Genomic DNA, 56346 nt, shown 5'->3' with positions numbered 1-56346 from the left:
GACATCCTTACCGAGGGACGGGCGCTCCGTTCCCGGATCGGGGCGTCGGGTCAATACGCAGCGGTCGACGAATATCTCACGGGGTTCGAGAACCTCGAGATGGTCGGCCGCCTGTACCACCTCGGCACCAAACGAAGCCGGGTCCGGGCCCGGGAACTGCTCGAGCAGTTCGATCTCGACGAAGCGGGCGATCGCCCGGTCAAAGGCTATTCCGGTGGTATGCGCCGGCGTCTCGACCTCGCGGGCGCGCTCGTGGCCGATCCTCCCGTGCTCTTCCTCGACGAGCCCACCACCGGCCTCGATCCGCGTGCCCGGCTCGGCTTGTGGGATGTCATCGACACGCTGGTGCAACGCGGCACGACACTGCTGCTGACGACCCAGTACATGGACGAAGCCGAACGTCTCGCCGACGACATCGCGGTAATCGATCGTGGCACGGTCATCGCCCGCGGCACCGCCGACGAACTCAAGAGCCGCGTCGGTGGCGAACGCATCGAACTCGCCGTGGCCGCGGCCGACCAGCGCGACCGAGCGCTCCGTGAACTCGAAGCGGTCGCGTCCGGGGAGATCAGGGTGGAACGCAGTACCGGCCGTTTCACCGTGCCGGTCAAGGCGGATTCCAACGGGGGAACCGACAGTCTCGTAACCACTTTGGGCAAGTTGTCGGCCGCGGGTATCCGGGTCTCCGACGTGGCCCTGAGGAAACCGACGCTCGACGACGTGTTCCTTACTCTGACCGGTCACGGGACGGACGAGAAGATCGAGGAGGCAGTGTCGTGAACACCCTCGAGATGGTGGCCTCCGACGGGCTGACCATTGCCAAGCGCAACATGATCAAGATCAAGCGCGTGCCCGATCTCCTCGTGTTCACCACCCTGTCCCCGATCATGTTCGTGTTGCTCTTCGCCTACGTGTTCGGGAGTGCGATCGAAGTACCCGGTCTGTCGTACCGGGAGTTCCTCATCGCAGGCATCTTCACCCAGACGGTCATCTTCGGATCCACCTGGACGGGCCTGGGCATGGTCGAGGACCTTCAGAAGGGTATCATCGACCGGTTCCGGTCGTTGCCGATGGCGCCGTCCGCGGTGCTGATCGGACGCACGACCACCGACGTACTGATCAATGTGGTCAGCCTCGTGGTGATGTCGTTGACCGGTCTCGTCGTGGGTTGGCGTATCCACACGTCGCTGGGGGAGGCGCTCGCCGGCTACATCCTGCTGTTGCTGTTCGCCTACGCCCTGTCGTGGGTCATGGCCGTGATCGGCATGTGGATTCGTACCCCGGAGGTCTTCAACAACGCGAGTTTCATGGTGATCTTCCCGCTGTCGTTCATCGCGAACACCTTCGTCGACCCTTCGACGATGCCCCCGGTTCTGCGCACCATCGCCGAATGGAATCCCATCTCGGCGCTGACACAGGCGGTGCGGGAGTTGTTCGGCAACACCAATCCCATGGTGCCGCCACCCGATGTCTGGCCTCTGCAGAATGCAGTCCTCGCGTCGCTGCTGTGGACGGCACTGATGCTGATCGTGTTCGTGCCCTTCGCGATTCACAGATATCAGAAAGCCGTCAGCCGCTGAGGCGGATATTCATCCCCGATACGGTGCATACTGCCGCTGACGCAGGAGCTTCGCCAGATGGGTGGCGTTGCGGGCGACGGACTCGGTCGTCGAACGAACCGCCTCGGGTACCTTGTCGAGATCCTTGAAGTCGGTACCCGACATCGCTTCGCCGTTCCAGTAGGTCGAGCCCTGGGCAGGGATCGTGAAACCGATGTCGTTGAGGCTCTGGAACAGATCGGCGACGATCTTGTGGGCTCCGTCCTCGTTGCCGACGACCGCAGCGATGCCGACCTTGCCCACCATGCGGGGTCTGTTCTCGTCGTCGGTATTCGACAACTCGGCGTCGAGTCGCTCGAGAACACGCTGGGCGACGCTCGACATGTGCCCCACCCAGGTCGGTGTCGCCACGACCAGGATATCTGCCGAGGCGATGCGCTCGACGATCTCCGGCCACTGGTCCCCGTCTCCCATATCGGCTTCCACGCCGGGCCGCACGTCGAAGTCGACGACTCTCACCGTCTCGACGCTGACGTCGTGCTCGGACAGAGCGTCGAGGACGTGCGCCACCATCTTGTCGGTGCTCGACTCGGTCGGCGACGGCTTGAGAGTGCAGTTCAAGGCCACGGCATGGAGTGCAGTCATGAGTCGTGGGTACCCGCGCGCCGAGGGGACAATCCCACGAACGTGCGTATCGGGTCGTCAGCGTGCCTGTTCGGCTGCCCAGCCGTCGATCGCCGCCGAGAATTCGAACGAGGTGGGCAGAAGTGCCACCAGATCTGCCGGTCCCGGCTGCAGCGGCCCGAGTTCCTCGAGCCCGTGATTCGCCGTGGTGAAATGCTCGAACCGCAGGTCGGTGTGTGCAAGTGCGGCCCGCAGCGGCTCGACCTGTGCGCAACTGACGTTCGGATCCTTGTCGGAGCAGGTGAGCAGCACCGGGCTGTCGGCGGTCAGCTCTGCGGCGAGTTCGACCGGATCGAGCCTGTCCGCCTCGGAGAGGAACTTGGCGTTCGCGGCGTTCAGACCGAGCTGCGCGATCATCGGATGTACGTCGGCCGGCACGGCGCCCGTGGTCCGCAGCGCGTCGACGGTGCGTGGCAACTCGGCCCGGACCACCTCGGCATCGGCGCCGAGCTGTCCGGAATCGGCGAGTGCGGTGAACTGAGCGGTCAGTAGATCCAGATAGCGCATCGGCAGGGGCGCGAGCAAGGCGAAGCCGCTCCCGATGCCGCGATCGGCGAGGGCGAGGGCGGTCAACGCGCCCTCACTGTGTCCGAGCACGAGGATGTCCTCGGCGGCGACACCTGTGCGCTCGACGAGCAGACGCGCTGCAGCCTCGGCATGATCGACCTGCTCGGTGAAGCCGTACTCGCCGACGGTCTCCGGTGTGTAGCTACCGAGTCCCGTCTCGCCGGCTCCGATCTTGTCGAACCGCAGACTTGCGATGCCGTGGGCGGCGAATGCGTCGGCCGTGCGCACCAGGGTGTCCGAGGCGAAACCGGGTTGATTGCCGTTGCGATCGGTGGGACCGCTGCCCGGAAGCAACAGCGCAGCACCGACAGTCGCATCGTCCGGGACGCGCACACTACCGTGGAAGATCGTGCCGTCGGACGCGAAGGTCGCCGGGACGTCGCTTCCGTTCGCTGTGGCGACCGAACCCGTGTCGGGAAGGGCCGCCGCAGTTCCGGCGAAGGTCGCCTCACCGGAGAGAACCAGCACGGGCACAGCAGCAGCCCCGATCCACCTTCGCGCATTCCGCATGAGGTGGACCCTAGCAAAGGGCTGCGCCGTGCCCGTGTTCTGCGATCAGGGAAGCAACGTGTCGATGAAGGTGTTGCTGAAGACCCGATGCGGATCGAGGCGGTTGTAGACCGCGCGAGCCGAATCCCAGTTCTCTTCCGACGGAACGCCTTCCCGGTAGGTGTCCGGAAGGTCCCGGGTCAGGATCCGCTCGTCGGTGTACGGCAGATCGGGTCCGAACGCCCAGCCCTTGGACCATTCGGGACGGAAGGTGGAGTCACTGCCGTTGTACCGCTGCCGCATCCACTGTTCCATCTCGCGATAGAAGGCGAACATACCGGGAGTTCCCGGGACACCGAGAACGTTGAGCCAGATGGCCGTGTCCCATTCCGGATGGTCGGGGCGGGGACGCGTCGAGGAGATCGTCGGCGGACCGGCCGACGGTACGAGGACCTCGTCCGGTCGGTCCAGTCCGCAGCAACGGATTTCGACCGGACCGTTGAGGGGGAACTGGCCCAGGCTGCGATAGTGCTCGATGCGCTCGGCGAACCAGTGGGCGAAGTCGTGGATGACGTTCGCGACATTGGCGCGGTTGGTGAGTACAGCGCCGCCGCCCTCGGTGAGGCGCAGCGTCGTCGCCTTGATGTAGAACTGCAGATCCTTCGACCAGCCCCAGATGTCGGACGACCCGGTCGCTGCGAGACCGGCCACGGTCACGCCGTAATAGGTCTGTCCGAAGGCCGGCGCGATGGAGGTGTTCCCGGCCGTGATCTGTCCCAGAAGGTCGGTGATCGGTTCGGGGACATTGTCGGAGAACGGGTAGTTGTACGGGCCGGTAACCTCGCGTGAGGCCGGTGGCTTCTCCGGCGCGAGGGACCACACTTTCGTCCACGGGCGCTCCGTGAACGGATACCAGATCGCCTCGGCGCGACCCGCGGAAGCGACGAACGATTCGAAGGTTCGTCCCGGCGCGCCGGCCGGAGAAAACAGTTCCTGCCAGGTGATGTCGGTGAAAGACTGGCACCGCATGCGGTAGTTCGGCCCGGCCTGCAGGGTGACGGAGGTGATGAAGGTGCGGCCGAGGTGAGTGAGCAGCGGCGTTATCTCGGGGTCGGAGCGATCGAAGGTACGCAGCGCGTAGGCATTTCCGTCCCATACGACGGCGGTCAGTTCGGTGATCAGATTGCTCAGTGACCCGAAGGTATGACCGGGGAGTGTGGATTCACCGTCGGCGGGCAGCGCCGCCCCGTGCGCGTTGACGGCCAATGCTCCCGCGATCGACAACACACCGGGAGCGGGCAGGTTCGCGAAGCCGAGGCCGTGATCCTGCAGTGCGGTGGTGATGGCGTCGAGTGTTGCGCCGGGGCCTGCCGTGACGGTCGCAGGTGAGCCACCGGGGTCGACCTGCACCCAGTTGAGATGAAGCATGGTGTCGGCGAGGATCACCCGGTCGACGGGAGCGCCGTTGACGATCGTCAGGGGAGTCCAGCCGTGCATGGCTCCACGAGGGCGAATGGTGTAGCCGTTCGCGTGGGCCCAGTTCACCAGGCGCACCACATCGTCGGGAGTTCGGGGAGCGCAGGTCCAGATCGCGTCCAGCATGATCTCTTTCGACCAGTTCTGGTACGCCTGCTGGTAGAGCTCGATGCCGCCGGGGAAGGCCGGAGGGGTGGGAAGGGTCGCCGCCGAAGACCCGGAGGGGACGGCGTAGACCGGTGTCCAGCCACCGAAGGCGGAGACTGCGAGTGCGCCGGCGCCGGCCGCGAGGAAGCCGCGCCGCGACAGACGCGGCGACGAATCACGAAGTGTCATTGTTTATGTTGCTCTTTCGGAAGGGAGACGTTCACGCCACGGTGAGGACGACGTCGGCGAGGGCAGGAGCGAGGTCGCGCTCGATCACGGCTGCGGTGACGAGTTTGCGTTCTCCGTCGTTCCACACGCGGACCCGAAGTGTTTCGCCGGGGAAGACCACGCCGGCGAAACGGGCCCGGAAGCTTTGTACGCGGGACGCATCCGCGTCCAGCAGTCCGTCGGTGACCGCCTTGCACACGATGCCGTAGGTGCACAGCCCGTGCAGGATGGGCGCGGGAAAACCTGCTGCGGAGGCGAATGCGGGGTCGGAATGGAGCGGGTTCCGATCGCCGCACAGCCGGTACAGCAACGCCTGTTGCGGGAGCGTCGGCACGTCGAACTCGGCATCCGGTGCACGGTCGGGGATCGCCACCGCGTCCGACGGTCCGCGTTCGCCGCCGAATCCACCCTCACCGCGCGCGAAGATGGACGACCGGGCGGTCCACAGGGGGTTACCCTCGAGGTCCTCGGTCACCGACTCCTGAACGACGACTGCGGCTTTGCCCTTGTCCCACACCTCGGCGATCCGGGTGACGGTGCGGCCTTTGCCCGAAGACGGGATGGGTGCATGCACGGTCACCTCCTGGCTCCCGTGTACGACCTTGGCGAGATCGATCTCGATCCCGGGGAACGACACGCGCGGCGGCTCTACCTGGTGGAAGGTCGCGGCGACGGTTGCGAAGGAGGGGAGCACCTGGGGGTCCTTGTCCCGCAGATACCGAAGCTCCCCCTGGTCGGTGGGCCGGGCTCCGGCGCCGATGCCGAGGTTGTAGAGCTGGACATCGGTGCTGCTCCACTCGAATTCGAGGGCGGGCAGTTCGGCTCCGACGGCGACCGAGGGGTCGATGGGCACGGGGCGCTTCCTTTCTTCGGCTCGAACTGGGGAGGGTGGATCACACGGTGTCGGCGGATTCTCGCTGTACCTCGGTCGAGTCCTCACGGGTGCGGTCGAGGATGTCGAGCGCGGCGAGATAGCCGAAGGTCATGGCCGGTCCGATGGTGGCGCCGGGTCCGGCGTAGGTGTGACCCATGACCGGCGAGCTGACGTTGCCGGTCGCGTAGAGGCCGTCGATCACGCTGCCGTCCTCGCGCACGACCCGTCCGTGGACGTCGGTGACGAGGCCGCCCTTGGTGCCGAGATCGCCCGGTACCACCTTGAATGCGTAGAACGGAGCCTTGTCGACGACACCGAGGCTCGGATTCGGCTTGTTGCGCGGATCCCCGTAGTAGTGGTCGTAGTGGGATTCGCCGCGACCGAAGTCGTCGTCCTTTCCGGCGCGCGCGAATCCGTTGAACCGCTGCACAGTCTCGCTGAGGGCGTCGGCGGGTACCCCGATCCTCTCGGCGAGTTCGGCGACGGACCCGGCCTTGACGAGTATCCCGGCCTCGATCCACCGGCGGGGGAAGGGGGTGCGGGGTGTGATGCCGGCGAAGGTGTAGCGGTCGCGATATCGCTGGTCGAGGATCAGCCAGCTGGGAATGTTCTCGCCCGGCCCCTCACCACGTCCGTGCTCGCCGCCGTACATCGCGTGGGTCGCCTCCACGTACGGAGCCGACTCGTTGACGAAGCGTTTGCCCGAGGCATTGACCATGAGGCATCCGGGGAGGCTGCGTTCCGACAATGCGAACCACGGGCCGCCGGTGAGGGTGAAGGACGGTCCCCACCAGGCATCGTCCATGAAATCGACTGCAGCACCCAGCTTCTGGCCGGCGCGGATGCCGTCGCCGGTGTTGGCCTTCGCGCCCACGGTCCATTCGGTGCCGATCGGCTGACGCTGGTACTCCGCGCGCATCTCGGCGTTGTGCTCGAAACCGCCGCTCGCGAGGATCACGCCCTTCCTGGCTCGGATGGTCCGCTTCTCCCCGTCGGCGACGACCTCGACACCGCGGACCGTGCCGTCCTCGATGACGAGGTCGGTCAACGCGGTGTCCAGGAGGAGGGGGACTCCGGCGTCCCGCAGGCCGATTCGCAGGCCGGCCATGAGCGCCTGGCCACGAACGAGCAGGTGCTTTCTGGTGAGATTGGCCCAGACGAATCGGGCGCCGACCCGCGCCGCGCGTAGCGGCCCGCGGGGATTGCGCATGAGGAGATTCAGCCACTTGTAGTCGGCCTGGGTGATGACGAAGTTCTTCGGAGCGCGGGCATAGTCCGGTTCGAGCAGTGCGAGATCCTCGCCGAGTCGCCGCCCGTCGAAAGGTGTGGGTTCGACCGACCGGCCGCCCGGCCTGCCTCCGGGCGCCTCGGGGTAGTAGTCGGAATAGCCCGGTACCCATTGCAGTTCGAGTGCGCTGTTCTTCAGGACGAAGGAGAGCATCTCCGGCCCGCGGTCGATGTAGGTGTCGATCTTCTCGGCGGGCACGTCGTCGCCGATGATGCTGTGGAGGTATTTCCGGGCGTCCTCCGGAGTGTCGTCGACCCCCGCCGCCTTCAGAGCCTCGTTGTTCGGAATCCACACACCGCCGCCCGAACGTGCGCTCGAACCGCCGTATCGTGACGCCTTCTCGATCAGGACCACGTCGGCGCCCTTGCGGGCAGCGGTGATGGCGGCGGTCATTCCGCCGGCACCGCTGCCGACGACAACGATGTCGTACTCCTGCTTCGTCATGTAGAACACGTTATAGAAATGGTGTTGCGGAGTCCATCCCCGAAACGAACCGTCCTCGACGGGAAGAGAAAACGCGACGGCACCGTCGATGGGACGGTGCCGTCGCGCGGAAGATCGCGTTCTCGGGCCGCTTACGGCTCGGGCTTGTCGGCCACGGGAAGAGCTCCGTCGAGCACGGCCTGGTCGATACTCGCGCCGAGTTCCGGGCAGCCCCGGCGCGGCAGGACGGACGAACCCCTGACCGCAGCCGTCTCGCGGAAGGTGGGACAGACGATGTCGGGATCGTCCTGCCATTGCACGCTCGTATGCGACAGGCTGCTCTTCCGCACGAGGACGCAGGTGCCGCATTCACGGCACCGGATCTCGTGCTGCCCGGAGTCGAGATAGTTGATCTTGTCGATCGCTGTCTGGGCTGCGATGGCCTCGGCTCGACCGGGCCATTCGGCGAAGTCCGGGGACTTCGCCCATCTGCTCCGACGGGTCGAGGCGCTCATCGTCACACCTCCGCTTCCTGCTTGCCCTGTTCTTCCTCGCGCTTCTTGCGTTCGAGGTTCTCGGCGACTTCCTTCTGCCAGGCCTCGTTCGCCTTGGCGGTGTCGACCTCGAACTCGAACCGGCCCGTCATCTTGTCGGTCACGTCCGCAACGTCGACGTAGAACTGCTCGTACCAGCGTCGGAGTTGATAGACCGGACCGTCCTCCTCGCAGAGCAGGGGATTCTCGATCTTGGTCTTGTTCTTCCAGATCTCGACGTCCTGCAGGAAGCCCTCGCCGACACCTTCGGTCAACTTGGCTGCGAGGACGTCGGACTGCTCGGCGGACATGCCGGTCGGCCGCTTGACGATGATGCCGTACTGCAGCATGAACGAATCGTGGGTGATGGGGTAGTGGCAGTTGATCAGCACCGATTCGGTCTTGTATCCGCCGTAGCTGTTGGTCAGCGGATTGATCATGTAGGACGGCCCGTAGTAGGCCGCGTAGGACTCGAGGGTCGACTCCATTCCGTACTGCGTCGCCATGCCCTTGTCGGGGCGGCCGCGAGTGTTGAGGTACTGCTCCGCGATGTGCCCGTCGAAGACGTTCTTGAAGAACGTCGGGAACGCGTAGTGGATGTAGAAGAAGTGCGCCATGTCGACGACGTTGTCGATGATCTCTCGGCAGTTGGAGCCTTCGATGAGGATCTGGTGCCAGGTCCAGTCCGTCCATTCGTCGCTGCCGTACTGCTCGATCTCGGGAATCGTGACGTTCTCCGGAGGTGGGTTGCCCTCCGGGTCGTTCCACACGAACAGTTGGCCGTGGCGCTCCATCGTCGTCCATGCCCGTGTGCGTGCGAGCGGCGGGACGCGTCGGGCGTAGGGGATGTCGGTGCACTTGCCGTTGCCGCCCCACCTCCAGTCGTGGAACGGGCACGCCACCGAATCGCCCTTGATCTCCCCCTGGGAGAGGTCGCCGCCCATATGGCGGCAGTAGGCGTCCAGCACCTTCAACTCGCCTGTGCTGTCGACCCACACGACGAGTTTGGTGCCGAAGGCTTCCACGGCATGGGGCTTGCCGTCCTTGAATGTGCGACTGAGTCCGAGGCAATGCCAGCCTCGCGCGAACCGGGTCCGGGTTTCTCCGACGTCGATCTCGCGAATCTGTGCCATGTCCGCTCACTTCCTTCCGGAATTCTCTCTAGAACACGTTATAGAATTTGTCGGACGAGCGAAAGCATTCGATGACTTTGGTCCCTTGCTCGAGATCGTTTACCAGCGCAACTGCCATCTCTCGACACGAATAAGAACATGTTCTAGTCTCGGGAGAAGCGATCAATTCCTGAACAGACGGGAGCGTCCAGTGGGGGACCACGACAGCCACGACGTACTGCAGCGGATCGACGCACTGCTGCCCACGCTGCGCGAACGTGCGCAGGAAGCGGAGAATCTGCGCCGGGTACCCGACGACTCCATCAAGGAGCTCCAGGAGGCCGGATTCTTCAAACTTCTGCAACCGGCGCAGTGGGGCGGATACGAGGCCGATCCGGTCACCTTCTACACCGCTGTACGCAACATCGCGAGTGCGTGCGGGTCGACCGGCTGGGTGTCCGGCATCATCGGCGTCCACAACTGGCACCTCGCGCTCTTCGGTCAGCAGGCGCAGGAAGAGGTCTGGGGTGAGGACACCGACGTCCGGATCTCGTCGTCCTACGCGCCGATGGGCGCCGGCGAGGTCGTCGAGGGCGGATACAAGGTCAACGGCGCGTGGGCCTGGTCGTCCGGATGCGACCACGCGACATGGGTCGTGGTCGGCGGTCCGGTCATCAAGGACGGCAGGCCCGTCGACTTCGGCAGCTTCCTGATCCCGCGTTCGGAATACGAGATCGACGACGTGTGGCACGTCGTCGGTCTCCGCGGTACCGGTTCCAACACGGTGAAGGTGAAGGACGTGTTCGTCCCCACTCACCGCTTCCTGAGCTTCAAGACCATGAACGACCTCGCCTCTCCCGGGCTCGAGCGCAACACCGCACCGGTCTACAAGATGCCTTGGGGCACGATCCATCCCACTACGATCTCCGCGCCGATCGTCGGTATGGCCTACGGTGCGTACGCCGCGCACGTCGAACACCAGGGCAAGCGGGTTCGCGCGGCCTACGCGGGCGAGAAGGCCAAGGACGATCCGTTCGCGAAGGTGCGCATCGCCGAAGCCTCCAGCGACATCGATGCTGCCTGGCGTCAACTGGCGGGCAATGTCGCCGACGAATACGCCCACCTCGTCGCCGGCGAGGAAGTTCCGATGGAACTGCGCCTGCGCGCCCGCCGCGATCAGGTCCGTGCGACCGGTCGTGCCATCACGTCGATCGACCGTCTCTTCGAGAACTCGGGTGCCACCGCGCTCGCCGACGGTACGCCGATCCAGCGTTTCTGGCGCGACGCCCATGCAGGTCGCGTGCACGCCGCCAACGACGCCGAGCGGGCCTACGTGATGTTCGGTGCAGCCGAGTTCGGGCTGCCGCTCACGGACACGATGGTCTAGGAGGGGACGTGACCGCAATCGACGAGATCACCTACGAATCGACCTCGCGTTTCGCGCAGGTCCGCGACGACCTCCGCCTGCACTACCACGAAGCAGGAGTCGGAAACGACACCACGATTGTGCTGCTGCACGGTGGCGGTCCGGGCGCATCGTCGTGGTCGAACTTCGCCAAGAACATTCCGGTTCTCGCCCAGCGGTTCCACGTGCTCGCCGTCGACCAGCCCGGCTACGGCAAATCCGACAAGCCGACCGAGCATCCGCAGTACTTCGTGCACAGTGCGTCCGCCCTGAAGGACCTGCTCGACACCATCGGTATCACCGACCGTGTCCACCTGCTCGGTAATTCCCTCGGTGGTGGTGCCGCCGTGAGGTTCGCGCTCGATCATTCCGACCGGGCGGGCCGGCTGGTCCTGATGGGCCCGGGTGGTCTGAGTGTCAATCTCTTCGCGCCCGACCCCACCGAGGGAGTGAAGAATCTGGGCAAGTTCGCCTACGAGCCCACCCGAGAGAACCTCGAGGCATTCCTGCGGATCATGGTCTTCGACCAGTCGCTCATCACTCCCGAACTGGTCGACGAGCGCTTCGCGTCGGCGAGTTCGCCCGAGTCGCTGGCAGCGGCGAAGGCGATGGGCAAGTCGTTCTCCAGCGCCGAATTCGAGAAGGGGATGCTCTGGCGCGACGCCTACAAGCTTCGTCAGCGGGTACTGCTCATCTGGGGGCGTGAGGACCGCGTGAATCCGCTCGACGGTGCACTCGTCGCCCTGAAGATGATCCCGCGGGCGCAATTGCACGTCTTCGGCGGCTGCGGGCACTGGGCGCAACTCGAGAAGTTCGACGAATTCAACCGACTGACAGTGGATTTCCTCACGGACGGAGTCGAATAGATGAGTATCCGATCACTGGCATATCTCCGGATCGGGGCCACCGACGTCCCCGCGTGGCGCGAGTACGGCCTCAAGGTGCTCGGCATGATCGAGGGCAAGGGCACCGATCCCGAGGCGTTGTACCTCCGGATGGACGACTTCCCCGCCCGGCTGGTGATCGAGCCGCACGAGACCGACAAGCTGCTCGTCTCGGGCTGGGAGACCGCCAACTCGGCGGACCTCCAGCAGGTCCGCGACAATCTCTCGGCTGCGGGTGTCCCGTTCAAGGAGGGCACCGCCGAACAGTTGGCCGACCGCCGCGTCGACGAGATGATCGTCTTCCAGGATCCGTCCGGTAACACCCTCGAGGCTTTCCACGGTGCCGCACTCGAGCATCGCCGTGTGGTGAGCCCGTACGGACACCGGTTCGTCACCGGCGAACAGGGACTCGGACACGTGGTGCTCTCCACGCACGACGACGAGGAATCGCTCCGCTTCTACCGCGATGTGCTCGGCTTCCGTCTGCGCGACTCGATGAGGCTGCCTCCGCAACTCGTCGGCCGTCCTGCCGACGGGAAGCCGGCCTGGCTCCGGTTCTTCGGATGCAATCCGCGCCATCACAGCCTCGCGTTCATGCCCATGCCCACCCCCACGGGCATCGTGCACCTCATGATCGAGGTGGAGAACTCCGACGACGTCGGTCTCGCTCTCGACCGGGCGCTGCGCAAGAAGGTCAAGATGTCGGCGACGTTGGGGCGGCACGTCAACGACAAGATGCTGTCCTTCTACATGAAGACCCCCGGCGGGTTCGACGTCGAATTCGGGTGCGAGGGGCTGCAGGTCGAAGACCAGGACTGGATCGCCCGTGAATCCACGGCTGTGAGTCTGTGGGGTCACGATTTTTCGGTGGGAATGCAGTAATGACCGCCCCGAGCGGTGACGGTGCCCGGACCGACGGCACCGAGATCGACCCGAAGGCCTTCCGCACCGTGCTCGGACAGTTCTGCACGGGCGTCACCGTCATCACGACGGTCGACGAGACCGGCGCTCCCGTGGGCTTCGCGTGCCAGTCGTTCGCGGCATTGTCCCTCGATCCGCCGCTCGTGCTGTTCTGTCCGACCAAGCAGTCGCGGTCGTGGTCCGCAATCGAGCGGTCGGGCAGGTTCTGCGTCAACGTGCTCGCCGAGGAGCAGCAGCAGACCTGTGCCCGTTTCGGCTCCCGCGAACCCGACAAGTTTGCGGACATCGCATGGACGCGGTCGCCGCTGGGCTCACCGATCCTCACCGGATCGCTCGCGCACATCGACTGCACGGTCGAGACCGTGCACGACGGGGGAGACCACTGGGTGGTGTTCGGGCGTGTGTCCTCGCTGAGCGAGGTGCGCGACGAGCAGGAGCGGCCACTGCTCTTCTACCGCGGACAGTACACCGGGATCGAACCGGAGAAGACGACTCCGGCACCGTGGCGCGACGATCTCGAAGCGTTTCTCACCTCCGTCACGGAGGACACCTGGTTGTAGACCGGCACGACGAAGCCGGGGCGGCACACCGAGCGGTGGCCACCCCGGCTTCGTCGTCGTGTGGGCGGAACTCAGGAACGGCCGGCGTCGTCGTCCGGAACCTCCTCGTAGTACTCCGTGGTCACGACGCGACGGACCAGGCGTGGTTTACGCGGCCGCTCGGGGTCGTGCTCACTCCGGGGCGTCGGGCTCTCCGTCTCGGCGTCGTTGCGTGCCGGAGGTGTGAAGTGCGCGGGGCCGGTCGGTCCCGGACCCACGATCTCCTGATCTGCGCCCGAGCCGGGGGCAGCGTGCCGAGCGCTGTCCGCGCCGGGGTGTGCTGCCCCGGTCGGCGCAGACGGCGCAGACGGCGCAGACGGCGCGGACGGTGTCGACCCGGTATGCCCGGGCATGGAGTGCTCGAGTGATTCGTCCCGTTGCCCTTCGCTCGGCCGGTAGTCGCCGGCGATCCCCTCTCGGGCGAAGTCGGGACTGGGCGCGTGCGACTGCCCCGGCGTGGGCGTATTCGTGGGTGGAGTCGCCGTGGCGTGCTGCTCGGACGCGTGTGGTGCTCCCGTCTCACCACCGGGACGATCGGCACCCGGTATACCACTGACGAGTCCGCCACCTCCGGCGCCGGCGCGATCGTGGGAGGCTCCGGCTTCGGAGACGCCTCGGTCTCCGGTGCCGGTGATTCCGCTTTCATCGGCGGAACCGACCGGGACGTCTCCCGCAGGATCACCCCCGGCCCGGCGGTAGTAGCGATACAGTTCGTCTTCCTCGAGCGGAGTCAGTTCGCCGTTCTCGTCGACGTTCGGCGCACCGGTGATGGTGTCCTTGTCGTAGGGCAGGCGCACTCCCGTGCTGTCGAGCACAGCCTCGTCGATGGGGGCGAAGTGCCGGCGTGTCCCGAACAGGCCCGTGACGACGGTGATCCATGCGGGCCGGCCCGAGTCGTTGTCCAGATACACCTCTCCGACGCGTCCGAGTTTGTCACCGTCGGGACCGTATGCGGTGGCGCGAGCGAGGGTGTCGATGTCGTCGTTGCTGATCATGATGTCCTCATCCGTGGGGAGATGCCGCTTCCTGAAGTGCGAATGCCCTCCGGTAGGTCGGACGAAACGCCCCTGTTACATCGCCTGGCATTGCGCCGCACCTGCCCGCGTGTTATCCATATTGTCAACAATCCGACAACAGGCTACGGGTCCGTACCCCGGCCGTTCGGAGGGACTCTCATGACCCGCCTTTCACCACGTCTGCTTCAGGCCACTCCCGTCACCGTCGACCACGCCGAAGGGTGTTACGTCCACGGCACGGACGGACGTCGATATCTCGACTTCACCGCAGGTATCGGTGTCACGAGCACCGGCCACTGTCATCCGCACGTCGTCGAGGCCGTCCGGCGCCAGGCCGGGTCGCTCATCCACGGGCAGTACACGACGGTGATGCACCGGCCCCTGCTCGAACTCACCGAACGCCTCGGCGCGGTACTGCCCGAGACGCTCGACTCGTTGTTCTTCGCGAATTCGGGCAGCGAAGCCGTCGAAGCGGCGTTACGGCTGGCCCGGCAGGCCACAGGCCGCCCCAATATCATCGTCTTCCACGGGGGTTTTCACGGCCGGACCGTCGCGGCTGCCACGATGACGACCTCGGGAACACGCTTCTCCGCAGGCTTCTCACCACTCATGGGCGGCGTGCACATCGCTCCCTTCCCCACGGCCTATCGGTACGGCTGGTCGGAGGAGGAGGCCACCGATTTCGCACTGCGAGAACTGGATTATCTGTTCGCGACCGTTTCGGCACCCGGCGAGACCGCGGCCTTCGTCGTCGAACCCGTACTCGGTGAAGGGGGATACGTTCCCGGAAACGCGCGCTTCTTCCAGGGATTGCGACAGCGAGCCGACGAGCACGGCATCCTGCTCGTCTTCGACGAGATCCAGACGGGTTTCGGAAGAACCGGAAAGTTCTTCGGCCACCAGCACTTCGACGTACGGCCTGATGTCATCACCATAGCCAAGGGGCTCGCGAGCGGTTTCCCGCTGTCGGGGATCGCCGCTTCCGAAGAACTCATGGCGCGTGCCTGGCCGGGGTCGCAGGGCGGAACATACGGAGCCAACGCCGTCTCGTGTGCGGCGGCGGTCGCGACGCTGGAGGTGATAGAGAAGGAAGGACTCGTCGAGAATGCCGCCGTGCGCGGGCGCGAACTGCTTTCCGGTGCACGTGAAAGCGCAACCGAGGCCATCGGTGATGTGCGCGGACTCGGCCTCATGGTGGGCGTGGAGTTCACCACCGGCGGGACGCCCGACCGGGATCGCGCGAGTGCGGCGCAGCAATTGGCGTCACGGAAAGGGGTGCTGCTGTTGACCTGCGGTGCCCACATGAACGTGGTCCGTATGATCCCGCCCCTGGTCGTCACCGCACAGCAGGTCGAGGATGCGCTCGGGATCTGGTCCGAGGTTCTCGCCGAGATAGGATGATCCGTCGAACGAGGAGCCCGCGTGACCCGATACATCACCATCACTCTCGACAAGCGTGACATTGTTTGCAAGGCAAGGCTTCTCGATGGCAAAGCGCCCCTGACCTGTGCAGCCGTATGGAACGCGTTGCCTCAGAGTGGTGCCGCCTTCCACGCCAAGTACGCCCGTAACGAGCTCTACACCCTCGTACCGCGGATCGAGGCGGCACCACGTCGAGAGAACCCCACTGTGACTCCGATTCCCGGTGACATATGCCTGTTCGACTTCGAACCCTGGGAGATCGGTAATCCCGCCTACGGTTACGAGCCCGGCTCGGAAGCGCACGCGGCGCAGGGCGCCACCGACCTCGCTCTGTTCTACGGGAGGAACAACCTGCTGCTCAACGGCGACGTGGGCTGGGTGCCCGGCAACGTATTCGCGACCATCGAGGAAGGGCTGCCCGAACTCGCCGTCGCGTGCAACGACCTGTGGATCCAGGGCGTCGTGGGGGAGACCCTGAGCTTCGCTCGCGCGTAGCGCAATCCTCTTCGGACGGCAGGGAAGTCGCGCGAGCGTCGCGCGACTTCCGTGCCTGCTCCGTTCAGCTCAGTGCATGCTCGGCGAATCTCGCGACGGCGAGCAGCAGGTCGTCCGAGTGCCGCGGCCCGATGATCTGCAGACCTACCGGCAGACCCGCCGAGGTGGTCCCCACCGGGAGGCTGATGGCAGGTTGCTGTGTGAGATTGAAGGGGTAGGTGAACGGGGTCCACTGTGGCCACGAGGTCGCAGACGAACCCGGCGGTACGTCGTGGCCTGCTTCGAAGGCGGGAATCGGCATCGTCGGTGTGATCAGCACGTTGTACTTCTGATGGAAGATTCCCATCGTGATTCCGATCGACGCGGCGACCGCGCGCGCTTCGAGGTAGTCGACTGCTCCGAGATTCTCGCCGTGGCTCCACACACGCCCGAGCCCGGGATCCACCTTGTCGCGTGCGCCCTCGGGGAAGTGTCCGAGCATGGTGGCTGCGCCTGCCGCCCAAAGGTTCTCGAACGCCTCCAGAGGATCATCGAAACCGGGATCGGCCGCAGTCACCCGTAATCCGGCCTCGTCGAGGACGCGCACGGCCCGGTCGACGATCTCGCCGACCTCGGGATCCACGCGGACATATCCGAGATTCTTCGAGTAGGCGACATCCATTCCCGCCACCTCGCGGTTGAGGCCGCCGCGGAAGGTCGCAAGGGGTGGTGCCAACGCTGTGGGGTCGCGAGGGTCGGGCAGAGCGAGGATGTCGGTGAGTAATGCCGCGTCCTCGACGGTCCGCGTGATGGGTCCGGCATGCGCGAGCGGGCCGAACGGGCTCGCGGGAAAGAGGGGGATGCGCCCGTGGGTGGGTTTGAAGCCGACGACCCCGCAGAACGATGCCGGAATGCGGATGCTTCCGCCGCCGTCCGTGCCCACCGAGCACGGGCCGAAACCTGCCGCGACCGCTGCTGCACTGCCGCCGGACGAACCGCCGGCGGTCTTCGTCCGATCCACAGGATTGACGGTGACCCCGCACAGCGCCGAGTCGGTTACCGCCTTCCAGGCAATCTCGGGGGTGGTCGTCTTGCCCACCAACACCATTCCGTCCTCGCGCAGACGGGCAGCGGCCGGACTGTCCACATTCCAATCCTGGCACTCGTCGATCGCCTGCGAACCACGCAGCGTCGGCCATCCGTCAGTGAGGAAGACGTCCTTGATCGAGATCGGGACCCCGTCGAGAAGTCCTTTCGAATATCCTGTACGCCAGCGATCTTCCGACTTGCGTGCTTGCTCGAGTGCTCTTTCCTCGTCGACGAGGCAGAAGGAGTTGATCTCGGGATCGTATTGCGCGATCCGTTCCAGTACGGCCTTCGTCGCCTCGACGGGAGACAGTTCGCCTGTGGAGAATGCCGACACGAGTTCGACGGCGGTCATGTCTGTGGGCTCCATCGTGCCTCCTTGTCTCGGACGCTGCCGATCCTCACGCGCCGGGTACGTAACCGAGTTTCTTGTCAACCACGTTCCGAAGAGGTTCGCCGCTGCTCCGACGAAGGAAATTGTCGACGAAGACGTCCACCAGTGCATCGCGCCAACCGAGGAAGTCTCCCGAATTGTGTGGGGTGATCGCCACGTTCGGCATGTCCCAGAGGGGGTGATCGTCGGGTGGCGGTTCGATGTCGAGCACATCGAGGGCGGCGCCGGCGATCGTTCCCGACCGCAGCGCCGCGACCAGGTCGTCCGTGCGCACCAGTTCGCCCCGCCCGACGTTGACGAACCGTGCTCCGGGCTTCATCGCGGCGAACAGTCGAGCGTCGAACAGGTACCGGGTCTGATCGGTGAGGGGTGCAGCTACGACGACGAAATCGGCCTCGCCGACGACGCTCGGAAGGTCGCGGGTCGCGGTGACAATGCCGAAATCGGGGTCGTCGTCGCGTGGCCGCCTGCCCGATCCGCGTACCTTCATGCCCACGGCGGTGAGCAACCGCGCGATCGCACGGCCGATCGGGCCCGTGCCCACGACGAGCACGGAACGACCGGCGATACGTTCGGATTCCCGGTGCTTCCAGATGCGCTCGTGCTGGAGGCGGAGCGATTCGGAGATGTCCTTGGCGAACGCGAGTATCTGCGCGAGAACGTATTCGGCGATCGCCTCGTCGAATACGCCGCGAGAGTTGGTGACGACCACATCGCTGTCGCGAAGTTCCGGGAACATCAGGGCATCGACCCCCGCTGCTGCGACATGGATCCATCGGAGGGACTTGGCGGCATGCCACGCCTCGGGCAGGGCGTCGGTGAAGAAATCGTAGGCGAACAGAACCTCGGCGCCGTCGAGTGCGTCGGCCAGTCCGGCTCGGTCGGTGTAGCGCACGGTGGCGAGCTCGGACACCGGAGCCATCCGCCCACGATCGGGCACTGCTTCGGCATGAAGCACTGTCACGACCGGTTTCGCGTTCACGTTGACACCGTATGAGCGCCTCGTATTATTGTCAACAATCTTCAAGGCTGGGGAAACCTGCAACGAAGCCGAGGGACCATATGGAACTGAACATCCCCGAATTCGAAGGTCCCCTGGCACAGCGGGGGATCGGTGTGATCGCACCGTTCGATCTTGCGCTCGAACGCGAACTGTGGCGATGGGCGCCGCTCGAGGTGAGTCTGCATCTCGCGCGCACGCCCTACGAACCGGTGCCCGTCAGCAGGGCGATGGCGGAACTGGTGTCCGAGCGACGCCACCTCATGACCGCGACTCGCGACGTGCTGCACGTCGAACCCGAAGTCGTTGCTTATCTGTGTACTTCGGGGAGCTTCATCAAGGGGGTCACCTACGAACGCACGCTGTGTGACGCCATCTGCGAGGCAGGCGCACCGTGCGCAGTGACCAGCTCGGGCGCCCTCCTCGAGGCGCTTCGCCACCTGGAGATCACCAGGCTCTCGGTCATCACACCCTACGACGCCGAACTGACCGCCCTGCTGCACGACTTCCTGTACGAGGCAGGTGTCGAGGTCGCTCGTTCCACGCATCTCGGTCTGGGTGGGGGCATCTGGAAGGTCAACTACCGAACCATCGTCGAGCACATCATGGCTGCCGATACCGACGAGGCGGAGGCGATTTTCGTCAGCTGTACCAATCTACCGACCTACGACGTGATCGCGCCTCTCGAGCGAGAGCTGGGCAAACCGGTGCTCACGGCCAACCAGTTGACGATCTGGGCGTGCCTGGGGCGGATGAAACTTCCGATGAGTGGGCCTGGGAAATGGCTGAGAGGAGTCTTCTGATGATTCACGAGCAGCGAACGGCGACAGTGGGAATCATCTACCCGGATCACGCCGCGGAAGACGATTATCCGTACGCCGCAGATCTGCTCGGTGTGGCGCTGCCCGTCGTTCACATCTACGGCACCGATCTGCACGCGGTGCCCGAACTCCTCGATCTCGGCAATCCGGAACGCCTGGCGAGCGGGGCGGCCGAGCTCGCGGATGAGCATCTCGACGCCCTCGTCTGGGCCTGCACGTCGGGAAGCTTCGTGTACGGACCGGAGGGGGCGCGTGAGCAGGTCGACCGTCTCGCTCGCGCATCGGGAGACGTACCCACCACCAGCACCAGTTTCGCCTTCACCGCGGCCCTCCACGCTCTCGGAGCGTCACAGGTCGCAGTGGCTGCGAGCTATCCGCGCGACGTCGCAGAGTTGTTCGTCGACTTTCTCGCCGCGGCCGGAATCGGTGTGGTGTCGCTGGCCGACGCCGGGATCGACACGGCTGCCGAGGTGGGAACGCTGTCGGAGGACGCTGTGATCGAGTTCGTAGAAGGCAACGATCGGCCCGAGGCCCAGGCCGTCGTGGTGCCCGACACCGCGATGCACACCCTGCGCATCCTCCCCGAACTCGAGAAGCGGATCGGCAAGCCGGTGCTCACCGCCAACCAGGTCACCGTCTGGCACGGGCTGACGCTCGCCGGATATAGAGTGGATTGCCCGGATCTGGGCTCGCTGTTCGAGGAGGAGGCCGATCATGGTGCTCGGTGATCTGCGGGATCTACGTCCGGTGACCCGGCCGTCCACGGCCGAGCTCATCGCCGAGCAGATCAGGTCGGCCATCGTCCGAGGGACACTCGTCCCCGGGGCGCAGCTGGGCGAAGCGGAGCTCGCCGCGCACTTCGAGGTCTCCCGGGGGCCACTGCGAGAAGCCATGCAGCGGTTGTTGTCCGAAGGCCTGCTCTACAGCATTCGCAACCGCGGGATCTTCGTCGCCGAACTCACCTTCGACGACGTGGTCGACATCTATCGCAGTCGCCGGGTCATCGAGGGCGGCGCGCTCGAACTTCTGCTCGACGGACGCCGTGAGCACACCTGGAGAGAACTCGGAACTGCGATCGAGGCGATGCGCGACGCCGCGCATCGTGGAGACGCCGCCGGAGTTTCGGACGGCGACCAGCGGTTCCACGAGATTCTCGTGGAAAGTGCCGGAAGTCCACGGCTCGTGCGGGCCGCACGCACGCTGCTCGTCGAGACGAGGATGTGCCTCGGCGCGTTGCAGACCACCTATCCGGATCTCCACCGGCAGGTCGACGAGCACGTCGTCCTCCGGGATGCGATCCGCTCCGGCGAAGCCGACGATGTGCGGCGCCTGCTCGCCGAACACCTGCACGACACGGTGAGTCGTCTCCGTGAGCGTCAGGACGCCGACGGAGTGATCACTTCTCGATCACGCGCGTGAGATCGCAGCGGGTGGAGTGAACGCGGACAGGGCCGTCGTTGCAATGTAGTTCGCCGCGTCCTCCTTCCTCACCCGGCCTGCAGCGACTTCGCTTGCAGCACAATGGACGATGCTGTGCAGGACCGAGACCAGCCAGCTCGGCGGGAGGTCGGTGCGGAAGACGCCTTCGGAACATCCGCGGGTGATGAGGGTGGTCACGTGAGCGAACAGGCCGTCGTGGGCGGCATGGACGTCTTCGGCGGGGAGCGCTTGTTCGGCCGCGGTGAGGAGCGCTCCGGCGTCTGCGGTGAGCGACCACGAACCCGCGACCAGCCGTCGCAGGGCTTCCCTGGGGTCGCCGGCCAGGTCGATCTGCTCAAGGGCCTGTTCGGCTTGGGCAAGTGCACGTCGCATCACCTCGGAGACAAGATCTGCGCGCGTAGGAAAGTGGCCGTAGAGCGTGACGCGGCCGATGCCGGCGGCCTTTGCGATCTCCCCGATGCTCGCGTCGGGGTCGCGGCTCAAGGAGATGCGCGCGGCGTCGAGGACGGCCTCGATGTTCCGTTCGGCATCCGCGCGCCGCTTGAGTCGCGGGGATGTCTCGTGAGTGGTCACCGGCTCCCTCTCTTGTCGAACAGTGGTGTTCAGGTTACGCTGACCGAATAACTCGAACACTACTGTTCAACTTAGGCGGAATGCCATGACGAGCCTGGATCCCACTGCCTCCGTAATGCCCGAGGATCGATCTGCGGCCGGTTACGGCCCGGTGAGGAAGGTGCTGCGCCGTTGGCCGAGCCTCGTCGCCGCGGCCCTCGCTGCCTTCGTCCTCGCCGACGGAGGCACCGATTTTCCGGCGATCCTCACAGGCGCGGCACTCGTCTACCTCGGCGCGGCTGTGCTCGGACGTCGAGGAATGGCCTGGCCACTGTTCCTGGGCACCGTCGTGATGATCGGACTGGGCAAGTTCGCCGTGACCGCCTTCGACCTGCCGATCGAGATCACCCTGCTCATGGTCGCTCTCGGCGTCGCCGGCGCCGTCTACGGACTTGCGCGTACCGCGGCCGGTCGCGCGATGATCGTCGGTCCTTCAGCCGTGGCCATGCTCGGTTTCGGTGCCGTCGCGGCGGCTGCGGTGCTTGCCACCCCTGTTCCGGCGGGAATCGTCGTCGGGCTCGGGCTCCTGGGGCACGCCGCGTGGGACTGTGCCCACTTCCGGCGTAACACCGTGGTAGCTCGTTCGCTCGCAGAGTTCTGTGGGGTGCTCGACACTCTGCTTGGCATCGCGGTCATCGTTCTGGTGGCAGTAGGCACGCTTTCCTGACTGCAGGAGCCTCGTCAGACGACCGTCGCGTCGCCGAAGGTCATCCTCAACTCCGAGATCACCGATGTCGCGAGGGCGCGCCTCGGGAGCCCCAGTTCTCGAAGTTCCTCCGCGATCGGGTGGTGCCCCAGGCGCAGTCCGGCCCCTCCGATGCGGGCGCGGACACCACTGGGATTCATCTCCCAGGTCGTGCGCCGGGTCGCGCCGTCGAGATGCGAGTACGCCGCAAACGATGCTGCGATTCCCTTGCCGCATAACGGAACACCCGACGCTACGGTCAATTCGGCGATCAGCTCGCCATCGGCGGACACGGACCCTCGTCGTGCGGCGCTGTGGTGGTCGGTGTCGAAATGGGCCAGTGTCTTGGGGAAACCCCAGATGCCCCGTCCCGCAGCGAGAGTGAACTCCCCGTCGACCGGCAGGCGGTGGATGAGGGCACCGGCCCCACCCGTGGCCAGGCTGCGCAGGTCCTGCAGTACCGAACCGCCGGGTCGCTCGTGGTCGCGAACGAGGAAGCACACACCGAACTCGTTGTACGGTCCGAGGTCGCCGTCGATGTAGTCGACGAACACGAGAGTGCAGATCCCGCGCCCCGGCCGGAACTGCAGAACCTCGAGCCCGGTGGGGGCGATCAACTCCTGTGCGGAGTGCGCGGGGACGGAGAACATCGCCATGAACGCCGTCGCGGTCCGCACCTGTACGGGCATTGTGACCTGCTGTCCGAGAACCAGATGCGTGCTCGACTCGCTCATTGCTGCCCTTCCGGATGGAACGCGCGTACCCGAGTAATGAGAACACGTTCCAATCCGGAAGGGAAGGAGCCGGCGCCCCCGCTTCGTGTGGATGATCAGTCGGGGGCACCCATATTCATCTCGTCGGGATGCATCCCCACGCGGGTCCCGTCGTCGAGCGTGTCGAGTTCGCTGAGGTCGAGTTCGTCGAGCTCGAAATCGAAGACGTCGATGTTCTGGCCGATGCGTTCCTCGTGCACGGATTTCGGGATCACGACGAGGCCGTTCTGCAGGTGCCAGCGGATCAGTACCTGCGCGGCCGACTTGCTGTGCCGGTCGGCGATGCGCGTGACGATCGGGTCGACGAGCAAAGTGTTCGGCTTGGAGTTCGGGCCCCAACCGGAGTTGCTCGTGCCGCCGAGCGGGCTCCACGACTCGACCGCGATGCCGTGCTCGGATGCAAATCGGCGGATCTCGGTCTGGGGAAGGTGCGGATGCAGTTCCACCTGGTCGACGGCCGGTAGCATCCCGCCGCGATCGATGAGCAATTGCAGATGGTGCGGTTCGAAGTTGCATACTCCGATGGCCTTCGCGCGGCCCGACTCGGCGATCTTCTCGAGCGCGTCCCAGGTACGCAGGATCCGTTCGCGGTCCTGCAACGGCCAGTGGATCAGGTACAGGTCGACATAGTCGGTGCCCAGCTTCTTCAGGCTCGCATCGAACGCCTTCAGTGCGGGCTCGTACCCCTGGTCGGAGTTCCACAGCTTGGTGGTGACGAAGATGTTCTCGCGCGGCACCGACGACGCGGCGAGAGCACGACCGACGCCTTCCTCGTTGCCGTAGGCCGCGGCCGTGTCGATATGCCGATAGCCGGCCTCGTCGATGGCATACCGGACGGCGCGTTCGGTCTCGTCGTTGGTGGCCTGCCAGACTCCCAGGCCCAGCTGCGGGATCGTCGTTCCGGAGTTCAGCGTGATATCGGGAGTTGTCATCCGTCCAGGCTAACCGCGGCATCGGCCCGGCACACGGAAGCGCGCGACCGTCGCACCGCGCTGTACTGCGGCTCGGTCACCCACCGGGACCGTGGCGTGAATGCTCTACGTCCCCGCCACGACGATGCGGCGGGGACGTAGAGAGAGCTGAGCCGAGGGGCCGGGAAGCGGCACCTAGCGGAGAGTGCGGTCGGTGACGCGGTCGCTGCTTCCCGCGGTGCGGAAGGCCGTATCGACGGCATCGACCATTGCTCAGGCCGTCACGGCCGCCAGGTATTCGCGAGGTTGTCCGAACAACTGGGCGCTGCCGTGCGCTCGCTTGAAGAACAACTGCGCGTCGTGCTCCCACGTGATCGCGATACCGCCGTGCAATTGGACGGCCTCCGACGCGACGTGGCGCAGCGCCTCGGAACAGTAGATCTTCGCGGCGTATGCATCCTGCGGATCCTGTGACAGCACCGCCGCATACGACATCGAACGGGCCGTCTCCACCTGTGCGTACATGTCGGCCATTCGATGCTTGAGCGCCTGGAACGAGCCGATCGCACGCCCGAACTGCTTGCGGTTCTTCGCATACTCGACTGTCAGGTCGAGGGCAGCCTGTGCCGCACCGACCTGCTCGGCCGACACCGCGACGATTGCGGCGACGCGGAGCCGCTCGAGAAGATCAGGGGAGGACGGGATGCGGGTGGCGGTCACCGCCGAGAACGTCACCTCGGCGAGTGTGCGCGTCGGATCCATCGTCGGAACCCGGCGTCGCGTTATCCCGTCCGCGGCCGGATCGACCTCGAACAGTGCGACATCGTCGCCGTCGCGCGCCAGTACGAGCAGTGTCGAGGCCACGTCGCCGCCGAGCACATAGTGGGCAGTACCCGTGAGGACGTCCCCATCGGCGACGACTCCAGGCTTGTCCCAGCCGAATTCGGATGCCCAGCAGACCGCGACGATCTCGCCTGCGGCGATACCCGGCAACAGGCGCGCGGCAGCATCGGTGTTCCCGGACAGCAACAGCGTCTGGGCCGCCAGCACAGCCGAACCGAGGAACGGCGTGGGTGCCAGGGTCCGGCCGAGCTCCTCGAGGACGACGTGGGTCTCGGCTGCAGACGCACCGATGCCGTCGTACTCCTCCGGAATGGCCAGGGCCGCAACGCCGATCTGTTCGACGAGCATCGTCCACAGGTCGGCGTCGTATCCGTTCTCGGACGCGATCGCACCGCGAACCGCCGACGAATCTGCGTGCTTGGCGAGAAGGGTGCGCACCGACTCCCGCAGGGCGGCGCGTTCCTCGGTCTCGAAGGTCATGATGTTGCTCCGGCCTTCTCGTTCTCCGCCGCTTCGAGAGCCTCGACGACCCGCGCGCGGTGTGCGTCGGGCGTGCCCCACGCGGTCACCAGCGCGCGAACCTTCGTGATCCACAGCGACAGGTCGTACTCCTGGGTATATCCGATGGCACCGTGCACCTGCAGTGCGGTGCGGGCGGCAAGGTACGCGGCGTCACCGCACGCGACCTTGGCAGCCGAGATGTCCCGCGACGCGGTGGGGAGTCCATCGCGCACTGCGAGGGCAGCGGCGTGCAGCAACGGCCGAGCCATCTCGAGAGCGACCGCGACCTCCGCGCAGTGGTGCTTCACGGCCTGGAAGGAGCCGATCGCCCGTCCGAACTGCTTCCGCTGCTGCGCGTACTCGACCGTGGTGTCGAGCAACGTCCGGCCGAGACCCTGCAGCTGGGCGGCAGCGGCGAGCACGCCGATGTCGAATGCCGCCGCGGTGTCGGCAGAGCCGAGATGCTCGTCTGCCGAGAGCGGGAAGAGCCGACGTGACCGGTCGACCGATTCGCGCGCCTCACCCGTCGCGCCCGTCGACACGTTTCCGTCCGCGACGTGCAGGACGAGATCGGCGACGTGTGCGTCCGTGGCGTAGGGAACGTGGGGGAGCAGCGCGACCGTGGCGAGGGAACCGGCAGCGAGCGGTGCGAGCCGCTCCGGAGCAACGGCGGCGAGCAGAGCCGGAACCACAGCGACGGTCTCGACGACCGGGCCGGGTACGGCGTGGCGGCCGAGCTGTTCGACGGCGACGACGAGGTCGACCGCATCGGCGCCGAGGCCGTCGTGCTCCTCGGCCACGAGCAGGCCGTTGACACCGGTCTCGGCGAGCCGCTGCCACACCTGGAGGCCCGGAGCCGTGTCGCCGCTGTTCCAGGCGCGGATCACGAAAGGCATGTCCGACTTGGTCAGCAGGGCGTCGATACTGGACGCAAAGTCCTCATGGGACTCGTCGAGTGCGAATCTCATCGGTCACCCCTCGGGAGGCCGAGCAGGCGCTCGGCGATGACGTTCTTCTGGATTTCGTTGGTGCCGGCGTAGATCGGTCCCGACAATGAGAACAGGTAGCCGTCCGTCCAGCGGTCGACGATCTCGGCGTCGGGGCCTTGAAGGTCGAGTGCCGTCTCGTGGGCGGCGATGTCCCAGTCGGACCAGAACACCTTGTTGATGGACGACTCGGCGCCCAGCTGCCCGCCGTTGCGCAGACGCGTCACGGTCGCCCAGGTCGACAGTTCGTAGGCACGGGCACCGATCCAGGCATCCGCGACGCGGTTGCGGAGGGTGGTGTCGCCGTGGAGTGCGGAGTCGCGGTATGCGCTCAGCAGCCGATCGGTGGTCGCGAGGAAGCGACCCGGCGCGCGCAGCGACAGGCCCCGCTCGTTGGACGCGGTGCTCATCGCGACGCGCCACCCCTCGTTCACACCGCCGATGACGCCGGACTCGCCGGGCTTGTCGGGGTCGTCGGGAACAAAGACGTCCTCGAGGAAGATCTCCGCGAAACCGGGTTCGCCGTCGAGCTGCGGGATGGGGCGGACAGTGACCCCCTCGGCACGCAGGTCGAACATGAAGTACGTGATTCCCTTGTGGCGCTGGGCCTCCGGATCGGATCGGAACAATCCGAAGCCCATATCGGCGTAGGACGCGCGTGAGCTCCACGTCTTCTGGCCGTTGAGCAACCAGCCACCGTCCACCTTCGTGGCGGTCGAGCGCAACGAAGCGAGGTCCGAACCGGCTTCGGGTTCCGACCACGCCTGCGCCCAGATGTCGTCGGCGCGTGCCATGCGGGGCATGATGCGTGCGAGCTGCTCGGGGTGCGCGTGCTCGAAGAGCGTGGGGGCGAGCAGGAAGATCCCGTTCTGGCTCACGCGTCCCGGTGCGCCGGCACGGTAGTACTCCTCCTCGAACACCACCCACTGCTCGAGCGTCGCGTCGCGACCTCCGAGTTCCTCGGGCCACGAGACGACGGACAGTCGTGCGTCGGCCAGTCGCCGCTCCCACTCGCGGTGCTGTTCGAAGCCTTCCGCGGTGTCCATCGACTTCAGCGGTGTGCTCGGAATGTTCGCCTCGAGGAAGGCGCGCACTTCGTCGCGGAATGCGACAGTGGCGTCGTCGAGTTCGAGATTCACTACTTGGACCCTTCCTGGACCGGTCGCGCGCTCGCGGCCATCGACTTGGCGTTCATGCCGCCGAGGGAGTCGGTGCCGACCTCGGCGTTGTAGGAGTGAGCAAAATGGTGCAGACCGAAGACCGAGTCCATGCCGTTACGCATGCCCATCTGGTCCTCGCACTGATTGACCGCGCGCTTGGTCAGCGCCAGGCCGAAGCGCGGCATCTCCGCGATGCGGGCGGCGAGGGCGAGGGTCTCGGACTCGAGCTCCTCGCGCGGGACCACACGGTTGACCATGCCCACCTCGTAGGCACGCTGCGCGGAGAAACGGTCGCCGGTGTAGAGGATCTCCTTCGCGAACCGAGTGCCGAGAACCCACGGGTGTGCGAAGTACTCGACGCCGGGGATGCCCATGCGCACGACGGGATCGGAGAAGAACGCATCTTCGGAGGCGACGATGAGGTCGCACACCCACGCGAGCATCAGCCCACCTGCGATGCAGGCGCCCTGCACCGAGGCGATGGTGGGCTTGGGGATCTCACGCCAACGGCGGCACATCCCCAGGTACACCTCCATCTCGCGGGCGTAGCGCTGGTCGCCGCCTTCCTTGTCGACGTGGTCCCACCACATGACGGCCTTGTTGTCGTAGTGCACGTGGTGATCGCGGCCCGGGGTACCCAGATCGTGTCCGGCCGAGAAGTGCTTGCCGTTGCCGGCCAGCACGATCACCTTCACTTCGTCGTCCTCGACCGCCTTCTCGAAGGCCGCATCGAGTGCGTAGGTCATGACCGAGTTCTGAGCGTTGCGGTAGTCGGGGCGGTTCAGGGTGACGATCGCGACACCGTCGCGCACCTCATAGGTGACGACGTCGGGTTCGAACGGGACGGTCATGACTTCTCCTCACGCAGAACGTTCTTCAGTACCTTGCCGGACGGGTTTCGTGGCAGCGCGTCGACGAACCGGACCGAGCGCGGCGCCTTGAAGTTGGCGAGTTTCTCTCTGGCATACGCGATCACGTCGTCCTCGGTGAGGGAATGTCCGTCCAGCGGGACGACGAAAGCCCTCCCGACCTCGCCCATGCGCCCGTCCGGAACGCCGATCACTGCGACCTCGTGGACACCCGGCAGGCGCAGCAGCACCGCCTCGACCTCGGCGGGATACACGTTGAATCCGCCACTGATGTACATGTCCTTGAGGCGGTCGGTGATGTCGAGATAGCCACGCTCGTCCAGCACACCCACGTCGCCGGTGTGCAGCCAGCCGTCTTCGTCGATCGTGTTCGCGGTGGCCTCCGGATCGTCGAGATATCCGAGCATCACGTTGGGTCCGCGCAGGAGGATCTCGTCCTTGTCACCGATACGTACCTCGAAGTCGGCCGTAGCGCGGCCGGACGAGTTGGAGACGGTCACGGGGTCGTCGTCGATTCGGCACATCGTCGCGACCACAGCTTCGGTCTGTCCGTAAGCGGTGAGCACGGCGTCGAAGCTCAGTTCGTTCTGCATGCGTTCGACGAGGGAGACGGGAACCGGCGCGGCGCCGGTGACGGCCACGCGCAGGTTGGACAGGTCGTAGTCGCCGCGACGAGGGTGGTCGAGAATGCTCTGGTAGATCGTCGGTGCGCCCGGCAGCACGCTGATGTTCTCGCGCGCCACGATTGCCATGACCTTCTCGGTGTCGAAGACGGCCATCGGCACGACGGTGGCCCCCGCGAGCAGAGCCGCGACGAAACCGGCCTTGTACCCGAAACTGTGGAAGAACGGGTTGATGATCAGATAGTTGTCGTCGGGGGTGAGCGCAGCGCAGTCGGCCCAGGCCTGTGCCACACCGATGAGCTGGCGGTGTGCGCTGAGCACACCCTTGCTGCGCCCGGTCGTGCCCGACGTGAACAGGATGTCGCAGACGTCGTCGGGTTGTACCGAGTGCGCGCGCTCGTCTGCCTGTTCGAGCAGTGGATCCGTGGCGAGCCCGAGGAAGTCGTCCCACTCGATGACGTCTTCGTTCGGGGTGTCGTTGCCGCCCAGCGGAATTCGTACCACCGTCGGGATGGTGAGATCGGGTGCGGCCTCACGCAGGGCTGCGTACCGGTCGGTTCCGAGGAAGTCGCCGGCCACGACGAGGGCGGCGGCCCGCACCCGTTCGACTATGTCGGCGGCCTCGCTGCCGGTGTACCGGGTGTTGACCGGGACGATGACTCCGCCCGCCCAGTGCACGCCCAGTGCTGCGATCTCCCAATGGAATGTGTTGGGCGACCAGATGGCGACGCGCTCGCCGGGTTGCAGGCCGCGCGCCACGAGCGCGGCAGCGAAAACCCGGACGCGTTCGTGCAGTTGGGCGAAGGTCAACCGGGTGTCGCCGTCGACGAGGGCGTACCGGTCGGCGTGGTCGCGGGCGGCACGGATGAGGGCGGCCGGCGTGGTTCCGGGTGTTGTGTTCACGTAGCTCCCTACCTAGCAATTGCTTGGTAGGTTATCGTACAGACGTGCACGAGAGCGAGAGCCAGGACAATGCGGAGTTCGCAGCCACCGTACGCCAGTGGCTCGAAGACAATCTGACCGGCGAATTCGCCGAGATCAGAGGTAGTGGCGGACCCGGCAGCGAACACGAATTCTTCGAACAGCGGCTCGCCTGGGACCGTCATCTTGCGGCTGCCGGATGGACCTGCATCGGGTGGCCCACCGAGTACGGCGGACGCGGCGCGACGATGGATCAGCGCGTGATCTTCCACGAGGAGTACGCGAAGGCGAACGCGCCTGCGCGCGTCAATCACCTCGGTGAAGAACTGCTCGGTCCCACGCTGATCGCCTTCGGAACCGAGGAGCAGAAGAAGCGCTTCCTCCCCGGCATCCGTGATGTCACCGAGCTGTGGGCGCAGGGTTACTCGGAGCCGGGCGCCGGTTCCGACCTCGCCAATGTCTCCACCACCGCGCGGCTCGTGGGTGACAAATGGGTCATCAACGGTCAGAAGGTGTGGACCTCACTGGCGCACGTCGCGCAGTGGGCTTTCGTCGTCGCCCGCACGGAACCGGGTTCGACGCGTCACCACGGACTGAGCTTCCTGCTCGTCCCGCTCGATCAACCCGGCGTGACCGTGCGGCCCATCCAGCAGCTGACCGGTACCTCCGAGTTCAACGAGGTCTTCTTCGACGACGCCGTCACCGACGCCGACCTCGTCGTCGGTGCCCCCGGCGACGGCTGGAAGGTCGCGATGGGACTGCTGACCTTCGAGCGAGGGGTCTCCACACTCGGTCAGCAGATCGGCTTCGCCCGCGAACTCGACGGCATCGTCGACATCGCACGGAGCAACGGGGCATTCGACGACCCGCACATCCGCGAACGCATCGCTCGGGCGAGAATCGGATTGCGTGTCATGCGTTCTCACGCCCTGCGTACCCTCGGGGACGCAGATCCGGGCCAGGCTTCGGTCGCGAAGCTGCTGTGGGCGAACTGGCACCGTGATCTCGGTGAACTCGCGATGGACGTGCAGGGCGCGGTCTCGCTCGTCGGGCCCGGTCGAGATCATGCCGGGAAGCCGTCCGACATCACCGATCCAGAGCATCTCGAACTCGCGGAGTGGCAGCGTCTGTTCCTGTTCACCCGCGCCGACACCATTTACGGCGGATCCAACGAGGTCCAGCGCAACATCATCGCCGAGCGAGTGCTCGGCCTTCCCCGGGAGGCACGTCCGTGACCGCTTCAACCCAGACCACCTCGCCCCTCGCGACTCCGCCTGTCGAGACCCCCGGCCACGGCCTCCTCGCCGGTAAGAAGGTCGTCGTCACCGCTGCGGCCGGGACCGGGATCGGGTTCTCGTCCGCGCGGCGGGCACTGCTCGAGGGCGCCGACGTGCTGATCTCCGATTTCCACGAGCGCCGGCTCGGTGAGGCGGCGGACAAGCTCGCTGCGGAGTTCCCGGAGCAGCAGGTCGCGGCGATCGTGTGCGACGTCTCGTCCACCGAACAGGTCGACGCGCTCATCACCGGAGCGGCCGAGCAGCTCGGGCGGATCGACGTCCTGATCAACAACGCCGGTCTCGGGGGCGAGACCCCGGTCGTGGACATGACCGACGAGCAGTGGGATCGCGTCCTCGATATCACCCTCACCAGCACCTTCCGCGCCACCCGCGCGGCGCTGCGGTACTTCCGCTCGGTCGACCACGGCGGCGTGCTCGTCAACAACGCGTCGGTCCTCGGCTGGCGCGCGCAGCATTCGCAGGCGCACTACGCTGCCGCGAAGGCCGGTGTCATGGCACTGACCCGCTGCTCCGCGATCGAGGCTGCCGAATACGGGGTGCGGATCAATGCCGTCGCCCCCTCCATCGCACGCCACGCCTTCCTCGCGAAGGTCACCAGTGAGGAACTGCTCGATCGGCTTGCCTCCGACGAGGCGTTCGGGCGGGCTGCGGAGGTCTGGGAGGTCGCGGCGACGATTGCGATGCTCGCGAGCGACTACACCACCTACCTGACCGGCGAGGTCGTGTCGGTCTCCTCGCAGCGCGCCTGACCGCGCCCGTGTGCGGATCCGGTGGCGCCGGCAACCGGAAAAGCACACGGCAGCTTGAAAGGATGTCTCCATGACTCCAGCTCGCGACGAAGCCAACGGCAAGTCCGGGCGCCGCGCGGAACTGCTCGACATCGCAGCCGACCTGTTCGCATCGCGCGGTGTCCGGGCGACCACCGTGCGCGACATCGCCGATGCGGCCGGGATCCTCTCGGGCAGTCTCTACCACCACTTCGACTCGAAGGAGTCGATGGTCGACGAGATCCTGCGCGCCTTCCTCGACGACCTCTTCGACCGCTACCGCAAGATCGTCGGGGCCGGCCTTCCGTCCCGTGACACCCTCGCAGCGCTCGTGACGACCTCCTACGAAGCCATCGACAGGTCGCACGCGGCAGTCGCCATCTACCAGGGCGAGGCCAAGCACCTCGAAGGGGAACGCTTCGCGTACATCGCCGAACTCAACATCGAGTTCCGTGACCTGTGGGTCGGGGTGATCGAACGAGGCGTCGCCGACGGCTCGTTCCGCCCGGACGTCGACGTCGAACTCGTCTTCCGGTTCCTGCGCGATACCGTGTGGGTGGCAGTCCGCTGGTACCGGCCGGGGGGTTCGCTCAGCATCGAACAGGTTGCACAGCAATATCTCTCCATCGTTCTCGACGGACTGTCGAACCAGATTCCACCTAAGGAGCAGTAATGACCGAGGCCTACATCGTCGATGCGGTCCGCACCCCCATCGGCAAGAAGAACGGCGGCCTGTCCGGCGTGCATCCCGCCGATCTCGGCGCTCATGTCATCAAGGCGGTCGTCGAGCGCACGGGAATCGACCCGGCCGACGTCGACGACGTGGTCTTCGGCTGCGTGGACGCCATCGGAGGACAGGCCGGCAACATCGCCCGCACGTCCTGGCTCGCCGCCGGCTACCCGCAGCACGTGCCGGGTGTGACCGTCGACCGTCAGTGCGGGTCGAGCCAGCAGGCGCTGCACTTCGGTGCCCAGGCGATCCTGAGCAACACCGCCGATCTCATCATCGCCGGTGGCGTGCAGAACATGTCCCAGATCCCGATCTCCGCAGCCATGATCGTCGGGCAGCAGTACGGCTTCGACACACCCTTCGGCGGGTCGACCGGCTGGACCGAGCGGTACGGCAGTGACGAGGTCTCGCAGTTCAAGGGCGCCGAGATGATCGCCGAGAAGTGGGACATCAGCCGCGAGGAACTCGAGAAGTGGGCGCTGCAGAGCCACGAGCGTGCCAAGGCCGCCATCGCAGAGGGACGCTTCGAGAACGAGATCGTCCCGCTCGGTGACGCGACCGTCGACGAGGGCCCGCGCGAGACCAGCCTCGAGAAGATGGCCTCGCTCCAGACTCTCGTCGAGGGTGGTCGACTGACCGCCGCCGTCGCGAGCCAGATCTCCGACGGTGCGTCCGCGGTGCTGCTGGCCTCCGACGAGGCGGTGAAGAAGTACGGCCTGAAGCCGCGTGCTCGCATCCACCACCTCAGCGCTCGCGGTGACGACCCGATCTTCATGCTCACCGCGCCCATCCCGGCGACGCAGTACGCCCTGGAGAAGGCCGGGCTGACGATCGACGACATCGACCTGATCGAGATCAACGAGGCCTTCGCGCCCGTCGTTCTCGCCTGGATCAAGGAGATCGGAGCCGACCCGGCCAAGGTCAACGTCAACGGCGGCGCGATCGCCCTCGGCCATCCCCTCGGTGCGACCGGCACCAAGCTCATGGCGACGCTGCTCAACGAGCTCGAGCGCACCGGCGGTCGCTACGGTCTGCTGACGATCTGCGAGGGCGGTGGCACCGCCAACGCAACGATCATCGAACGCCTCTGACCGAGAGGCACCGGAGGTCCACGACCCGGAGGTGAACCCTACGACCCGCATGGTCGACCATGCGGGTCGGGAACACCGTTTTCGGGTTGTGGACCTCCTCGATCGTTCTACCCTCGATATATGTGCCGGAACATCACGGAGTTGCGCGGACTCGAACCGGCCGCGACCGCCGAGGAGATCGAAGCGGCCGCCCGGCAGTACGTCCGTAAGGTCAGCGGAATCCACAAACTCTCCGACGCCACGCGCGAACCCTTCGAGCAGGCGGTCGCCGAGGTTACCGCGACGACCACGCGTCTACTCGAAGCTCTTCCCGATCGTCGGCAGCCACCGCCGACGGTTCCGCCGCTGCGCCGGCCCGAGGTGCGCGCGAGGATCGCGGCGCAGGGCTGACGCGGTCGCCCGGGCCGGTATCAGATCGCCCCGAGTCCGAGGGCCCGACCACTCGCATCCACGCGCTGCCCGCCCGCAGCGAGATACGCCTCTTCGACGATCGCCGAGCAGATGGCGAACTCGTCCTCGTCGCGTGGGCCGTAGACCATGACGACGATAGGTGGGAGGACGCCGCGGCCCACCAGGCTGTGGTACTCGGCCCAGCCCGCGTCGATGAGTTTCTCTGCGAGATCCGTCGGAACGTTGACATGAAGGCTGCCGTCGGAGTGTGGATGGATGTGTCCCCACTCGCCGCCGAGGATATCGGGAATCGACGCTGGTTCCGGCGGTGTGTGGAGGAAGAACGCAACGGTGCCGGGAACAGACACCCGACTGGTGCCGCGCGTGACACCTGGCAGTGCCAGTGCGTGGTCGCGCAACCTGTCCTGCCATTCGATCGGAGCGTTCTGATCGAGCTGTGTGTGGGGATTGGTGGGAGTCGTCGTCGGTCGGTCACCGCGACGAATCGGTATGTCGAGGTCTGCGTGAGTCATTCGTGCTCCTGTCGATGGTGCTTCCACTCCAGTGTCGTCGGTCGGATGGGGCAACAGGTGGCCGGGATCGTTCCGCAACAGGCGACCGAACTGCCGCCGCAGAGAGGGGCCGGTCGGGTAGCGTCACGCAAGTCAGCAGCGTGCACGTTGTCGAGGTCCGTCGCGACACTCCGCGGATGCGCGGCGGTCCTGGTGAGGAGCAGTCATGCCCCCGGAACCGGTGTCGGACACCACGTCGCATTCCCACGCGGAGGAGCGTCCGGAAGTCGAATACCTTCGGACCGATCCCGATCTGCCGCCCGTCGGTGTCGTCGACCGCACTCCCATCTCGCCGACCGCACGCATCGTCTTCCTCGTTCTCGCAATCCTGGGTGCGTTCGCGTGGTCGATGATCGCGTTGGTGCGTGGCGAGGAGATCAACGCGGTCTGGTTCGTCATTGCCGCCGTGTGCACCTACCTGGTGGCGTACCGGTTCTATGCGAAGTTCATCGAACGCAAGATCGTGCAACCGCGCGACGACCGTGCGACTCCCGCCGAAGAACTCGAGAACGGCAAGGACTACATGCCGACGGACCGCCGGGTCCTGTTCGGTCACCATTTCGCCGCCATCGCCGGTGCCGGCCCCCTCGTCGGACCGGTCCTCGCCGCCCAGATGGGGTACCTGCCGGGCACGATCTGGATCATCGTCGGCGTCGTATTCGCCGGAGCGGTACAGGATTTCCTGGTTCTGTGGATCTCGTCGCGCCGCCGCGGACGCAGCCTCGGTCAGATGGCGCGCGAGGAACTCGGTCCTGTCGGTGGTGTCGCGGCGATCATCGCCGTTCTCGTCATCATGATCATCCTCATCGCCGTGCTGGCCCTCGTGGTCGTCAACGCCCTGGCGGAGAGCCCGTGGGGGATGTTCTCCATCGCGATGACGATCCCCATCGCCCTGTTCATGGGCGTCTATCTCCGTTATCTGCGGCCGGGCAAGGTTGCCGAGGTCTCGGGCATCGGAGTCGTGCTGCTGGTCCTCGCGATCGTCGCGGGCGGGTGGGTGGCCGAGACCGACTGGGGGGCCAACTGGTTCACGCTGTCCCCGGTGACGATCTCGTGGTTGATGATCGCCTACGGCTTCGCCGCGTCGGTATTGCCGGTGTGGCTGCTGCTCGCCCCTCGCGACTACCTCTCGACCTTCATGAAGGTCGGTACGATCGCCCTGCTCGCCGTCGGAATCCTCGTAGCGCGGCCGACTCTGGAGATGCCCGACATCACGTCGTTCGCGATCGACGGCGACGGTCCGGCCTTCGCGGGATCGTTGTTCCCGTTCCTGTTCATCACCATCGCGTGCGGAGCCCTTTCGGGATTCCACGCGCTGATCTCCTCGGGCACCACCCCGAAACTGCTCGAGAAGGAGAAGCAGACACGACTGATCGGCTACGGCGGCATGCTCACCGAGTCGTTCGTCGCGATCATGGCACTGGTCACCGCGTGCATCATCGACCAGCACCTCTATTTCGTTCTCAACGCACCGACCGCTCTCACCGGCGGCACACCGGAGACCGCCGCGGAATACGTCAACGGTCTCGGGCTGGGTTCGCCCGACATCACGCCCGAGCAGATCACCGGGGCGGCTACCGCTGTGGGGGAGGAGTCGATCATCTCCCGCACGGGTGGTGCGCCGACGCTCGCCTTCGGCATGTCGCAGGTACTGAGCGACCTGTTCGGCGGCGACAGCCTGAAGTCGTTCTGGTATCACTTCGCGATCATGTTCGAGGCGCTGTTCATCCTCACCACGGTGGACGCCGGAACGCGCGTCGCGCGGTTCATGCTGTCGGATTCGCTCGGTAACTTCGGAGGCGCGGCGCGCAGGTTCAAGGATCCCTCGTGGCGTCCCGGTGCCTGGTTTTGCTCGTTCGTGGTGGTCGCCGCATGGGGCGCCATCCTCCTGATGGGTGTCACCGACCCCCTGGGTGGCATCAACACCCTCTTCCCCCTGTTCGGCATCGCCAACCAGTTGCTCGCGGCGATCGCATTGACGGTCGTGCTGACGATCGTCGTGAAGAAGGGGCTGGTGAAGTGGGCTTGGATACCCGGCGTGCCGCTGGCGTGGGATCTCGTCGTGACGATGACAGCCTCGTGGCAGAAGATTTTCTCCGGTGACCGTGCCGTCGGCTACTGGGCGCAGCACCGGGCATTCGTCGACGCGAAGAACAGCGGCGCGACGAGTTTCGGTTCCGCGAAGACCGTGGACGAGATGGACGCGGTCATCCGCAACACGTTCATCCAGGGCACCTTGTCGATCGTGTTCGCGGTGCTCGTCCTCATCGTGGTCGCGGCCGGAGTGGTGGTGTGCATCAGGTCGATCCGGGCGGGCGGTATGCCTACCACCGAGACACCCGACGTGCCGTCGAAGATATTCGCACCGGCGGGATTCGTGCCGACCCCTGTCGAGCGTGAACTGCAGAAGGAATGGGACGAGTTGATCGCGTCCGGCAAGGTCCGTGCACCCGGTGCTGCTCGTACCGCCCACGCGGACGGAGGACGCTCGTGATCACTGCACTGCGACGTGCATGGTGGTGGATCGGTGCTTTCATGGGCGATCACGACTATGCGAGATACGTCGAACTGCATCGACGACTGCATCCCGATCGGCCGCCGATGAGTGAACGCGACTACTGGCGGGAACGGCATGCTGCGGCGGATGCGAATCCGGGGAGTCGGTGCTGTTGAGCGGGGAGGGCGAAGCCATGCCGCAGTACCGGTCGATTCGCGTCGAGAAACGGAATCGGGTGACGACCGTGATCATGGCCCGTCCCGAACGTCGCAACTCGGTCGACGGCCCGATGGCTGCCGAACTCGCCAACGCCTTCGAGGCATTCGACGCCGATGTCGACGCCGATGTCGCCGTACTTCATGGTGAGGGCGGAACATTCTGTGCGGGAGCAGATCTCAAGGCGATCGGAACCGATCGGCAGAACCTGCTGAGCGAGGACGGTCACGGGCCGATGGGGCCGACACGACTGGCGCTCTCCAAGCCCGTGATCGCGGCGGTGGAAGGCTACGCGGTTGCGGGCGGACTGGAACTGGCGATCTGGTGCGACTTGCGAGTCGTCTCCGCCGATGCGGTGTTCGGTGTCTTCTGCCGACGGTGGGGGGTGCCGCTGATCGACGGTGGCACCGTCCGGCTTCCCCGCCTGATCGGCACGGGCCGGGCCATGGACATGATCCTGACCGGCCGGCCGGTGGAGGCGGCCGAAGCCCTCGACTTCGGATTGGCCAACCGCGTGGTCCCACCCGGGACCACCCGTGAGGCCGCCGAACGTCTGGCGGCAGAGATCACCGCGTTCCCGCAGACCTGTATGCGCAACGACCGCCGATCGGTCTACGAACAGTTCGGTCGCACCGAAGCAGAGGCCCTCGCCTTCGAGTACGCCGTCGGCATGGAATCCCTTGCCGGTGACGCCGTCGGAGGCGCTGCACGGTTCGCTTCGGGTGAGGGCCGGCACGGCTCGTTCTCCTGATCGATTTCTCGCCGCCTTGTTCGCTCACCACCGTTGTCGTGGTGGAGGAGTAGACAGCGATCGCATGGGGTACAGGTGTCTTCGGCGGCAGCGGTACCTCGTCGCCACTCCGGGCCGGTGCAGCCCCGGTGTGGCGCGGCGGGTCTCTGCTCCGTCTCGATCCCGGTGTCTGGCCGCTCGGGGTACCGATTCACGTGCCGCGCCGGCCTGATCGTTCCGAGGAGTTGTCATGGCTGCTTTCCCCACCTCCCGCGCCGCCGGTCCGGCCGCGCACACGGTCACCTCGAAGGACTTCGAAGCGGTCGTGCACGCATTGACCGGACACGCACCGACCGTCGACGACCTCGCTGCTGTGCAAGAACTTCTCGAAGCGCCGGTGTCCCGGCGTCACTCCTCGACAGGGTGACAGGGCGGGGCGCAGGCGACCGTGTGTACCGGTGATCGGCCGGCAGACGACAATTTCGCTCACAATGCCGCGTCCGATATTTGCGCGGAGTAGCGTCGCTCCCGGAACCGCGGGAGGCATCGTGAACGAACCAGAATCTGTTCCCGGTAGGGCCTGGCCGAGTTTGCGGGCGAGCGACTGGAGCGCGACGCGGGACACCCTGCACATGTGGCTCCAGATCGTCGGAAAAGTCCGACTGGCCCACGCGCCGATGATCAACCACTGGTGGCAGACCACTCTCTATGTCACTCCGCGAGGGCTGGGCACCTCTTCGATCCCTTACCGGCATTCCGTCTTCGACGCGGAGTTCGACTTCTTCGAGCACATCCTGCGCATCCGCTCGAGCGACGGTCGGAGCCGCTCGGTCCCGCTCGTCGCACAAACGGTGGCGGAGTTCTACTCCCGGACGCTGGGGGCTCTGGAAGAACTGGGTATCCGAACCCGGATTCAGGGTGCACCCAACGAGGTCGATCCGGCGATCCCGTTCGCACGGGATCACGAGCACAACACGTACGACGCCGAGGCGGCGCACCTGTTCTGGCGGCAACTGGTGGAAGCCGACCGCGTACTGCAGCAGTTCCGAGGTGACTTTCTCGGCAAGGTCAGCCCGGTGCACTTCTTCTGGGGAGCGATGGACCTTGCCTGCACCCGATTCTCCGGACGTCCTGCGCCGCCCCACCCGGGAGGTATCCCCAACTGCCCCGACCGGGTGATGACCGAGGCCTACTCGCACGAACTGAGCAGTTGTGGATTCTGGCCCGGCGGTGCAGACGAAGGGGCGTTCTATTCCTACGCTTATCCTGCACCCGACGGTTTCTCCGAGCATCCGGTGCGTCCGGACGCGGCGTACTATTCCGCCGATCTCGGAGAATTTCTGTTGCCGTACGAGGCCGTCCGCACTGCGGCCGACCCGGATGCCGAAGTGCTGCAGTTCCTCCGCAGCACCTACGAGGCCGCTGCCGAGCTGGGCGGCTGGGACCGGAATTCTCTCGAGCGGAGCCACGCCGGCTAGCGCGACCGTCCTAACGCACGACAGGGATCGTCACGTAACTCGGCGAGGCGGCGTTCAACTCGAGATGCTGCGGCCTCAGACCGCTCTCGTGCAGCATCGGACCGAGCGGTAGCGAGCGCGGGACGCTCGAGGCGTACACGTCCACCCGGATCCGATGCCCCGGCTGCAGGACTGCCTCGGTGGGAAGGGTGCTGATGTCGAGGCCGGTCGGCTGCCCCGGGACGATCGGCTGCCGTGTCTCGAGGGTGAGCACCGGCTGTGCCTGTGCATAGTCGCCCTCTGCGGTGAACGTACTCTTCGAATCGTCGATCGCACGCAGGGACGACACCAGTGAGCCTGTCGTGAGCACGGTCGAACGCCCGTCCGGGGAGACGTCGTTGACCGAGACCGACCAGAACCCGTCGGTGGCGTCGAGGACGGTCTCGAGGTGGATGTTGACCGGTCCCGAGAGCACGGTCGGTTCGGTGACCGGCTCGCTCGTGAAGGTGAGTCCTTCGGCTTCGTTGAAACGCGCGTCCTGCGTGCACCCTGCACCCAGCAGAACTGCGATGCCGGCGGTGCCCTGCGCAGCTTCACGGGAGCAGAATCCGCGCAGTCCCGGAGCGACGGTGAGCCGTTGCGCGGCCTCGGGTGCCGACGTCGAAAGCGTTCCGTCGTGGAGCGCATGTCCTGCGGTTCCGCTCGGCGCAGGAGACAGGAAAAGCTTGTCGTGGTGGACGGCGCTGCGCGGGAATTCGCCGGTGGTGATCCAGCCACCGCCCTGCTGCAGAAGGGTGACCGGGCCGTACTCGTCGATGCCGTTGTCGACGTCCTGGAGCCAGCGGTCGAACCAGGCACGCTGCAGGGCCGCTGTGGTGGGCGGGTGTCCCGGTGTGCCGAAACCTGAACCGAGAACTGCGTGGTATCCGTCTCCCATCACCAGTTGTTTGCGGCCGGGTTCGACGGGGATCCGGTTGTAGATGTCGGGCTCGCTGTTGGCGAAGATGTCGTGCCAGTTGCCGAACACGAAGGTGGGTACGTCGATCGACTCGAGCCGCGCCTGTCGATCCTGGTAGAACGGCCCGTCCTGCGCGACCTCGAGAGCTCCGGGGGAGACGCCGTCCACGCTCGGAGCGGTGAGGACCTCGAAGAGCTCGGGGAGCTTGGTGGCAGGATCGGCAAGCCGGTCCTGCAGCCATCGATCGTCGAACCGGCCCTGGAGCAGAGCCTCCATGTCGGGAATCCACTTGAGGCCGTTGACGAGGGCGAGCCAGGCCGGCATGAACCCGACTCCGACCGCTCCACCGGTGCCGACGATGTCGCGCAGGAGGTCGTTGCCGGGTTCGACGGCGAAGACCGCGTCGAGGGCTTCGGGCCGGAGTCCGGCGGCCTGGATCTGATTGATCGCAGAGTACGAGACGCCGGTCGTCCCGACACGTCCGTTCGACCACGGTTGTTTTGCGGCCCAGTCGATGACCTCGACGGTGTCCTGTTGCTCGCGCGGACCGAGTACATCCCACTGCCCGTGGGAGAAGCCGGTGCCTCGCACGTCGACGATGACCTGCGTGTAGCCGTTCTGCACGAGATCCCGGTTGAGACCGAATACGCGTCCGAGTTGCGATGCCGGAGCGGCGAGTTCGGTGATTCCGTCGAAGGGGGCACCGAAGTTCAGGATGGATCCGAGTTCGTCCAGGAGCGGGGCGAACTGCGGGTCCTCCATCGCCACGGATGCCAGTGTGGACAGCAGCTTGGTGTACGGGGTGAGGCCGAGTACGACGGGGGTGGGCTCGTCGATCGGGCTGCCGTCGGCATGCGCGGGGCGGAAGACGTTGGCTCGGAGAACCGTACCGTCGCTGACGGTGATGGGGACGTCCCACTCGACGGCGGTGTTCGGGTAGGCGTCGGGAGCGTCGACGACGCTCTGCCAGGAGACGCCGGAGGCACCACCGGTGGGATCGGCGGTCGCCGGTCCTGCGGATGTGATGGTGCAGGCGGCCATTGCCGCCACGACGAATGCGACCGTGCGTGGTCTCACCGGGCCCCCATGCCTGCGGTAAACAGTTCTGCGCACGTTAACGTGCGGGCGACGGATCCGTCAACGACCGGAGTCCGTCGGGTCGAACCGGCGTTGTTGTCGATCCCTTCCGGGATGAACGACGACAACGCCGGTTTCGATCGCGGGAACTATCCGGAGCCGGCCGTCCAGAGTTCCTCCGGCAGGGGCGAACCCAAGGCATACATCCGGACTCCGTGGATTTCGGAACTGTGGATCACCGAGGGGGCCGCCCGCACGTACCAGATGCCGACGTCGAGGTCGGCGAGTCGCTGCTGGACCGTGGTGTAGGCCTCGACCCGCTCGTCCGGTGAGGTCGCCAGTCGGCCTGCTTCGAGGGCGGCGTCCAGTTCGGGGTCTGCGATACCTGCGACATTTCCCGACGACCCCGAATGGAACTGGTGCCACAGCGTGGTGTGCGGTTCCTGCACGTCGGCCGACCAGATGGTCGCGTCGAAGTCTCGCGCCGCGTACCGGGGCATGAAGGCCGCGTAGTCGAGTACCTCGACATTCACCTCGACATTGTCGTACGCAGCGAGTTGCGCCTGAACCGTCTCGGCGACCGTTCGGATCTCGACGAGAGAGGTGGCCAGGAAGGTGAACTTCACCGGCTTTCCCTCGGCCGCGAGTTCGTCGAAGAGGCGCTGTGCTTCCTCTGGATCGTGGCGCTGTAACGGTATGTCCGCGAAGAACGGCGACGACTCCTGGAACAGAGTGTCCGGCACTTCGCCGTTTCCTTCGAAGACCGCGCTGTTTATGCCGTCGAGCTGTACGGCAGCGGCCACGGCCTTTCGTGCTCTGAGGTCGTCGAACGGTGCCCGGCGGGCGTTGAGGGCGATGTACTGTCCACCGCCTTCCGGAACGATCTGCGTCGGGAACCCGGCCTGCTCAGCGCGTGTCAACGCCGACCAGCTCGACTCCGCGACCAGATCCACTGCGCCACTGGCGAGCACGTTCGTGCGCTGATTGACGTCGCTGACGGTGATCAACGTGATGTTGTCCAGGTAGGGTCGCGGTGCGTCCCAGTAGTCAGGATTCCGTTCGAGTTCCATACGGTCCTGGCGTGCCCACTCGGTCAGGACGAAGGGGCCGGCGCCGATCGGTTCGGCATTGAACGCTTCGGGGCCCTTCGCGAGGGCGGTGGGGGAAGCGATCCAGTTCAGGGAGCTCGACGTGATCGCGTGTGCGAAATGAGGATTCGGCGAGCGCATGATGATCATCAGGGTGGTATCGTCCACGACTTCGGTGGATGCGATCTGCGACGCCTGTGCGAGCGCGTTCGACGCGACGGCCGGGTCCCGGTGTCGATTCCAGTTGAATGCCACCGCCTCCGCGTCGAGCGGAGTTCCGTCCGAGAAGACGAGATCCGGCCGGAGAGTCAACGTGAACGTGGCGCCGCCATCGGTGGTCGAGAAGCCGGTGGCGAGTTTGTGTTCCACCTCGAGTGTTGCCGGGTCGTCGACCATCAGTGTTCCGAACAACGCGTTGCCCAGCATCGCCTGCCCGACCCAATTGTTGGCGAGGACGGCCGGGTCGAGGGTGACGGGCTCGCGAACCTGGACGAGCCGCGCGGATCCGCCGACCACCGGGTCGCCGACGAACTCGGCCGCGGCGGAGCCCGAGGCCGCACCGGAACCCCCGCAGGCGGTGATGAGGAGCAGCGCCGAGCACAACGCGACGAGCGCGGGACAGAACGATCTCCGTCGACTCATATGGGTCCTTCCTGTGATCCGTGAACCGGACAGCCCTCGTCTACGCCCGGCAGGGCGTCGGTGGGACAGGTCCGCTGCTCGGAATTCTTACTCTCGGTTTTGGAGAGTACTGTTCTCATCGTCATATGGGAATGCGGCCGCGGAGGTGCATCATGCGGATCGGACTCACGGGCGGCGCGTCGTCCACGGACAGAATCGTGCGGCAGGCACGGAAAGCGGAGGCGGACGGCTTCACGTCGTTGTGGTTCGCGAGCACGGTTGCGGGCGATCCGCTGGCGGCCCTCGCGGTGGCCGGTCGCGAGACCGCCTCGATCGAACTCGGCACCGCCGTGCTCCAGACCTTCCCGTGCCACCCGCTGCTCCAGGCGAATCGGGCCGCGGCGGTGGCGGAAGCGATGGGACGACCCGGTTTCACCCTCGGTCTCGGCCCGTCGCACGAGAGCGTGATCCGGGAGGTGTACGGACTGTCGTACGACACTCCCGGCCGGAACACCGAAGAGTACATCCGGATCGTCACCGCTCTGCTGCATGGTGAGGACGTCGACTTCCGGGGCGGCGCCTGGTCCGTCCGCAGCGAGGGACGGATGGTTGCCGCCGCACACGAGGTGCCGGTCCTGCTGTCCGCCATGTCCCCGCGGATGCTGCGAGTCGCGGGTCGGTACGCAGACGGGACGGTTCTGTGGATGGCGTCGCCTAAGGTGATCGAGTCGCGGATCTCTCCTGCGATCCGCGCGGCCGCCGAGCGTTCCGGCCGGCCGGAACCGCGCATCGTGGCCGGCCTGCCCGTCGCCGTGCACGACGACGTGGATGCGGCCCGCGAGGCCGTCGCAGCGACCGCGACCTCCTATGCCGGGATGCCGAGCTACCGGCGTGTCCTGGAGGAAGGGGGCGCGAGCAGTCCGGCGGACATCGCGATCGTCGGAGACGAGGAATCGGTTCGCCGGCAACTGCAGGGATTACTCGATGCCGGCGCCACCGACATCTGGGCGGCGATCGTGCCCGTCGATGACGAACCTCGTGCGTCGATCCACCGCACCAGGGCTCTCCTGAGCGCGCTCACCGCCGAATAATGCTTGCCGGAAACGAACGAGACCGGTGTCGTTGTCGGTTCTTCGCGAATATCCGACAACGACACCGGTCTCGATTCGGAGACGACTAGGCGGACGACTCCGTCCGGCGCAGGGCCGAGAGGGCGTCGATGCGCTCGACGGCCTCCGCCACGATCCGGTCGATCAGTTCCTGGCAGGTCGGCAGGTCGTCGAGCATGCCGACGACCTGGCCGGAGGCGAGGACACCGGCTTCGGTGTTGCCTTCGACGAGGCCGGCCTTGAGGAGCATCGGCGTATTGGCGGCCATGATGATCTGCTGCCACGTGCGGTCGCTCGCCTTCTTCATGGCGAGACCATCCTTGACGAGCGTCGACCACTTCATGCCGGTCATCGCCTTGAACTTCGTCGCATTGCGTGCAGCGGCGACCAATCCCTTGACGTAGCTCGACTTCTCGAGGCTGTTCACCAGCTCGGTGTTGAGCACTCGATGCGGCATGCCGTCGACCTTGAGCGACACCGTGGTGTCCTGCAGGCCGCGAGCGAGGTACTGCTGTTTCACCGAGTCGGGGACCGCGCTGTCGCTGGTGAGCAGGAAACGCGTACCCATCGCGACGCCGGCCGCGCCGTACGACAGCGCCGCGGCGAGACCGCGTCCGTCGAAGAATCCGCCGGCGGCGATCACAGGGATGTCGACGGCGTCGAGCACGCTGGGCAGAAGCAAGGTCGTCGCGACCGGACCGGTGTGGCCACCACCTTCACCGCCCTGAACGATCACCGCGTCGGCGCCCCACGAGGCGACCTTCACGGCGTGCTTCGCCGCACCGATCGACGGCACCACGACGACGCCGTGATCCTTGAGTTTGGCGATCAGTTCCTTCTTGGGGGCGAGAGCGAACGACGCGACCTTCACACCCTCGCGGATGAGCAGGTCGATGCGCTCGCCCGCGTCCGAGGCGTCGGCGCGCATGTTGACACCGAACGGCTTGTCGGTGAGCGACTTCGTCTTCGCCACCGCGGCTTCGAGTTCCGGGTAGGTCATCGTCGCCGATGCGAGGATGCCGAGGCCGCCGGCATTGGAGGTTGCGGCGGTCAGGCGAGGACCGGAGACCCACCCCATGCCGGTCTGGACGATGGGGTGCTCGATGCCGACGAGTTCCGTCAGCGGGGTACGCAGGACGCTCACAGCGAGACCTCACGGTCGCGGAAGCTCTTGGGATCGATGACGTCGCGGATCAGACGCAGCTCTTCGGCAGTGGGCTCGCGGGTCACGCCCGCTTCGTCCAGGCCGGCGACCTCGAACGAGGTGTTCTCGGCGACGGTGGCCGCCTCGACTCCCGGATGCAGTGTGAGCGCACGGAAGCTGTGGTCCGGGCCGCCGAAGTCGAAGACACCGAGATTGGTGACGACACGTGCGATGTCGAGGAACCGGAACGCCGGGTTCTCGGGATCGACCTTGTCGTAGCCGACACCGGAGACGATGTCGACCTGGTCGACGAACACCCGTGCGGAGTGCTTACCGACCCAGTAGCTGGTCGCATGGTTGATGGTGTTGCCGGGAGCTCCGCGGACACCGAACATCTGGCGCTTCGGCTGCTGGAGCGGTCCGAAGGCCGACAGGTTCTGGTTGCCGTAGCGATCGATCTGGTTGGCGCCCATCACGACATGGCGACGACCCGAGGCGACGACGTCGAACACCTTGCGGAACGGCATCCATCCTTCGACCGGCGCCTTCGCTCCGAGTGCGGGGACGTCGGCAAGGATGAGTGCTTCACCATCGGTGATCAGAAGGTCGGGCTCGGTGGTGAGCTTGGCCAGTCGCGCCCCGATCTGCGGAAGCGTCGCCATCGGGCTCGCCATGATCTCGCCGGCACCCGAGAAGATGTCGGCGCATGCGATCGCGCAATACTCGGCGCGGGTCACGGTTTCGGTGGTGGTCATGCCTGCTCCTGTGCGAACTTCTGGACTGCGGCCTGGTAGTCGTCCTCGCTGCCCGAGAGGAAGCGATCGACGAACGCCTTCCATGTCTCGGGATCCTTGGCGGCCTCGGCGTAGTGACGCTGGAACTTCTCGTCGCGGCCGTAGCTGTCGCCGGCAAGGGTGAAGTGAGCGCCGTTGGGAGCTTCGACAACGCCGTCGACCATCATGCGGTTGAGCAGGAGCTGCTGCAGCGGAACTTCTTTCACGAGCTGCTCGGTTTCGACGATCTTCTCGACCGACACGTAGCGACGTTCGGCCGCCATGCAGTAGAGATCGTCGAAGTAGGGGTCGACGCCCTGGTAACCGGCGTTGCCGTGCTTGTCACCGATGTTCAGGTGCACGAACGACGCGTCGAGGTTCAGTGCGGGCATGGCGATCAGCGTCTCCGTGCCGTCCGGACCGGGGTAGGGCGAGGTGACGGTCTTCAGTTCGCCGTCCCAGAAGTCGGGGACGGCCGAGCCCAGGCCGGCCCGGATCGGCAGGAACGGCAGTCGCGCGGCGGCTGCCTCGAGACCGCACTTGACCATTCCCTCGTCCATCTCACGGGCGATGATCTCGCCGTTGGTGCGGGCCTTGGCGAACCACGGGTCGTAGAACGGCGCCGAGTCGAGGGAGACGAAGCCGTAGTACGCCTTCTTGACCTTGCCGGCCGAGCAGAGCAGGCCGAGGTCGGGACCGCCGTAGGTCACGACGGTGAGATCGGTGATGTCCGACCGCAGGATGGCGCGGACGAATGCCATCGGCTTCCGGCGCGAACCCCAGCCACCGAGGCCGATGGTCATTCCGCTGCGCAGCTCGCCGACCACGTCGTCGAGCGACATTCTCTTGTCACGCATGGTTTTTCGAACTCCTGGTGGTATGGGCGTCAGCTGTTGCTGCGCGGCTTTCCGGTCGCGACGAATTCGTCGCGGTGCTCGTCGGCGATGCCGGCGAGATTCAGCTCGAAGGTGAAGCCCTGCTCGAGGCGGTAGCTCGTCTTCACGTCGACCGGGTCGATGCGGTTGATCGCTTCCTTGGCACGGCGGATGACGCGCGTGTCCTTTGCGGCGATCATCTCGGCGATCTCCCGTGCGGTGGCGTCGAGCTCGCTGCGCGGGACGACCTTGTACACCGAACCGAAGTGCTCGAGCTGCTGCGCGGTGACGTTCTGCGCCGTGTAGTACAGGGTGCGCATCATGTGCTGAGGGACGAGACGCGCGAGATGTGTTGCGGCGCCCAGTGCACCGCGGTCGACCTCGGGGAGGCCGAAAATGGCGTCGTCGGACGCGACGATGACGTCCGCGTTGCCGACCAGGCCGATGCCGCCTCCGACACAGAAGCCGTTCACGGCGACGATCACCGGTACTTCGCAGTCGTAGACGGCGGCGAATGCGGCAGCGCAACCGTGATTGGCGGCGATGAGGGCGTCGTACCCTTCGGTGGCCTGCATTTCCTTGATGTCCACACCTGCGTTGAAGCCCCTGCCCTCGGCGCGCAGGATCACCGCATGGGTGTCGAGGCTGCGCCCGGCCGAGGTGATGGCCTCGGCGAGGTCGAACCAGGCCTGCGAAGGCAGGGCGTTCACGGGCGGGAAGTCGACGGTGATCGTGGTGATACCGGCGCTGTCGGAGGTCGAGGTGATGCCCATGGCATGTTCCTAACGTCTGTACCGAACCAAGCGATTGCTTGGTAAGTTAGCACAGGATAGCCGCTGGACCCAGAGGGTCGCTGTGGTCGCCGGTCGTGCAGTACGACCAGAACATCGAGGAGAGAAGATGCCCGAAGCAGTAATCGTGTCCGCAGTACGGTCGCCGATCGGACGAGCACGTAAGGGCTCGCTCGCGTCGATCCGTCCGGACGACCTGGCGACCCAGATGGTCGCGGCGGCGCTCGCCAAGGTTCCCGAACTCGATCCCGCCGAGATCGACGACCTCATGCTCGGTTGCGGCCAGCCCGCAGGGCAGTCCGGTTTCAACATCGCACGTGTGGTCGCGGTGCAGCTGGGTTACGACTTCCTGCCGGGCGTGACTGTCAACCGCTACTGCTCGTCGTCGCTGCAGACCACCCGCATGGCGCTGCATGCCATCAAGGCCGGCGAGGGTGACGTCTTCGTCTCCGCGGGCGTCGAGTCGGTTTCGAGCTTCGTGACCGGCAACGCCGACGGTCTGCCCAACACGAAGAACCCGCTGTTCGACGATGCGCAGGCACGCAGCGCGAAGCTGGCCGAGGGCGGAGTGGAATGGACCGATCCGCGCAGTGAGGGCCTCCTGCCGGACGTCTATCTCGGGATGGGCCAGACCGCGGAGAACGTGGCGTCCTACACCGGGATCTCTCGCGAGGATCAGGACCGCTGGGGTGTGCGTTCGCACAACCGCGCCGAGGAAGCGATCAAGAGCGGCTTCTTCGAGCGGGAGATCACCCCGGTGACCCTCGCAGACGGCACGGTCGTCACCACCGACGACGGCCCGCGTCCGGGTACCACCTACGAAGCGGTCAGCCAGCTGAAGCCGGTCTTCCGCCCGGACGGTACCGTGACCGCCGGCAATGCATGCCCGCTCAACGACGGCGCGGCCGCGCTGGTGATCATGTCCGACGTCAAGGCGAAGGAACTCGGTCTCACCCCGCTCGCCCGAATCGTCTCCACCGGAGTGTCGGGCCTGTCGCCGGAGATCATGGGCCTTGGTCCCATCGATGCGACCCGCAAGGCCCTCGCCAACGCGAACATGGGCATCGACGACATCGACCTGTTCGAGATCAACGAGGCCTTCGCCGTCCAGGTGCTCGGTTCGGCGCGTGAGCTGGGTATCGACGAGGACAAGCTCAACGTCTCCGGTGGCGCGATCGCACTGGGTCACCCCTTCGGTATGACCGGTGCCCGCATCACCACGACGCTCATCAACAATCTGCAGGTCAACGACAAGCAGTTCGGTGTCGAGACGATGTGCGTCGGTGGCGGCCAGGGCATGGCGATGGTGCTCGAGCGTCTGAGCTGACGGCTGATTCCGGGTGGGTCGAGCCTCGGCTCGGCTCACCCGGTGGTCACGGCCGGAGGGGTGCCTGTGCGGCTACCAGGGACCGTGGGTATCCCGCCACTGCTTGCGGATGATCTTTCCGGTGGGATTGCGGGGCAGAAGGTGACGAGTCAACGTCCAGTGCGTGGGCACCTTGAAGTAGGCGAGACGTTCGGAGGCGAAGGACGTCAGTTCCTCGGAGGTGACCGAGGAGCCCTCGACGAGCACGACCACCGCGACGACCTCCTGGCCCCATTCCGGATGCGGCGCCCCGGTCACCATGCACTCGCGTACCGCGGGATGCTGGGACAGTACGCGCTCGACCTCCGAGGGGTAGATGTTCTCGCCGTTCTGATGGATCAGATCCGCCCGCCGGCCCACCAGTCGTAGCCTGCCGTTCTCCACGACGCCGAAGTCGCCTGTGTGCAGCCACCGGTCGGGGGTGATCGCTTCGGCCGTCGCGGCCTCGTCGTCCCAGTAGCCCAACATGACGAAGGGGCTGCGCACGCACACCTCGCCCACTTGGCCATCGGGAAGCCACGCTCCCGTTGTGTCCCTGATCTCGAGACTCACCGTGATGATCGGCGCACCCACCGTACCGGGGAACTCCTCGAGTTCCGCAGCGGTCGCCACTGCGATCGAGGTGCTGCACTCGGTGATGGTGTAGCTGTCGACCATCGCGTGCTTCCCAAACGGAAGACGTTCGCGCAGTTGCTGTTTGAACTCCGGAGTCGAGGGTTCCGAGGACAGTGTGAACCGGGTCAGGGAGGTGAGGTCGTATCGGTCGAGATCCTCGTCCTCGAGCATCCGTGCCGCCATCGAGGGCACGGCCATCCAATGGGTGACCTGTTCGGCCTCGATGAGTTCGAGCACGGGGCGTATTCCGAACCATCCCTGGTTCATCACCACGGTGCTGCCGGTGGCCAGGCGCGGCACGATCGTGTTGTGCAGGCTCGTGATGTGGAAGAGGGAGGAGGTGAGCAGATACCGCGAGTCCGAGGGCACAGCACGGTTGTATGCAGTACCTGTCCAGATCGTCGCGATCGCGTCGAGGTACCGGTTGTAGTCGACCACGGCCAGCAGATTCCGCTGAGAGTGCAGCGCGCCCTTCGGGTCGCCGCTCGTGCCGGAGGTGTACAGCAGCACAGCCGGATCGTCCTCGGCGACTCGCGGAGGTGGCGGCTGAGCACCGTCGAACTCCGCGATCAACCGGGGCAGATCCTCCTCGATCGACAACACCACGGTCTGCGCACGATCGATGTCGGCCACAGCTGCGGTCCGCGGACCGTCGACGAACACCACCCGGGGCCGGGAATGGCGGATACCGAACTCGAGTTCGGGCTGGACCCACCAGGCGTTGAGTCCCACCGAGATCGCGCCGAGAGCCTGCGTGGCCCAGAAGACGGTGACCCATTCGGGCCTGTTCGCGGACAGGATCGCCACCCGGTCACCCGGACGCACCCCGTACCGCTCGTGCAGCGCTGCGGCGAGCGCGTAGGCCATGCGCGCGTTCTCGGCGAACGTGATCCGCCGATCGGCGGTGACCAGGTACTCGCGGTCCCCCCAGACGAGAGACTGGGAGAGTAGATCGGCCACCGCGAGGTCGCGTTTGCGCATGACGGGCATCTCCGTGCCCAGGACTTCCTGCACGACGATCTCGAACTCGCCACCCGGCCCTGTGAGCCGCGAGACGAGCTGATCGACGAAATGGGACGGATCGGAGGGAATCGTCATCGCCTGGCTCCCGCCGGTGCCCCTGCACGCTTCACGAACGTCCCCCTCTTCCATCGAGTGCGTACCGCCAGAATCTCACGGCCCGTCACCCCGCCTTCGAATGTACCGGTGAGTGGGACCGGCGGTGACGGCCACCACCGCGCTCCCTAGCCTGTGACCTGGGCGTCTGTGGGAAGCGAGGTCCTGTGTCCGTCAGGCCGCCGCCCGGCGCCCTCACGTGAGAAAGGACTTCGATCCACATGACCGCAACGACGGCGTCGACGCCCGCGCAGTGGCGCGGCCACGACCTGGGCACCCGCACGGTCGGATACGACGAGCGGGACGCGATCCTGTACGCGCTCGCCGTGGGAGCCGGTGCGACCGATCTCGATCTCGTCTTCGAGGACCGCCTGCGGGTGCTGCCGACGTTCGCCCTGACGCTGGCCCAGTGGGCGCCGGATGCGCTCGGAGCGCTCGGCGCATTCGATACGAGCACCGCGCTCCACGGCTCCCAGAGTCTCGAAGTTCTCGCACCGTTGCCGCGATCAGGGGAGATCACGATGTCGGCGCGCGTCGGCGAGGTCTGGGACAAGGGCCGTGCGGCGGTGTTCGAGGTCGTCGTGGAAAGCGACTTCTTCGTCGCGACCTGGTCGTTGTTCGCTCCCGGCGCAGGAGGTTTCGGCGGTGAGCGCGGACCGTCGGCACCGGCCGCGCCGGAGGGCGAGGCCGATGTGGTCGGCACGCTCGCCACCCACGCCGATCAGGCCGCGATCTACCGCCTGACCGGCGACCGGCACCACATTCACATCGATCCGGAGGCCGCGGCACGGATCGGGCAGCCTCGCCCCATCCTGCACGGACTGTGCACGCTGGCGGCCGCGACGTTGCCGCTCGCCGAGATGCTCGGAGCCCACCCCGCCGACTTGAAGACGCTGTTCGGCCGGTTCGCGGCTCCCGTCTTCCCCGGCGACACGGCGCAGGTACGCGCCTGGGGTGACGCGGCGGCCGCACGGTTCGACGTCCTCACGGAGACCGGAGCCGTCCTGTCCGGCGGTCGCGCCGTCTTCGCTTGATTGCCACAACTGTCTGGAGGAAAGAGTTGGACACGTTCGCAGAAGTAGTGCGCGCTCGCGTCGGTGACCCGAAGGTGGGGTTGCGTTTCGAGGACGAGCAGTGGACCTGGGGCGAGGTGGTCCAGGAAAGCGCCGATCGCGCCGCAGCGATCATGGCGACCGTGCCCGCTCCCGCAGATCGGCAGCGCCACATCGGGGTGCTGCTCGAGAACGTCCCGGACTTCGTGTTCTGGATCGGTGCCGGTGCTCTCGCCGGGGCTGCCGTGGTGGGTATCAACGCCAGCCGCAGCGGTGCGGAGATCGCCCGGGACATTCGCCACGCCGACATCGACCTGGTGATCACCGAATCCCGGCTCGCGCACCTGCTCGAAGGCGCCGACCACGGACTGCCGGCCGACCGGATCTACGACATCGACGACGCGCGGTACTCGAAGTTCCTCGAGCCGTTCCGTGGTGCCGACCTGCCGGAGACGGTTCCGCCTGCCGACGACATCGCGCTTCTGCTCTTCAGTTCGGGCTCCACCGGGGCTCCGAAGGCCGTGATCGTCAGCCAGGGACGGCTCGCTCGTCTTCTCGGCCCGCTCACCGAACGTGTTCGCATGCGGGAGGATTCGGTCGCCTATCTGTGCATGCCGCTCTTCCACGGCAACGCGCTCATGCTCAACCTCGGCACGGCCATGCGGGCCGGGGCGACCGTCTGCCTGATCAGGAAGTTCTCCGCGAGTCGATTCGCCGACGACATCCACCGCTACGGCGCCACCTTCGTCAACTATGTGGGACGGGCACTGTCGTACGTTTTGAGCCGGCCGGAGGATCCGCGCGACCGCACGAGCACCCTGGAACTGGCATTCGGTACCGAGGCGTCGGAAGCCGACGTGGCCCGCTTCTCCGAACGCTTCGGTTGCACGGTCGTCGAGGGCTACGGAATGAGCGAAGGCGTCTTCCGGATCAACCGCACCCCCGACACCCCCACCGGATCGCTCGGGGTGGCCGTCGGCGGGGTCGACGTCCGCATCCTCGACGAAGCCACGGGTGAGGAGTGCCCTCGTGCGCGTTTCGACGAGTCGGGCCGTCTTCTCAACAGCGACGCCGTCGGTCAGATCGTCGCGTGCGACACCGCGCACACCTTCGAGGGCTATTACAAGAACCCCGAAGCGATGGCCGACCGCATCAAGGGGAACGACTTCTGGTCCGGTGACCTCGGCTACCGCGACGAGAACGGGTTCTTCTACTTCGCAGGGCGGTCCTCCGACTGGCTGCGCGTCGACAGCGAGAACTTCTCCGCCACCCCCGTCGAACGCATCCTCCTGCGGGTTCCGGGCATCCTGTCCGCACCGATCTTCGCCGTCCCCGACCCCACGACCGGAGATCAGGTCATGTGTGTCGTCGAACTCGAGGACGACGCTCAGTTCGATCCGGTGGCGTTCGGGCAGTTCCTCGCCGAACAACCCGACATGGGTGACAAGTGGTGGCCGCGATTCGTGCGGGTCACCGCTCAGATTCCGCTGACGGGTAGCAACAAGGTGAACAAGGCGCCGCTTCGGGCGGTCGCGTGGAACACCAGCGATCCGGTCTACGTGCGTGTCGGCCGGACGCCGGAGTACGTCCTGCTCGATGATGCGGAACGCGCGCGCATCGAGCAGGAGTTCGTCGCCAACGGCCGGGCCGCACTGTTGCCGACCACCGAACCCGCTCCGGTCGCATGACCCAGGGGAGCCCGCTCCCCGGTGCCGGTAGAAGGTCTCGAACAGTGAGATGTCCTCATCAGGGGTGATACCGATCACCTAGCGTTTCGGTTGTATCGCGACGGAATGCCACAGCGGACTCCGCCGCCTGAACTCCTCAACGCTTCCCTTCCTCCCGAAAGGACGGATGACCGTGAGCCTCGGCAATTCCGAACAATCCGAGATCCGTGAGATCGTCACCGGCTCGGCTCCCGCCCGCTTCGCGCGGGGCTGGCACTGCCTCGGCCTGTCGAAGGACTTCAAGGACGGCAAGCCGCACTCGGTCGAGGCCTTCGGCACCAAGCTGGTGGTGTGGGCCGACAGCAACGACGAGATCAAGATTCTCGACGCGTACTGCCGTCACATGGGCGGTGATCTCAGCCAGGGAACCGTCAAGGGCGACGAGATCGCGTGCCCGTTCCACGATTGGCGTTGGGGCGGCAACGGTCGCTGCAAGAACATCCCGTACGCGCGGCGCGTTCCTCCGATCGCGAAGACCCGCGCATGGCACACCCTCGACCAGGACGGCATGCTCTTCGTGTGGCACGACCCCCAGGGGAACCCGCCGCCGGCAGACGTGACCATCCCTCGCATCGAGGGCGCGACGAGCGACGAGTGGACCGACTGGGTCTGGTACACCACCGAGGTCGACACGAACTGCCGCGAGATCATCGACAACATCGTCGACATGGCGCACTTCTTCTACGTGCACTACTCGTTCCCGGTCTACTTCAAGAACGTCTTCGAGGGTCACGTCGCCAGCCAGTTCATGCGTGGCCAGGCCCGTGAGGACGCCCGCCCCCACGCGACCGGACAGCCGAAGATGCTCGGAAGCCGCTCCGACGCGAGCTATTTCGGCCCGTCCTTCATGATCGACGATCTCGTCTACCAGTACGAGGGTTACGACGTCGAGTCGGTCCTGATCAACTGCCACTACCCGGTCAACCAGGACAAGTTCGTCCTGATGTACGGCATGATCGTCAAGAAGTCCGATCGCCTCGAAGGTGAGAAGGCGCTGCAGACCGCGCAGCAGTTCGGGAACTTCATCGCGAAGGGCTTCGAGCAGGACATCGAGATCTGGCGAAACAAGACCCGCATCGAGAACCCGCTCCTGTGCGAGGAGGACGGTCCCGTCTACCAGCTGCGGCGCTGGTACGAGCAGTTCTACGTCGACGTCGAGGACGTCAAGCCGGAGATGACCGACCGATTCGAGTTCGAGATGGACACCACGCGTCCGGTGGCCGCGTGGATGAAGGAAGTCGAGGAGAATATCGCCCGCAAGGCCCTCGAAGAGCAGTCCACCCCTGCGGGCTAGGAGCGGAAAACATGCAGAACCGGATGGAACCGTTGCGGTGCGGCGAATGTGCCGCGCAGGTGCTGGTCCAGAAGAACAGCTGGGAGCATACGTCCATCCAGTGGAACACCGACGCCCGCCGTCGTTGTCCTGTCGTCCAGGACGACGGCGGGCGCGACGGCCGCCCCGGTGCGCCGCGGATGTCGTGCTCGCATCTCGACGCGGCGATCGCCCGGGCGGCCGCTTCGGGTGTCATCGAGGTCTTCGACGACACCCCGATCCGAGCGCCCATCGTGCAGTGACCTCGCTCCGATCTTCCGTTTCCGACTACTTCTCGAAGGACCAGTTATGACCGAGCCCCTCGACCTCGATCGCTCGTACTACGGCCCGTGGGCCGTCATCGCCGGCGGATCCGAAGGCGTCGGTGCGGCGTTCGCCGACGAATTGAGCCGCGCGGGCTTCGATCTCGTGCTCATCGCCCGCAAGCCGGGGCCGCTCGAGGAGACGGCGGACAAGGCGCGGAGCAATGGTGTGCAGGTGCGCACGCTCGCGCTGGATCTGCTCGACGACGACGCCGTGGAGGAGATCCGCAAGGCGACGGAGGACATCGAAGTCGGCCTGTTCATCTTCAACGCCGGTGCGAACAGCTACGGCCACGAGTTCGTCACCGGTGATCTCGACGGTTTCCGTGGCGTCATCGACCTCAACGTCCACCGCCAGATCGAACTGTCGCACCTGTTCGGCGGACCGATGGCGAAACGCGGTCGCGGTGGCGTCATGCTGCTCGGTTCGCTGTCCGGCTACATGGGTGCCGAACACCAGAGCATCTATGCGGCGTCGAAGGCGTTCAGCCGCGTCTTCGCCGAAAGTCTGTGGCTCGAACTCGCGCCGCACGGTGTGCACGTGCTCGAACTCGTCCTCGGCGTCACCCGTACGCCGGCGATGGTCCGCGCCGGTCTGAACTTCGACATCCCCGGAATGCTCGTCGCCGAGCCGGAAGATGTCGCCCGCGAAGGTCTAGAACACCTCCAGGACGGTCCCGTCTGGGTCGCCGGCGGCAACTACGAGGCTGCGGTCAAGCGCAGCGGCTTCCCCCGCGACAAGCTCGTCCAGGGTGCGGCAGCAGCGATGCGGGCACTGCTCAACCGCTGATCCGCCACCGATCCCTACACGAAAGAGCCCGGGTGCCGTACGGGCGGTTTCAAGGGGTCGACGCAACACCGCTGTTAGTTGGTGGTGATTAGATCACGCAGACGCTCGGCTGGGGTATCCCAGCCGAGCGTTTTG

The 56346-nt window shown here is 66.0% G+C and carries 55 protein-coding genes (1 of these 55 only partly in view); 29 read left to right on the top strand and 26 right to left on the bottom strand.

The genetic code is table 11. The annotated features are described in order from the left end of the window. A protein-coding gene (locus ABZ789_RS20055) for an ATP-binding cassette domain-containing protein (protein ID WP_358427486.1) crosses the window boundary here: on the top strand, positions 1-780 show its 3' portion. Its footprint begins 198 nt before the window's first position; the window shows 780 of its 978 coding nt (coding positions 199-978); its start codon lies off the left edge, out of view; its stop codon occupies positions 778-780. Continuing rightward, complete coding sequence (locus ABZ789_RS20050) at positions 777-1580, top strand: ABC transporter permease (RefSeq protein WP_358427483.1); 804 nt, start codon at positions 777-779, stop codon at positions 1578-1580. Before ABZ789_RS20055 ends, ABZ789_RS20050 begins: the two co-directional genes overlap by 4 nt. A gap of 9 nt (positions 1581-1589) precedes the next feature. Here ABZ789_RS20050 and ABZ789_RS20045 read toward each other — a convergent pair whose 3' ends face one another. The 7 genes from ABZ789_RS20045 to ABZ789_RS20015 form a co-directional block, all read right to left on the bottom strand. Then, positions 1590-2204 carry an NAD(P)H-dependent oxidoreductase gene (locus ABZ789_RS20045; protein WP_358427480.1) on the bottom strand — a complete coding sequence of 205 codons (615 nt, stop codon included), beginning with the start codon at positions 2202-2204 and terminating at the stop codon, positions 1590-1592. Positions 2205-2261: 57 nt separating this feature from the next. After that, positions 2262-3320 (bottom strand): alpha/beta fold hydrolase, encoded by a 1059-nt coding sequence (locus tag ABZ789_RS20040; protein WP_358427477.1) that lies wholly within the window; start codon positions 3318-3320, stop codon positions 2262-2264. Between the two features lie 45 nt (positions 3321-3365). After that, the gene (locus ABZ789_RS20035) at positions 3366-5111 is read right to left on the bottom strand and encodes a cholesterol oxidase substrate-binding domain-containing protein (RefSeq protein WP_358427474.1); all 1746 of its coding nucleotides are present in this window, start codon (positions 5109-5111) and stop codon (positions 3366-3368) included. A gap of 31 nt (positions 5112-5142) precedes the next feature. Continuing rightward, positions 5143-6003: a MaoC/PaaZ C-terminal domain-containing protein gene (locus ABZ789_RS20030; protein ID WP_358427471.1), complete on the bottom strand. Its 861-nt coding sequence runs from the start codon at positions 6001-6003 to the stop codon at positions 5143-5145. A gap of 40 nt (positions 6004-6043) precedes the next feature. Next, complete coding sequence (kstD, locus tag ABZ789_RS20025) at positions 6044-7756, bottom strand: 3-oxosteroid 1-dehydrogenase (protein ID WP_358427468.1); 1713 nt, start codon at positions 7754-7756, stop codon at positions 6044-6046. A gap of 131 nt (positions 7757-7887) precedes the next feature. Next, positions 7888-8250, bottom strand: coding sequence for a hypothetical protein (locus ABZ789_RS20020; RefSeq protein WP_358427465.1), 363 nt, complete (start codon positions 8248-8250; stop codon positions 7888-7890). A 2-nt stretch (positions 8251-8252) separates the two neighbouring features. Next, positions 8253-9401 (bottom strand): Rieske 2Fe-2S domain-containing protein, encoded by a 1149-nt coding sequence (locus tag ABZ789_RS20015; RefSeq protein WP_358427463.1) that lies wholly within the window; start codon positions 9399-9401, stop codon positions 8253-8255. 190 nt (positions 9402-9591) lie between these two features. On the opposite strand from ABZ789_RS20015, the gene hsaA reads away from it, so the two are divergent. From hsaA to hsaB, 4 genes are read left to right on the top strand one after another with little or no spacing between them, the layout of a single operon-like run. Next, positions 9592-10767, top strand: coding sequence for a 3-hydroxy-9,10-secoandrosta-1,3,5(10)-triene-9,17-dione monooxygenase oxygenase subunit (gene hsaA, locus ABZ789_RS20010; protein WP_358427460.1), 1176 nt, complete (start codon positions 9592-9594; stop codon positions 10765-10767). Positions 10768-10775: 8 nt separating this feature from the next. Continuing rightward, positions 10776-11651 carry a 4,5:9,10-diseco-3-hydroxy-5,9,17-trioxoandrosta-1(10),2-diene-4-oate hydrolase gene (hsaD, locus tag ABZ789_RS20005; RefSeq protein ID WP_358427457.1) on the top strand — a complete coding sequence of 292 codons (876 nt, stop codon included), beginning with the start codon at positions 10776-10778 and terminating at the stop codon, positions 11649-11651. Beyond that, positions 11652-12551, top strand: coding sequence for an iron-dependent extradiol dioxygenase HsaC (gene hsaC, locus ABZ789_RS20000; RefSeq protein ID WP_358427454.1), 900 nt, complete (start codon positions 11652-11654; stop codon positions 12549-12551). Next, positions 12551-13150, top strand: coding sequence for a 3-hydroxy-9,10-secoandrosta-1,3,5(10)-triene-9,17-dione monooxygenase reductase subunit (gene hsaB / locus ABZ789_RS19995; RefSeq protein ID WP_358427451.1), 600 nt, complete (start codon positions 12551-12553; stop codon positions 13148-13150). Before hsaC ends, hsaB begins: the two co-directional genes overlap by 1 nt. 71 nt (positions 13151-13221) lie before the next feature. On the opposite strand, the gene ABZ789_RS19990 is transcribed toward hsaB, so the two are convergent. Continuing rightward, a complete protein-coding gene (locus ABZ789_RS19990) occupies positions 13222-14184 on the bottom strand; it encodes a PRC-barrel domain-containing protein (RefSeq protein WP_358427448.1) in 963 nt (320 codons plus the stop codon). Positions 14185-14364: 180 nt separating this feature from the next. On the opposite strand from ABZ789_RS19990, the gene ABZ789_RS19985 reads away from it, so the two are divergent. Next, entirely contained in the window at positions 14365-15606 is a 1242-nt protein-coding gene (locus ABZ789_RS19985) for an aminotransferase class III-fold pyridoxal phosphate-dependent enzyme (protein ID WP_358427445.1), read from the top strand. Positions 15607-15627: 21 nt separating this feature from the next. Continuing rightward, positions 15628-16122, top strand: coding sequence for a DUF3830 family protein (locus ABZ789_RS19980; protein ID WP_358427442.1), 495 nt, complete (start codon positions 15628-15630; stop codon positions 16120-16122). 64 nt (positions 16123-16186) lie between these two features. On the opposite strand, the gene ABZ789_RS19975 is transcribed toward ABZ789_RS19980, so the two are convergent. Together ABZ789_RS19975 and ABZ789_RS19970 are read right to left on the bottom strand one after the other, a co-directional pair. Beyond that, entirely contained in the window at positions 16187-17557 is a 1371-nt protein-coding gene (locus ABZ789_RS19975; RefSeq protein ID WP_358427439.1) for an amidase, read from the bottom strand. 31 nt (positions 17558-17588) lie between these two features. Continuing rightward, positions 17589-18563, bottom strand: coding sequence for a D-2-hydroxyacid dehydrogenase (locus tag ABZ789_RS19970; protein ID WP_358427436.1), 975 nt, complete (start codon positions 18561-18563; stop codon positions 17589-17591). An 80-nt stretch (positions 18564-18643) separates the two neighbouring features. On the opposite strand from ABZ789_RS19970, the gene ABZ789_RS19965 reads away from it, so the two are divergent. From ABZ789_RS19965 to ABZ789_RS19955, 3 genes are read left to right on the top strand one after another with little or no spacing between them, the layout of a single operon-like run. Next, positions 18644-19384: an Asp/Glu/hydantoin racemase gene (locus ABZ789_RS19965; RefSeq protein ID WP_358427433.1), complete on the top strand. Its 741-nt coding sequence runs from the start codon at positions 18644-18646 to the stop codon at positions 19382-19384. Continuing rightward, positions 19384-20130, top strand: a complete 747-nt coding sequence (locus ABZ789_RS19960; RefSeq protein ID WP_358427430.1) for a maleate cis-trans isomerase — start codon at positions 19384-19386, stop codon at positions 20128-20130. Before ABZ789_RS19965 ends, ABZ789_RS19960 begins: the two co-directional genes overlap by 1 nt. Then, positions 20117-20821, top strand: a complete 705-nt coding sequence (locus tag ABZ789_RS19955) for a GntR family transcriptional regulator (protein ID WP_358427427.1) — start codon at positions 20117-20119, stop codon at positions 20819-20821. Before ABZ789_RS19960 ends, ABZ789_RS19955 begins: the two co-directional genes overlap by 14 nt. Here the strand turns inward: ABZ789_RS19955 and ABZ789_RS19950 are convergent. Then, positions 20810-21415, bottom strand: a complete 606-nt coding sequence (locus tag ABZ789_RS19950; protein ID WP_358427424.1) for a TetR/AcrR family transcriptional regulator — start codon at positions 21413-21415, stop codon at positions 20810-20812. The two genes, ABZ789_RS19955 and ABZ789_RS19950, sit on opposite strands and share 12 nt — an antisense overlap. An 85-nt stretch (positions 21416-21500) precedes the next feature. Between ABZ789_RS19950 and ABZ789_RS19945 the strand changes: the two genes are divergently transcribed. After that, the gene (locus ABZ789_RS19945) at positions 21501-22121 is read left to right on the top strand and encodes a hypothetical protein (protein WP_358427421.1); all 621 of its coding nucleotides are present in this window, start codon (positions 21501-21503) and stop codon (positions 22119-22121) included. Between the two features lie 14 nt (positions 22122-22135). Here ABZ789_RS19945 and ABZ789_RS19940 read toward each other — a convergent pair whose 3' ends face one another. The 7 genes from ABZ789_RS19940 to ABZ789_RS19910 all read right to left on the bottom strand — a co-directional run bounded on the left by ABZ789_RS19940 (position 22136) and on the right by ABZ789_RS19910 (position 29708). Beyond that, positions 22136-22873: an acetoacetate decarboxylase family protein gene (locus ABZ789_RS19940; protein ID WP_358427418.1), complete on the bottom strand. Its 738-nt coding sequence runs from the start codon at positions 22871-22873 to the stop codon at positions 22136-22138. A gap of 95 nt (positions 22874-22968) precedes the next feature. Further along, positions 22969-23844 carry an aldo/keto reductase gene (locus ABZ789_RS19935; RefSeq protein ID WP_358427415.1) on the bottom strand — a complete coding sequence of 292 codons (876 nt, stop codon included), beginning with the start codon at positions 23842-23844 and terminating at the stop codon, positions 22969-22971. 252 nt (positions 23845-24096) lie between these two features. Further along, positions 24097-25146 (bottom strand): acyl-CoA dehydrogenase family protein, encoded by a 1050-nt coding sequence (locus tag ABZ789_RS19930; RefSeq protein ID WP_358427412.1) that lies wholly within the window; start codon positions 25144-25146, stop codon positions 24097-24099. Next, complete coding sequence (locus tag ABZ789_RS19925) at positions 25143-26135, bottom strand: acyl-CoA dehydrogenase (RefSeq protein ID WP_358427409.1); 993 nt, start codon at positions 26133-26135, stop codon at positions 25143-25145. The genes ABZ789_RS19930 and ABZ789_RS19925 overlap by 4 nt, the downstream gene beginning before the upstream one ends. Then, positions 26132-27292: an acyl-CoA dehydrogenase family protein gene (locus tag ABZ789_RS19920; RefSeq protein ID WP_358427406.1), complete on the bottom strand. Its 1161-nt coding sequence runs from the start codon at positions 27290-27292 to the stop codon at positions 26132-26134. The genes ABZ789_RS19925 and ABZ789_RS19920 overlap by 4 nt, the downstream gene beginning before the upstream one ends. After that, complete coding sequence (locus tag ABZ789_RS19915; RefSeq protein WP_358427403.1) at positions 27292-28164, bottom strand: enoyl-CoA hydratase; 873 nt, start codon at positions 28162-28164, stop codon at positions 27292-27294. The genes ABZ789_RS19920 and ABZ789_RS19915 overlap by 1 nt, the downstream gene beginning before the upstream one ends. Then, on the bottom strand, positions 28161-29708 hold the full coding sequence (locus tag ABZ789_RS19910; protein ID WP_358427400.1) for a FadD3 family acyl-CoA ligase: 1548 nt from the start codon (positions 29706-29708) through the stop codon (positions 28161-28163). Before ABZ789_RS19910 ends, ABZ789_RS19915 begins: the two co-directional genes overlap by 4 nt. Positions 29709-29752: 44 nt before the next feature. Here ABZ789_RS19910 and ABZ789_RS19905 point away from each other — a divergent pair, with 44 nt between their 5' ends. The 5 genes from ABZ789_RS19905 to ABZ789_RS19885 all read left to right on the top strand — a co-directional run bounded on the left by ABZ789_RS19905 (position 29753) and on the right by ABZ789_RS19885 (position 34002). Further along, positions 29753-30961, top strand: a complete 1209-nt coding sequence (locus ABZ789_RS19905) for an acyl-CoA dehydrogenase family protein (protein WP_358427397.1) — start codon at positions 29753-29755, stop codon at positions 30959-30961. Beyond that, positions 30958-31773, top strand: a complete 816-nt coding sequence (locus ABZ789_RS19900; protein ID WP_358427394.1) for an SDR family oxidoreductase — start codon at positions 30958-30960, stop codon at positions 31771-31773. The genes ABZ789_RS19905 and ABZ789_RS19900 overlap by 4 nt, the downstream gene beginning before the upstream one ends. Before the next feature lie 70 nt (positions 31774-31843). Continuing rightward, complete coding sequence (locus ABZ789_RS19895) at positions 31844-32464, top strand: TetR/AcrR family transcriptional regulator (protein ID WP_358427391.1); 621 nt, start codon at positions 31844-31846, stop codon at positions 32462-32464. Next, entirely contained in the window at positions 32464-33612 is a 1149-nt protein-coding gene (locus tag ABZ789_RS19890; protein ID WP_358427389.1) for an acetyl-CoA C-acetyltransferase, read from the top strand. Before ABZ789_RS19895 ends, ABZ789_RS19890 begins: the two co-directional genes overlap by 1 nt. A gap of 120 nt (positions 33613-33732) precedes the next feature. Beyond that, positions 33733-34002, top strand: a complete 270-nt coding sequence (locus tag ABZ789_RS19885; RefSeq protein ID WP_358427386.1) for a DUF2277 domain-containing protein — start codon at positions 33733-33735, stop codon at positions 34000-34002. A 20-nt stretch (positions 34003-34022) separates the two neighbouring features. Here the strand turns inward: ABZ789_RS19885 and ABZ789_RS19880 are convergent, their stop codons facing one another. Then, positions 34023-34535: a phospholipase gene (locus tag ABZ789_RS19880; protein ID WP_358427383.1), complete on the bottom strand. Its 513-nt coding sequence runs from the start codon at positions 34533-34535 to the stop codon at positions 34023-34025. Positions 34536-34740: 205 nt separating this feature from the next. Between ABZ789_RS19880 and ABZ789_RS19875 the strand changes: the two genes are divergently transcribed. The 5 genes from ABZ789_RS19875 (at position 34741) to ABZ789_RS19855 (ending at position 39495) form a co-directional block, all read left to right on the top strand. After that, on the top strand, positions 34741-37068 hold the full coding sequence (locus ABZ789_RS19875; protein WP_358427380.1) for a carbon starvation CstA family protein: 2328 nt from the start codon (positions 34741-34743) through the stop codon (positions 37066-37068). Continuing rightward, on the top strand, positions 37065-37247 hold the full coding sequence (locus ABZ789_RS19870; RefSeq protein ID WP_358427377.1) for a YbdD/YjiX family protein: 183 nt from the start codon (positions 37065-37067) through the stop codon (positions 37245-37247). Before ABZ789_RS19875 ends, ABZ789_RS19870 begins: the two co-directional genes overlap by 4 nt. A gap of 17 nt (positions 37248-37264) precedes the next feature. Continuing rightward, positions 37265-38038, top strand: coding sequence for a crotonase/enoyl-CoA hydratase family protein (locus ABZ789_RS19865; protein ID WP_358427568.1), 774 nt, complete (start codon positions 37265-37267; stop codon positions 38036-38038). Positions 38039-38267: 229 nt separating this feature from the next. Then, positions 38268-38444: a hypothetical protein gene (locus ABZ789_RS19860; protein ID WP_358427374.1), complete on the top strand. Its 177-nt coding sequence runs from the start codon at positions 38268-38270 to the stop codon at positions 38442-38444. A gap of 118 nt (positions 38445-38562) precedes the next feature. After that, positions 38563-39495, top strand: coding sequence for a DUF5996 family protein (locus tag ABZ789_RS19855; protein WP_358427565.1), 933 nt, complete (start codon positions 38563-38565; stop codon positions 39493-39495). 10 nt (positions 39496-39505) lie between these two features. Here ABZ789_RS19855 and ABZ789_RS19850 read toward each other — a convergent pair whose 3' ends face one another. Both ABZ789_RS19850 and ABZ789_RS19845 read right to left on the bottom strand, forming a co-directional pair. Further along, the gene (locus ABZ789_RS19850) at positions 39506-41473 is read right to left on the bottom strand and encodes a CocE/NonD family hydrolase (RefSeq protein ID WP_358427563.1); all 1968 of its coding nucleotides are present in this window, start codon (positions 41471-41473) and stop codon (positions 39506-39508) included. A gap of 185 nt (positions 41474-41658) precedes the next feature. Continuing rightward, positions 41659-43239, bottom strand: a complete 1581-nt coding sequence (locus ABZ789_RS19845; RefSeq protein ID WP_358427371.1) for an ABC transporter substrate-binding protein — start codon at positions 43237-43239, stop codon at positions 41659-41661. 152 nt (positions 43240-43391) lie between these two features. Here ABZ789_RS19845 and ABZ789_RS19840 point away from each other — a divergent pair, with 152 nt between their 5' ends. Beyond that, positions 43392-44309 (top strand): TIGR03564 family F420-dependent LLM class oxidoreductase, encoded by a 918-nt coding sequence (locus ABZ789_RS19840; RefSeq protein WP_358427368.1) that lies wholly within the window; start codon positions 43392-43394, stop codon positions 44307-44309. Between the two features lie 85 nt (positions 44310-44394). Here the strand turns inward: ABZ789_RS19840 and ipdC are convergent, their stop codons facing one another. From ipdC to echA20, 4 genes are read right to left on the bottom strand one after another with little or no spacing between them, the layout of a single operon-like run. Next, complete coding sequence (gene ipdC / locus ABZ789_RS19835) at positions 44395-45471, bottom strand: (3aS,4S,5R,7aS)-5-hydroxy-7a-methyl-1-oxo-octahydro-1H-indene-4-carboxyl-CoA dehydrogenase (RefSeq protein ID WP_358427365.1); 1077 nt, start codon at positions 45469-45471, stop codon at positions 44395-44397. Then, positions 45468-46226, bottom strand: coding sequence for a CoA-transferase (locus tag ABZ789_RS19830; protein WP_358427362.1), 759 nt, complete (start codon positions 46224-46226; stop codon positions 45468-45470). The genes ipdC and ABZ789_RS19830 overlap by 4 nt, the downstream gene beginning before the upstream one ends. Further along, entirely contained in the window at positions 46223-47101 is an 879-nt protein-coding gene (locus tag ABZ789_RS19825; protein ID WP_358427359.1) for a CoA-transferase, read from the bottom strand. The genes ABZ789_RS19830 and ABZ789_RS19825 overlap by 4 nt, the downstream gene beginning before the upstream one ends. 29 nt (positions 47102-47130) lie before the next feature. Next, a complete protein-coding gene (gene echA20 / locus ABZ789_RS19820; protein ID WP_358427356.1) occupies positions 47131-47892 on the bottom strand; it encodes a (7aS)-7a-methyl-1,5-dioxo-2,3,5,6,7,7a-hexahydro-1H-indene-carboxyl-CoA hydrolase in 762 nt (253 codons plus the stop codon). Between the two features lie 127 nt (positions 47893-48019). On the opposite strand from echA20, the gene ABZ789_RS19815 reads away from it, so the two are divergent. After that, on the top strand, positions 48020-49237 hold the full coding sequence (locus tag ABZ789_RS19815) for an acetyl-CoA C-acetyltransferase (RefSeq protein ID WP_358427353.1): 1218 nt from the start codon (positions 48020-48022) through the stop codon (positions 49235-49237). A 72-nt stretch (positions 49238-49309) separates the two neighbouring features. Here ABZ789_RS19815 and ABZ789_RS19810 read toward each other — a convergent pair whose 3' ends face one another. Beyond that, positions 49310-50989, bottom strand: a complete 1680-nt coding sequence (locus ABZ789_RS19810) for a class I adenylate-forming enzyme family protein (protein ID WP_358427350.1) — start codon at positions 50987-50989, stop codon at positions 49310-49312. A gap of 239 nt (positions 50990-51228) precedes the next feature. On the opposite strand from ABZ789_RS19810, the gene ABZ789_RS19805 reads away from it, so the two are divergent. The 5 genes from ABZ789_RS19805 (at position 51229) to ABZ789_RS19785 (ending at position 56211) form a co-directional block, all read left to right on the top strand. After that, positions 51229-52041: a MaoC/PaaZ C-terminal domain-containing protein gene (locus ABZ789_RS19805; protein ID WP_358427347.1), complete on the top strand. Its 813-nt coding sequence runs from the start codon at positions 51229-51231 to the stop codon at positions 52039-52041. A 26-nt stretch (positions 52042-52067) separates the two neighbouring features. Further along, a complete protein-coding gene (locus ABZ789_RS19800; RefSeq protein ID WP_358427345.1) occupies positions 52068-53747 on the top strand; it encodes an AMP-binding protein in 1680 nt (559 codons plus the stop codon). A gap of 172 nt (positions 53748-53919) precedes the next feature. Continuing rightward, the gene (locus tag ABZ789_RS19795; RefSeq protein WP_358427560.1) at positions 53920-55080 is read left to right on the top strand and encodes a Rieske 2Fe-2S domain-containing protein; all 1161 of its coding nucleotides are present in this window, start codon (positions 53920-53922) and stop codon (positions 55078-55080) included. Positions 55081-55091: 11 nt separating this feature from the next. Beyond that, on the top strand, positions 55092-55361 hold the full coding sequence (locus tag ABZ789_RS19790; RefSeq protein WP_358427342.1) for a hypothetical protein: 270 nt from the start codon (positions 55092-55094) through the stop codon (positions 55359-55361). 46 nt (positions 55362-55407) lie between these two features. Continuing rightward, positions 55408-56211 (top strand): SDR family NAD(P)-dependent oxidoreductase, encoded by an 804-nt coding sequence (locus tag ABZ789_RS19785; RefSeq protein WP_358427339.1) that lies wholly within the window; start codon positions 55408-55410, stop codon positions 56209-56211. Positions 56212-56346 lie beyond the last annotated feature (135 nt).

This window comes from Rhodococcus sp. NPDC047139, assembly GCF_040643435.1.
Taxonomy (GTDB): domain Bacteria; phylum Actinomycetota; class Actinomycetes; order Mycobacteriales; family Mycobacteriaceae; genus Rhodococcus.
Note: the sequence above shows the minus strand (reverse complement) of the source record. Positions and strands in the feature narration are given on the sequence as shown.

Bases quoted from the DNA above. Each gene is read 5' to 3' on its own strand.
- ABZ789_RS20045 (WP_358427480.1), bottom strand. From the start codon at position 2,204: ATGACTGCACTCCATGCCGTGGCCTTGAACTGCACTCTCAAGCCGTCG.
- ABZ789_RS20040 (WP_358427477.1), bottom strand. From the start codon at position 3,320: ATGCGGAATGCGCGAAGGTGGATCGGGGCTGCTGCTGTGCCCGTGCTG.
- ABZ789_RS20035 (WP_358427474.1), bottom strand. From the start codon at position 5,111: ATGACACTTCGTGATTCGTCGCCGCGTCTGTCGCGGCGCGGCTTCCTC.
- kstD (WP_358427468.1), bottom strand. From the start codon at position 7,756: ATGACGAAGCAGGAGTACGACATCGTTGTCGTCGGCAGCGGTGCCGGC.
- ABZ789_RS20020 (WP_358427465.1), bottom strand. From the start codon at position 8,250: ATGAGCGCCTCGACCCGTCGGAGCAGATGGGCGAAGTCCCCGGACTTC.
- ABZ789_RS20015 (WP_358427463.1), bottom strand. From the start codon at position 9,401: ATGGCACAGATTCGCGAGATCGACGTCGGAGAAACCCGGACCCGGTTC.
- hsaC (WP_358427454.1), top strand. From the start codon at position 11,652: ATGAGTATCCGATCACTGGCATATCTCCGGATCGGGGCCACCGACGTC.
- hsaB (WP_358427451.1), top strand. From the start codon at position 12,551: ATGACCGCCCCGAGCGGTGACGGTGCCCGGACCGACGGCACCGAGATC.
- ABZ789_RS19990 (WP_358427448.1), bottom strand. From the start codon at position 14,184: ATGATCAGCAACGACGACATCGACACCCTCGCTCGCGCCACCGCATAC.
- ABZ789_RS19985 (WP_358427445.1), top strand. From the start codon at position 14,365: ATGACCCGCCTTTCACCACGTCTGCTTCAGGCCACTCCCGTCACCGTC.
- ABZ789_RS19975 (WP_358427439.1), bottom strand. From the start codon at position 17,557: ATGGAGCCCACAGACATGACCGCCGTCGAACTCGTGTCGGCATTCTCC.
- ABZ789_RS19965 (WP_358427433.1), top strand. From the start codon at position 18,644: ATGGAACTGAACATCCCCGAATTCGAAGGTCCCCTGGCACAGCGGGGG.
- ABZ789_RS19960 (WP_358427430.1), top strand. From the start codon at position 19,384: ATGATTCACGAGCAGCGAACGGCGACAGTGGGAATCATCTACCCGGAT.
- ABZ789_RS19955 (WP_358427427.1), top strand. From the start codon at position 20,117: ATGGTGCTCGGTGATCTGCGGGATCTACGTCCGGTGACCCGGCCGTCC.
- ABZ789_RS19945 (WP_358427421.1), top strand. From the start codon at position 21,501: ATGACGAGCCTGGATCCCACTGCCTCCGTAATGCCCGAGGATCGATCT.
- ABZ789_RS19940 (WP_358427418.1), bottom strand. From the start codon at position 22,873: ATGAGCGAGTCGAGCACGCATCTGGTTCTCGGACAGCAGGTCACAATG.
- ABZ789_RS19935 (WP_358427415.1), bottom strand. From the start codon at position 23,844: ATGACAACTCCCGATATCACGCTGAACTCCGGAACGACGATCCCGCAG.
- ABZ789_RS19930 (WP_358427412.1), bottom strand. From the start codon at position 25,146: ATGACCTTCGAGACCGAGGAACGCGCCGCCCTGCGGGAGTCGGTGCGC.
- ABZ789_RS19925 (WP_358427409.1), bottom strand. From the start codon at position 26,135: ATGAGATTCGCACTCGACGAGTCCCATGAGGACTTTGCGTCCAGTATC.
- ABZ789_RS19915 (WP_358427403.1), bottom strand. From the start codon at position 28,164: ATGACCGTCCCGTTCGAACCCGACGTCGTCACCTATGAGGTGCGCGAC.
- ABZ789_RS19895 (WP_358427391.1), top strand. From the start codon at position 31,844: ATGACTCCAGCTCGCGACGAAGCCAACGGCAAGTCCGGGCGCCGCGCG.
- ABZ789_RS19890 (WP_358427389.1), top strand. From the start codon at position 32,464: ATGACCGAGGCCTACATCGTCGATGCGGTCCGCACCCCCATCGGCAAG.
- ABZ789_RS19885 (WP_358427386.1), top strand. From the start codon at position 33,733: ATGTGCCGGAACATCACGGAGTTGCGCGGACTCGAACCGGCCGCGACC.
- ABZ789_RS19880 (WP_358427383.1), bottom strand. From the start codon at position 34,535: ATGACTCACGCAGACCTCGACATACCGATTCGTCGCGGTGACCGACCG.
- ABZ789_RS19875 (WP_358427380.1), top strand. From the start codon at position 34,741: ATGCCCCCGGAACCGGTGTCGGACACCACGTCGCATTCCCACGCGGAG.
- ABZ789_RS19865 (WP_358427568.1), top strand. From the start codon at position 37,265: ATGCCGCAGTACCGGTCGATTCGCGTCGAGAAACGGAATCGGGTGACG.
- ABZ789_RS19860 (WP_358427374.1), top strand. From the start codon at position 38,268: ATGGCTGCTTTCCCCACCTCCCGCGCCGCCGGTCCGGCCGCGCACACG.
- ABZ789_RS19850 (WP_358427563.1), bottom strand. From the start codon at position 41,473: ATGGCCGCCTGCACCATCACATCCGCAGGACCGGCGACCGCCGATCCC.
- ABZ789_RS19845 (WP_358427371.1), bottom strand. From the start codon at position 43,239: ATGAGTCGACGGAGATCGTTCTGTCCCGCGCTCGTCGCGTTGTGCTCG.
- ABZ789_RS19840 (WP_358427368.1), top strand. From the start codon at position 43,392: ATGCGGATCGGACTCACGGGCGGCGCGTCGTCCACGGACAGAATCGTG.
- ABZ789_RS19830 (WP_358427362.1), bottom strand. From the start codon at position 46,226: ATGACCACCACCGAAACCGTGACCCGCGCCGAGTATTGCGCGATCGCA.
- ABZ789_RS19825 (WP_358427359.1), bottom strand. From the start codon at position 47,101: ATGCGTGACAAGAGAATGTCGCTCGACGACGTGGTCGGCGAGCTGCGC.
- echA20 (WP_358427356.1), bottom strand. From the start codon at position 47,892: ATGGGCATCACCTCGACCTCCGACAGCGCCGGTATCACCACGATCACC.
- ABZ789_RS19815 (WP_358427353.1), top strand. From the start codon at position 48,020: ATGCCCGAAGCAGTAATCGTGTCCGCAGTACGGTCGCCGATCGGACGA.
- ABZ789_RS19810 (WP_358427350.1), bottom strand. From the start codon at position 50,989: ATGACGATTCCCTCCGATCCGTCCCATTTCGTCGATCAGCTCGTCTCG.
- ABZ789_RS19805 (WP_358427347.1), top strand. From the start codon at position 51,229: ATGACCGCAACGACGGCGTCGACGCCCGCGCAGTGGCGCGGCCACGAC.
- ABZ789_RS19790 (WP_358427342.1), top strand. From the start codon at position 55,092: ATGCAGAACCGGATGGAACCGTTGCGGTGCGGCGAATGTGCCGCGCAG.
- ABZ789_RS19785 (WP_358427339.1), top strand. From the start codon at position 55,408: ATGACCGAGCCCCTCGACCTCGATCGCTCGTACTACGGCCCGTGGGCC.